The following is a 42205-nucleotide window of genomic DNA, read 5'->3' as shown; positions in this document are numbered from 1 at the left end:
CCCGCAAATCCTGTGAAGCCGTGGCGCCCCCCTCGTCGCGCGCAGCCAGTTCCTGGCACAACGGACAGGATTGAAGCGGCGATGCGAAGCCGCCGCCGCTGCGCATCGCCTCATAGTCGCGTGACCACTGGTTGATTATCGGCGCGGCGAAGGTCGATCCCGCACCCTGGATCGGCTCGGCGTGGGCCTGCGAAGGAGAACCAGGGAGCGAAACAGCGAGTCCAAGAATCCCGATCACTACAGCCGCTGCTGCTCGCCCTGCACGGGTGCGGAAAGATGTGAATTCAAACATGCAATATGCCCTCCCCGGCCGGCCCCAGGCTAAGCCTCTTGCGCGCAAGACAGCGCCATTCCGGATTACCGGCTTCCGGTTGCAGTCCCAGCAGTCCCCGATTGCCGAAACGCGGGCGCGCTCCGGGCATAAACCTAAGAAAGTCAGATCGTTGGTAGCGCCATTGCTTGACGGTTGGATGACACCGCGAACCGGCCCCGGAGGTGAGCGGGCGGGTAAGCTGTCATCGTATTGAAACGTCCGTGTGCCCCAACATCATGCGCGGGACCGAGCCCCCTCGGTGCCGTTTTCTGTCGACGGGACTGATGGATCCCGGAACACGAACCCCAAGAGGAAGATGGGAGCGTCCAGATGGTCGATCGCAACAGAATGTCGAGCTTGCACGGCAAGGCAGCAATTGTAACCGGCTCGACCAGCGGCATCGGTCTCGGTATTGCTCGCCGCTTCGCCGCGGAGGGTGTGGATGTGGTCATCAACGGGCTGGGCGATGCCGCTGCCATCGAGGCCGAGCGTGCCGGCATCGAGGCGGAGTTCGGCGTGCGCTGCCTCTATTCTTCGGCCAACATGCTGTCGGGTGCGGAGATCGCCGACATGGTGAAACTTGCCGTGGACAGCTTCGGCGGCTGCGACATCCTCATCAACAATGCCGGCATCCAGCATGTCGCGCCGATCGACGAATTCCCCGACGAGAAATGGGAGGCGATCGTCCGGATCAACCTCGTCGCCGCGTTCCATTCGGTCAAGGCGGCGCTGCCGGCGATGAAGGCGCGAGGCTGGGGCCGCATCATCAACATAGCCTCGGCCCATGCGCTTGTCGCCTCGCCGTACAAATCCGCCTATGTGGCGGCCAAGCACGGCATTGCCGGCCTCACCAAGACGGTCGCGCTCGAGGTCGCCACGGCCGGCATCACGGTCAACGCGATCTGTCCCGGCTATGTATGGACACCGCTGGTCGAGGCACAGATCCCCGACACAATGGCCGCGCGCGGGCTGACGAAGGAACAGGTTATCAACGACGTGCTCCTGGAGGCCCAGCCGACCAAGCAGTTCGTGACTGTCGACCAGGTGGCCGGGCTCGCGCTCTTCCTGTGTGGCGACGATGCTGCCTCAATGACCGGCGCAATCCTTTCTATCGATGGTGGATGGACGGCCCACTAGGCACGCCGAAGACCTTCCCTCTTTCAGGATTACCCACATGAAAACCGAAGACGTTCGCCGGGCCTATGCCATGCCCTTGACCAACCCGGCCTATCCGCCGGGACCATACCGCTTCATCGACCGGGAATATGTCATCATCAGCTATCGCACCGATCCTGAGGCGCTGCGGGCGGTGGTGCCGGAGCCGCTGGAAATCGTCGAGCCGATCGTCAAATACGAGTTCATCCGCATGCCGGACTCGACCGGGTTCGGCGATTACACGGAAACGGGCCAGGTGATCCCGGTCCGCTTCGCCGGCGAAGAAGGCGTCTACGTCCATTCCATGTATCTCGACGACGACGCGCCGATCGCCGGCGGACGCGAGATCTGGGGCTTCCCCAAGAAGCTTGCCTTTCCCAAACTCGCCCATGAAGGCGAGGTAATCGTGGGCACGCTGCATTACGGCTCGGTGCTGTGCGCGACCGCGACCATGGGCTACAAGCACCGGACCCTCGACGGGAGCGATATCGCGGCCTCGCTGGCGAAGCCGAACTTCCTCGTCAAGGTCATCCCGCATGTGGACGCCAGCCCGCGCATCTGCGAGCTGGTGCGCTACCATCTGGAGGACATCACCGTGAAGGGCGCATGGTCCGGTCCGGCCGACCTGCAGCTGTTCCGTCACGTCGTGGCCGATGTCGCCCGCCTTCCGGTGCTGGAAGTCGTCTCGGCCGTGCATTTCGTCGCCGACCTCACGCTGGGGCTCGGCGAGGTCGTGCATGACTACATGAACCAGGAGTAAGGGGGTCCGCAATGTCCGAGACGATGCGCAGGCGCAGGAGCGAAACGCCCGACATCAAGGAAATGCTCTCGGAATATCAGTCCGTGGCGCTGGTACTTCAGGGCGGCGGCGCGCTGGGCGCCTATCAGGCCGGCGTATTCCAGGCGCTGGCCGAGGCCGGCATCGACCCCAACTGGTTGTCGGGCGTGTCGATCGGTGCGATCAACGCGGCGATCATCGCCGGTAACCGGCCCGGCGACCAGCTCGACCGGCTGCGCGACTTCTGGGAGACGGTATCGGCCCGCAAGGTCTGGTATTTCACACCCGAGGGCGACCTGTTCCGCAATGCGCGCAACCACACCAGCTCATTGATGACAATGATGTCGGGCCTGCCCGGCTTCTTCAAGCCACGCGGCCTCAATCCATGGTTCCAGCTTCCGGGAGCATCGGGCGCCACCAGTTTCTACGATACGTCCGAACTGGAGCATACACTCAACCGGCTGATCGACTGGGAGGTGCTGAACGACCGACAGCGCAGGCTGAGCGTCGGCGCGGTCAATGTGCGGACGGGCAATTTCCGTTACTTCGACAGCGAGATCGAGGTGATCGGCCCGCAGCACATCATGGCCTCGGGCGCCCTGCCGCCAGCCTTTCCGGCGATCCACATCGAGAACGAATATTACTGGGACGGCGGCATCGTCTCCAACACGCCACTGCAATATCTGCTGGAGCAGGAAGACGTGCACGACACGCTGGTCTTCCAGGTCGACCTGTTCAGCGCGCGCGGAATCCTGCCGCGCGACATGGCCGATGTGCTCGCTCGGCACAAGGACATCATGTATTCGAGCCGCACCCGCAACAACACCGACACTTTCCGGCGGCTGCACAACCTGCGGCTGAGGTTGCATAAGGCGCTGCAGCGCGTCCCGTCAGAGGTGCTGACCGACGAGGACCACGCATTCCTCGCTGCGATGGAGGACGTGCCTCAGATCAACATAGTCCATCTCATCTACCAGCCGAAAGTTTACGAGAGCGACGCCAAGGACTACGAGTTCTCCGGCACCTCGATGCGGGAGCACTGGGATTCGGGCTATCAGGACACGCGCAAGACGCTGAAGCACCGTAAGTGGTTGGTGAAACCCCCGGAGTCGATCGGCATGACGGTGCACGATGTCCATCGTGATGATCCGAGCTAGCCTCGCGAGCCAGGAAGCCTTTTCCGTCGCACGGGGATTACCGGAAAACAGGGAGCATCGGGAAGCTGTTGCCTGATGGGCAGGGTCGCAGCCTGTTCGCTGAGCGCGCCAGATCAGGCGCAACAATGCCTCGGGACCACACTTGCGAAATGAACCGTGATCGACTCTAGAACGGTATCTCGTCGTCGAGATCACGCGAATAATCGCTGCTGCCGCGGTTGTGTGAATCCGACGGGCTCGACTGGCCGAAATCGGAACCCCGGCCGCCGCCGCCCGAATAGCCGACCTGGCCGCCCTCGCCCTGCCCGCGTGAATCCAGCATCTGCAGTTCACCCCGGAACTTCTGCAGCACGACCTCCGTCGTATAGCGATCCTGCCCGGACTGATCCTGCCATTTGCGGGTCTGAAGGGCGCCCTCGATATAAACCTTCATGCCCTTCTTGAGATATTGCTCGGCAACCTTGGCGAGGTTGTCGTTGAAGATAACGACATTATGCCATTCGGTGCGTTCACGGCGCTCGCCGGAATTGCGGTCACGCCAGGTTTCGGAAGTGGCGATGCGCATATTGACGACAGGATCGCCGGAGGGCATCCGCCGCACTTCCGGGTCGGCGCCGAGATTTCCCACGAGAATGACCTTGTTGACGCTGCCCGCCATTACTTTATCTCCACGCTCGATCCGATTTCGGAAGCACTCTAGCCGAACGATCCGTCCGGCGCGCCCGCGCTTCCTCCACACATGCACTTCGTCCACAACCAATTCGTTCCCGGTCTGTTTGTTCTTTTTTTGTTCTAGTATACCGGAAGCCTGATGGCAAGTCCGTGGCGCTCTTTCGGCGCCGCTTCTTGGCCAAAGCGCGCTCCGGTTCTATAAAGGCCGGATGTCAAGCAGATGGGCCAAGAGTTTCGCGATTGCTGCAGCGCCACTGGCTGCCGCGATCTCCGGCGCATCCGCCGATCCTCTGCCCGCTCGGGATGCTCTGCCCGGCGTAGAAAGCGGGCACAGCACCGTATCGCCGCCCCCGCCCGAACCGGAAGAGCCTTCACCGCCCGCGAAAGAAAACAATTTCAAGGTCGGCGATTGGGACGTCACCATTTCGGGCAGCGTGACTGTCGGTATCGGCTTCGGGAAACATCTGGGAGACGGCAAGGACTAGCCGCGCCAATCCCCCATCGGCATGCCCACAGCCTCGAGCCCGCAGCCACATGAATGCCCCGCCGCTTCCTGTTTCTTGAGCGCGCGGGGCTTTGTCAGATTTTTGGGCCTATGCCCGGTCTGCGGGAACCTTTCCCGCTCTTTAATGCTTCAGCTCTCGCTGACAGCATTCCATTGAAATCAATTTTGAATGAGCAACCGGCTTTTTGGGCTGAAGGGCGTTCAAGCCCTTGCCGGTCGTGGCTCCACGAGCAGGCGGAGCCTTACGGGACTGTCCGGCGGAGTCATGCCTCCCTCCTGTCTCGGATTTTGCTCCATTGCCGGGTGCACGATGCTCGATCCGGCCGTCGAGAGGGTACCGAACCTCCCACCGCGGCACCAGCGACAAGGTAAATTTGCGCTTTCATGCCGCGAGGGTCAAGGCTTGCGGCCCTCTCCGGGAAAAATGTGATCAAGATGGTCCCGGCTCCTGCCCCACCAATTGTCAGGAGCCTGTTCGATCTTTGTTCTTTTTACTTGCTCATTGCCGAAAAACGCGGGAAAAAGTCGCGCGGGAAAGCATGCAGTCCGCCTCCCTCGACGCAGCGGATGCAATACCTACATGAGAGGTTGGCCGGCGCGGACCGGGCCAATCCCCGTTATTTTATATGTGAGGCGGCAAGCCGGTCATGCCTGACCACAAATTCATTTCCATTCGCGGCGCGCGCGAACACAATCTGAAGAATGTCGATCTCGACCTGCCACGCGAGAAGCTGATCGTCATGACCGGGCTTTCGGGCTCGGGCAAATCGTCGCTCGCCTTCGACACGATCTATGCCGAGGGCCAGCGCCGCTATGTCGAAAGCCTTTCGGCCTATGCACGCCAGTTCCTGGAGATGATGCAGAAGCCGGATGTCGATCAGATCGACGGGCTGTCTCCTGCCATTTCCATCGAGCAGAAGACGACCTCGCGCAATCCGCGCTCGACCGTCGGCACGGTCACCGAGATCTACGACTATATGCGGCTGCTGTTTGCGCGCGTCGGCGTTCCCTATTCCCCGGCGACCGGCCTGCCGATCGAGAGCCAGACCGTCAGCCAGATGGTCGACCGCCTGCTGGAGCTGGAGGAAGGCACGCGCCTTTACATCATGGCGCCGATCGTGCGCGGCCGCAAAGGCGAGTACCGCAAGGAACTGGCCGAACTGCAGAAGAAGGGCTTCCAGCGCGTCAAGGTGGACGGCACCTTCTATGAGATCGCCGACGTGCCGGCGCTCGACAAGAAGTACAAGCACGATATCGATGTCGTGGTCGACCGCATCGTGGTGCGCGGCGACCTGGCGACGCGCCTTGCCGACAGCCTGGAGACGTGCCTGAAGCTGGCGGACGGGCTGGCTGTCGCGGAATTTGCCGACCGCCCCTTGCCGCCTGAGGAGACCTCCTCGGAATCGGCCTACAAATCGAAGAACGATACCCATGAGCGGATCGTCTTTTCGGAGAAATTCGCCTGCCCGGTCTCCGGCTTCACCATTCCGGAGATCGAGCCGCGGCTGTTCTCCTTCAACAATCCGGCCGGCGCCTGCCCGAGCTGCGACGGGCTCGGCAGCCAGCGGGCTATCGACCCGGATCTGATCGTACCGGAAGAGCATGTGAGCATGCGCGAGGGCGCGATCGCGCCCTGGGCGAAATCCACCTCGCCCTATTACATCCAGACGCTCGAAGGTCTCGGCAAGGCCTACGGCTTCAAGGTCGGCGACCGCTGGCGCGATCTGTCCGACGAAGCCAGGGAAGCCATCCTGTACGGCACGGGCGAGCGCCAGATTGCTTTCGACTATGATGACGGACTGCGCTCCTATCGCACCACCAAGAGCTTCGAGGGCGTCATTCCCAATCTCCAGCGGCGCTGGAAGGAGACGGAATCGGCCTGGATGCGCGAGGAGATCGAGCGCTTCATGTCGGCATCGCCCTGCCCCGCCTGCAACGGCTATCGGCTCAAGCCGGAGGCGCTGGCTGTCAAGATCGCCGGACTGCATATCGGCGAAGTGACGGAAATGTCGATCCGCAAGGCAGGCGGCTGGTTCGAGGAGTTGCCGGGCAGGCTCAACGCCAAGCAGAACGAGATCGCCGCGCGCATCCTGAAGGAGATTCGCGAGCGGCTTGCCTTTCTCAACGATGTCGGGCTCGACTATCTGACGCTGTCGCGCAATTCCGGCACGCTATCGGGCGGGGAAAGCCAGCGCATCCGCCTTGCCTCGCAGATCGGCTCGGGCCTGACCGGCGTCCTCTATGTGCTCGACGAGCCGTCCATCGGCCTGCACCAGCGCGACAACGACCGCCTTCTCGACACGTTGAAGCATCTGCGTGACCTCGGCAACACCGTCGTCGTGGTGGAGCATGACGAGGATGCCATCCTGACGGCGGATCACGTGGTCGATATCGGCCCGGCTGCGGGAGTGCATGGCGGGCGCATCATCGCCGAGGGCACGCCGCGCGACATCATGGCGAACCCGAATTCGATCACCGGCAAGTATCTGACCGGCGAACTCGAAATCCCCATGCCGGCCGCACGCCGCGAGATCAATCCGAAACGGAAGATCAGGGTTGTCGGCGCGCGCGGCAACAATCTGAAGAATGTGACGGCGGAAATCCCCCTCGGCACTTTCGCCTGCGTGACGGGCGTTTCCGGCGGCGGCAAATCCACCTTCCTGATCGAGACGCTGTTCAAGGCAGCCTCGCGGCGCATCATGGGTTCGCGCGAGCACCCGGCGGAACATAATCGCATCGAGGGGCTGGAGCATCTCGACAAGGTCATCGACATCGACCAGTCGCCCATCGGGCGCACGCCGCGCTCGAACCCGGCGACCTATACCGGCGCCTTCACGCCGATCCGCGACTGGTTCGCCGGCCTGCCGGAGGCCAAGGCGCGCGGCTATCAGCCGGGCCGCTTCTCCTTCAACGTCAAGGGCGGGCGCTGCGAGGCCTGCCAGGGCGACGGCGTCATCAAGATCGAGATGCACTTCCTGCCGGATGTCTATGTCACCTGCGACGTCTGCCACGGCAAACGCTACAATCGCGAGACGCTGGAAGTTCTGTTCAAGGGCAAATCCATCGCGGATGTGCTGGAAATGACGGTGGACGAAGGCGTAGAGTTCTTCTCCGCCGTGCCGGCCGTGCGCGACAAGCTGACGACGCTTTCACGCGTCGGCCTCGGCTATATCCATATCGGCCAGCAGGCGACCACGCTTTCGGGCGGCGAGGCACAGCGCATCAAGCTTGCCAAGGAATTGTCCAAGCGGGCCACCGGCCGCACGCTTTACATCCTCGACGAGCCGACCACCGGCTTGCATTTCCATGACGTAGCCAAGCTTCTTGAAGTTCTGCATGAGCTTGTCGACCAGGGCAACACGGTCGTCGTCATCGAGCATAACCTTGAAGTGATCAAGACGGCCGACTGGATCCTCGACCTTGGCCCCGAAGGCGGCGACGGCGGCGGCGAGCTGGTGGCTTCCGGCGGCATCGAGGACATCATGGCCGAGCCCCGCAGCTATACCGGCAAGTTCCTCAAGGAACTGCTGCAGCGACGGCCGGGGCGGAAGCAGGAAGCGGCGGAGTAGAGCACACTTTTCGCCGCTCCTAGGCAGTCAAGCTTGGGGGAGTTCCGTCTTGCGTTATGCATAGAAGCGCGATTCCGGCTGCTGATCTCCTACCGTTCTTCCTCTTTGATTAGCCTGTTGTTATTACTACTGGTTGAAATGAGGGGGGACTGATGCGCAGGAAGAACATTGAAACGATTATTCAGAAGGCCGAGGAGCTTTCGACAACCGCGGATAACTTATTAAACAGCCTCGCCCGGTTTGAGGACGCAAACGGCCAACCTTTCGATGTAAGGAAGACAATTCGCGGTACGGATAGCTCGCTATCCCAAATAGTGGCACGCATCCATGCGGTAGCTGGGATCATTGCAGAGTTCGATAGGGCGACTCGTGCCGACCTTGTTCCCCTGTCAGTTCTCACTAATTTGCAACAGGCGATAGATGAAACTGTGTCGGCGGCAAATGGGCTGGCGAAGCAAACTGATAATCTGAAAACATCGCAAGGTGGCTTGCAGGCATTTAATTATTCGAATTTCCACGCACAAACGAGAAACGGGAACAATCACAATATGCAAGGTCAATTTCAGACCTTGCATAACGGGTGTGAAACGCTTCTCCAGCGATTCTTCGAAAGTCTCTATATCCTCAAGCCACGCGCATCCTACAGTTTTCAGGCCGCGGCCAATGCGTTGTCATCCGTGATCGATGATGCAAACGAGCAACTGTCTGCTCTCAAGAAAACTCTGACGCAAGTCACCATCTTGGAACAGAGCCTGGCGGCTAAGGATGGAGAGGCAACAAAGAACCTTGAGGAAATCAAGCGCCTAAAGGCCGATAGCGACAGTGACCGCAAGACAATTGCTGACTATCTCTCACAGGCCACACAGGAAAGAACCTCAATCCGAGCGGTATCTGACGAAGCATCCAACCTGCAAACGACAGTTAAGGCCTATCAGGAGCGCTTCGAAGAGTTTCAACAACAGATAGATGATCGTGAAAAAGCATTTTCGATCGGAACCGAAAAGCTAACCGAATTGATCGCATCCTTCGAAAACCAACGCGCCGACGTGGCGAGTCTAATCGAAAGCTCAGAGAAAATGCTGTCCTCGGCAACAGTCGCGGGGTTGGCCTCCAACTTTTCGACCATGATGGACAAACTGACAACGGAGCTCGGTCGGGCACGCTTTGCATTTTATGTAGGCATCGCGTTCCTGACACTTTCAGCTTTTCCGTTATTTGCTTTCGTTATTATGCCGCTGATAGCACCAGTTCTTCAGTCGATGTTTCCCAATTTGACGTTCGTAGTGTCGGATTACGCTCCACATCCAGCAGACAACGGTTGGCAGTATCTTGGACAAGTTCTTGTCCGTATCGCAATCTTGCTACCAGCCGCTTGGTTCGTTTCGTTTACGGCAATTCGGCATTCCTCGCTGTTCCGGCTTCGGGAGCACTATGCGTACAAGTATTCCATGGCAGTTGCAGTCGAAGGATTTAAACAGCAGGCCCCCTTGTACAAGCAGGAGATCGCTGCACTGGTACTGGAGCAATTGGCGTTCAACCCGGCTGACAAACTAATACCGTCAAAGGATATTCGCGAAGGGAAGGCGCCAGGAATTGCGGGATATCTTCTCGATCGAATTCGCGCTCGGGTTGAGTCAGTATCATCCGCTACCAAAACTCAATAGTTAGACAAGTCAGTACACTGGCCCCAGGCCTTTCTCCCCGAAAGGGGGGATAGGACTGCATCAGCCTCGCCGCAATCACCAACGTTCACGTTTGGCGCGGAGGGTGCGGGGCGCTCCTTTCTCCCCCCTTTGCGGGGGAGAAAGCAAAATCAACACCTTGGCGCAGCCAAGTGTTAGATTTTGCAAGGGGGGGGATCGTATTCAGGGATCACCTTCAGGCAACGAAGACCGGATGATCACCGCCATTTCCCGGCCGCCATCAGGATCTCCATGCACACGCCGTCGAGGTTGCGGATCACGTCGTCATTCCAGAACCGAAGCACCGTGAAGCCGCTCTGGCGAAAGTGCGCGTCGCGCCTCGCATCCGACTCCGATTCCGCATGCTGAGCGCCATCGACCTCGACGATCAACTTCGGGCGGAAGCAAACGAAATCGAGAATGTAGCCGTCGAGCGGATATTGCCTGCGGAAGGCCAGCCCCTCGAGCTGATTGCGGCGCAGCGCCTGCCAGAGCAAGTTTTCCGCCTTGGTCGCGTCCTTGCGCATGCTCCGGGCGCGGTTGCGGTGGCTATCCGGTGGTTGGTAACGCATCGATCCCCCGATCGATCCCCCCTCTGGCGATTTCTAACACTTCGCCTCCGCTTTACTCCAGCTAAGATGTTGAAATCGCTTTCTCCCCCGCAAAGGGGGAGATAACGCCTGCATAAACCTCGCCGCTAGCGACAAAATGTTGGTGATTTGCGGAAGCGAGGATGCAGCGTGCCCTGTCTCCCCCCTTTGCGGGGGAAAAAGCAAAATCAACATCTTGGCGCAGCCAAGTGTTAGATTTTGCAAGAGGGGGGATCGTTCAGTGCGTCAGTTTTCAGACGAGCAGGATCACCCCGTGCATGGCACGACAGCCATTATTTTATTCCCGCACCTCCACCCCATGCGATAATCCCGCCACTTGGACGAAAGGAGGCGGCGGATGGACGGGAGTGCGGCAATCGAGCGAAATCACGTGGCGCTGAAGCGCATCGTCGCTTCGCTCATCGCCATGGCCGGGCTCGCCGTGGGCGATCGGCAGTCGGGAACAGGCAATCGGCAGTCGGAAACGCGTATGGGCGATGCTGCTCCCCAAGCCCCTACTCCCGATTGCCGATTGCCGATTGCCGCGACGCTTCCCCGCCATCTCCGGCTCGCCATATTGCGGCTGTTGCGCCCGGCCGAAGCCGCCGCGCGGCGGCTGATCATCGCGGCCGCGCGCGGTCTGGCCGCATCCCTGCCGCCCCCGCGCAAGCCGGCGCCGAAGCCCGTGCCCGCGGACCAGTTCCTGCGCCGCCTCGGCATTGCCGTCGTGATGTCGCCTGCCGATCGCGCCCGCGCCGTGGCGGCGGCGAGGCGGGCCGCTCCCGCCCGTCCGCGAAATGTGAGCCTGCCGCTCTTCGACCCGCTGCGTCGCCCTGACTTTGCAGGGGCCAAGCGCCGTTACGTACCCGCGCGCGCTGTCCCGCGCATCATGCTGCCGGGCGTGATCGAGCCCTATCGCCTCCCGCCGCCGCCATCGCCCAACGATCCCGTCAGTGCCGCGCGTCTCGGCCAGCGCCTCGCCGCACTCGCAGCGGCACTCGACGATCTGCCGCGACAGGCCATGCGCTTTGCCCGCTGGAAGGCGCGCCGCGATCGGGGGCTTGCGCGCCGCGCCTGGCCGCTGCGGGGAGGACGGCCACCCGGCGGCCGGCTGTCCCGCTTCGACCCTGCCGCCGCTCACGCCGCCGCAGGCGCGCGAGGACAAAAGGCGCCCCACAACATCCGTGAGGTGGACGAGATTCTGGCGCACGCCCATTCGCTGGCCGTGTACGCGCTGGAGAACCCCGACACGTCATGACGCGGGCGGCGCGAATGTATTCAGAAGCCGGCATTCTAAACAGCCACACGGAGTAAGAACCGTGCATGGAAACGATAGAACACGGTCGAAGGCCGAGGCGGTGACTGCCGCCCGCCCGACTTTTCGGGCGCCCAGCAGAGGCCAGCGACCCGGACTTGGTCCGGAGGAGCGCCCGGCCGTGAGCAAAGGGAAACCTGCACGGCCGAAGGCCGAGGCGGCGACTGCCGCCCGCCCGACTTTTCGGGCGTCCTCGCGGAGGCCAGTGACCCCGGACTTGATCCGGGGGAAGCGTCCGGCCGTGAGCGAAGAGAAACCAACCGAAGGCCGCTGCTGTCAGGAGCCTGAGGATGCCGGGTGGACAAAGAGAAAAGGCGGACGCATTTTCGGGCCGCGTAAACGCGAGGAACGATGAGATGCAGAGAGGCACCATTCGCGCGGGCATGGGTGGCTGGAATTTCGAGCCGTGGGAGAAATCCTTCTATCCCGAGAAGCTGGCCAAGACGAAGCAGCTTCACTATGCTAGCCGGCAGGTGCCGACCATCGAGGTCAATGGCACCTATTACTCGACCTTCAAGCCGCCGACCTTCGCCAAATGGGCAAAGGAGGCACCGGATGGATTTGTCTACTCGCTGAAGGCGATCCGCTTCGCCACCAACCGCCGGATTCTGGCCGAAGCAGGCGAGTCCGTCGAACGCTTCCTCGGGTCAGGCTTGTCGGAGCTTGGCGACAAGCTCGGCCCGATACTCTGGCAGTTCGCGCCGACCAAGAAGTTCGACCCGGACGATTTCGGCGCATTCCTGAGACTGCTGCCCGAGAAGCAGGACGGCGTGAAGTTGCGTCACGCCGTCGAGATCCGCAACCCGTCCTTCGCCGTGCCGGAATTCGTCGCGCTGCTCAGGAAGCACGGTGTCGCGGTGGTTTATGCCGACCACGAGAAATATCCGGCCATGGCCGATGTTACCGGCGATTTCGTTTATGCGCGGCTGCAGACCGGCTCGGACGACATCCCCACCTGTTACGCGCCAGAGGCACTCGATGAATGGGCCGGACGCGCCAGGACCTGGGCCGAAGGCAATGTGCCGGGCGATCTGCCGCGGGCCGATCCTGAAAGCGATGCGCCGGTGAAGCCGCGCGACGTCTTCGTCTATTTCATCACCTCCGGCAAGGTGAATGCGCCGCACGGAGCAATGTCATTCATGGAGCGTATGAAGGGCTGACCCCTGCTTTGAATACAGCTTCTGCAATACCGGAGCGAGCGCGGCAGGCAGGTCCTCGGCTATCAGGCCGGGGCCGATGGAGCGGGCTGCTTCCGCATGTATCCAGACCGCCGCGCAGGCAGCCTCGAAAGGCGGCATTCCATGTGCGGCCAGCCCCGCAATGATGCCCGCGAGAACATCTCCCGAACCCGCCGTCGCCAGCCAGGGCGTTCCGTTGGTATTGATCGCAGCGCGACCGTCCGGCGCGGCGATCACCGTATCCGGCCCCTTGTAGACGACAGTGCCGTGCGAGCGGGCCGCGGCCTTGCGCGCCTTGTCGAGTTTGGAAAGAGCGCCTTCTTCGGCAAGTCCGGGGAAGAGCCGGCCGAACTCGCCCTCGTGCGGCGTCAGCACCAGCCCCGGCGCGCCCCGCGCGCCGGCCGCGATGAAGAGCGACGCCGGCGCATCGCGGAACGATGTGATGCCGTCCGCATCGAGCACCAGCGTAGCGCCCTCGCCGGTTGTCTCGAGGACAGCCAGTGCAAATTCCTGCAACGTCTCGCCAAGGCCGAAGCCAGGCCCGAGCACGAAGGAAGAAGGTTTGCGGTCGTGGATGAATTCGCCCAGAGCTTCCACATTCCCGCAGCGCCTCAGCATGATCGCGGTCAGATGGGCCGCGTTGATGAGGAGAGCATCCGGCGGCGAGAGCACCGTCACCGCCCCTGCCCCGGCGCGGGCGGCTCCGAGAGCGGAAAGCCGCGCAGCGCCCGTGGAGCTCGCACCGCCGGAAAAGACGGCCACGTGACCGCGTCTGTATTTGTGAGCGTCCTCGGCCGGTCTCGGAAGCACCTCCAGCCACAATGCGGGATGATTTTCGAAAGAGGAAGGAGCGATGTCCTTCAGCACGGCATCCGGAATGCCGATATCGGCAACGACGATGTCACCGCAATGGGCGCGGCCGGGATAAAGAAGATGCCCCGGCTTCTTGCGGAAGAAGGTCACCGTCAGTTCGGCCTTGAATGCCGATCCGAGCACAGCACCGCTGGCGCCGGAAATGCCGGAAGACAAATCGATCGCCACCACCCTCCCCCCGGCATGGGAGACTTTCTCTATCGCCGCCGCATAGACACCGCCCACGGGCTTCGAAAGACCGGCGCCGAACAGCGCGTCTATGACCAGAGCCCCGGATTGCGGCGCGAAATCCGCAAGGGCGCGCGCTTCCAGCGGACAGGACGCGGCCGCCTTTGCAGCGTCCGTCCCCTGGCGCGGGGCGGCATCGCGCCAAAGCCGCACATCCAGTCCGGCTTCTCGCAACAGACGCGCGACGACATAGCCGTCGCCGCCATTGTTGCCCGGCCCGCAGAGCACGTCGAAACTTCCGGCGTCCGGAAGGCGCGTGAGAATTTCAGCCACGACAGCCGCCCCGGCATTTTCCATCAGCCGGTATCCGTCGAACGGCCCGCGCTCGGCCGCCAACCGGTCAGCCATGGCCATTTCGTCAGGCGTCAAAAGTTCGAGCATGAAAATCACCGATGCAAAGCGACACAAAGACTAAACGCTGAGGACGATCCCGCGCAAATGGGCAAATGCCCAATTGCATTGCTTGCTGCTTATTTGTTAGGCATTCCGCACGCGGATCATCTGCTCGCAAAAGGTCTTTCCTGCGTCCTTCGGTGCAGTTTCCCTCACAGATCGGGGGGTCCCTTGGCCACGGCATTGGATTCTGAGGCAAAACAACGCAGATGGTCCATTCTGGCACGGTTCCTGCTTAAGGAACGGCGAAGCAGGCCGACACCCTGCTTTTAGCGGCATTCGGAGGCCACCAGCAGATGAAAAAGATCGAGGCGATCATCAAACCGTTCAAGCTCGATGAAGTGAAGGAAGCCCTTCAGGAAGTCGGGCTGCAGGGCATCACGGTAACAGAAGCAAAAGGCTTCGGGCGGCAGAAGGGCCATACCGAACTTTATCGCGGCGCTGAATACGTGGTCGACTTCCTGCCGAAGGTGAAGATCGAGGTGGTACTTGGCGACGAGACCGTCGAAGCGGCGATCGAAGCCATTCGAAAGGCCGCACAGACGGGCCGCATCGGTGATGGGAAGATTTTCGTCTCCGATATTGAGGAAGTGGTGCGCATCCGTACCGGTGAAACCGGGCCAGACGCCATTTGACCGGCGACTCCGACGAATTTGGGATTGTCATAGACAGGGAAAGACCATGACGACAGCAAATGAGATTATGAAGCAGATCAAGGACAACGACGTGAAGTTTGTCGATCTGCGCTTTACCGACCCGAAGGGCAAGCTCCAGCATGTGACGATGGATGTCGCCGCAGTCGATGAGGACATGTTCGCCGACGGCGTCATGTTCGACGGCTCCTCGATCGCCGGCTGGAAGGCCATCAACGAGTCGGACATGGTTCTGATGCCCGATACCGAGACGGCCCATATGGATCCGTTCTTCGCCCAGTCGACCATGGTTGTCATTTGCGACATCCTCGATCCGATCTCCGGTGAATCCTACAACCGCGATCCGCGCACCACGGCCAAGAAGGCCGAGGCCTATGTGAAGTCGGAGGGAATCGGCGACACGGTCTATGTCGGTCCGGAGGCCGAATTCTTTGTATTCGACGATGTCCGGTATAAGTCCGATCCGTACAATACCGGCTTCAAGCTCGATTCCAGCGAACTGCCTTCCAACGACGATACCGATTACGAGACAGGCAATCTGGGCCATCGTCCGCGCACAAAGGGCGGTTATTTCCCCGTCCCGCCCGTTGACTCCGCGCAGGACATGCGTTCCGAGATGCTGACGGTCCTCACGGAAATGGGCGTGGTGGTCGAAAAGCATCACCACGAAGTGGCAGCCGCCCAGCACGAGCTCGGCCTGAAGTTCGACACGCTGACCCGCAACGCCGACAAGATGCAGATCTACAAATATGTCGTGCATCAGGTCGCCAATGCCTATGGCAAGACGGCCACCTTCATGCCGAAGCCGGTCTATGGCGACAATGGCTCCGGCATGCATGTGCATCAGTCGATCTGGAAGGAAGGCAAGCCGACCTTCGCCGGCAACGAATATGCGGGCCTTTCCGAGACCTGCCTCTACTATATCGGCGGCATCATCAAGCACGCCAAGGCGATCAACGCCTTCACCAACCCGTCGACCAATTCCTACAAGCGTCTGGTTCCGGGCTTCGAAGCACCGGTACTGCTTGCCTATTCGGCTCGCAACCGCTCCGCTTCCTGCCGCATCCCTTTTGGCTCCTCGCCCAAGTCCAAGCGCGTCGAAGTGCGCTTCCCCGACCCGACGGCGAACCCCTATCTCGGCTTCGCGGCCATGCTGATGGCCGGCATCGACGGCATCAAGAACAAGATCCATCCCGGTCAGGCCATGGACAAGGATCTGTATGACCTGCCGCCGAAGGAATTGAAGAAGATCCCGACCGTTTGCGGATCGCTCCGCGAGGCCCTGATGAACCTCGACAAGGACCGCGGCTTCCTGAAGGCTGGCGGCGTCTTCGACGACGACCAGATCGACTCCTATATCGAGCTGAAGATGGCCGAGGTCATGCGTTTCGAGATGACCCCGCACCCCGTCGAATTCGATATGTATTATTCGGTCTGATCACCGACATGTACGGAACGAGAAGGCCCGGTTCGTCCGGGCCTTTTCTATTCCGTCGTCTTGCCGAGCAGATCTTCGACCAATAGCGGCAGATCGGCGGCGCGCGTGAAATCCTCGTGTATGCGGAGAAGGTTCATGCGCAGGAAGTTGAAGATGTAGTCATAGTCGTTGGTGACGACGTCCTCATGCAGCGGCAGTGCATCGAAGATCAGCCTCGCCGTCTTCTTCGGTATCTCGCGCACCGGACGCGGCGGGCCGCCTTGCGCCTGATCCAACTTCTCGCGAACGAGCTTCAGGGCCTCGTCCCAGAAACCGGGGGCCAGTCCTTCCGGGACCGGATACTTTCTGAATATGTCCTTCGACAGGGTTGCAATGACAGCGGGCAATTGACGCTGACGGATACCTGCGGGTTCACGCAGGACACCCTCGATCACCTCAGCAATCATGGCAAAGGCCGGCGGATAGGCTTGCCAGCGCGAGCGGGTGAGCTCCTGCTGAAATTCGGCCTCCCCGAACAGTTTTTCCCAATGTACGCCGGCTCGGACGCGACAGAACTCGACAACGCCCTTCTGCGCCAGGAAGGAAACACGGGAATCCATGAACTGCATGAGCTCCGCGACGGTGGCAATTGCCGGCGGTTTGGAGAAAACGCCCTGCAGCAGATTGTCGAGAACTCCCATTGGTCGGCTTCCGTTTCCCTTTGCTCGAAGTATACGCGGCCCGGTCTGATGACGCCATATGGGTCCGGCCTGAAGCCAGGCATATTCGCCTAAGGTTCAATGAACAGCGAGCACGATTGGTGTTACCAAATGAGTCGACACTGGGCGTCGTTTATTTGCGATTCGCTACCAGTGCCGCCTCATCCCCTTCTAGGGACAAGGCAATCGGTAACAGCGTCTTCGGCAGGGAGGTGCCGTCCGGGACGCATCAAGGGAGGGTCAATAGATGGCTACGCCAGATCGCCTTAGTTACTGGAACAAGACCCGGAGCCTCATGTTCGTCATGCTGGGGCTATGGTTCTTTTTCTCGTTCGTCATCCATATTTTCGTCAACGGACTCAACAACATCGTCATCCTCGGGTTTCCGCTAGGCTTCTACATGGCGGCCCAGGGATCTCTCATCGCCTTTGTCATCATGCTCTTCTGGTTCGCTCGCAAACAGAATGCGATCGATGAAGAACATGGCGTGGCAGAGGATTAAGCGGGGGACGCAAGATGGTTACGACAACCACTGGAACGGGGGCGGGCGACAGCTTCACCTCCAATCTCGGCCGGGTGTATATGATGTACACCGGCGGCTTTATCGTTTTCATCATTCTGATGGCCATCCTCAACGCGATGGGCGTGCCCAATCGTGTTATCGGCTACATGTTCATGGGCTTCACGATCCTGATCTACGCCGTGATCGGGATCATGAGCCGCACAATGCAGGTCGGCGAATATTACGTCGCCGGGCGCCGGGTGCCTGCGCTCTATAACGGCATGGCCACCGGTGCGGACTGGATGTCGGGCGCATCCTTCGTCGGCATGGCCGGCACGCTTTACCTGCTTGGATATGACGGCCTCGCCTATGTTCTCGGCTGGACCGGCGGATATGTCCTCGTGGCGATCCTCGTAGCGCCCTATCTGCGCAAGTTCGGCGCCTATACGGTTCCCGACTTCCTGTCGGCGCGCTACGGCGGCAATGTTGCCCGCTTCATCGGCATCATCGTGCTGTTCTCCTGCTCCTTCACCTATGTGGTGGCGCAGATCTACGCGACGGGCATCATCGCATCCCGTTTCCTCGGACTGGACTTCAACGTCGCAGTCTATGTGGGACTGGCCGGCATTCTCGTCTGCTCGATGCTCGGCGGCATGCGGGCCGTGACCTGGACGCAGGTGGCGCAATATATCGTCCTGATCATTGCCTACCTGATCCCGGCGATCTGGATGTCCACCGCCAAGACGGGCATACCGATACCGCAGCTCATGTATGGCAGCGCGCTGCAGAACATCTCGGTCCTCGAAGCGGCGCAGAGCATCAGCCCCGGACATATCACGCCCTTTGCGCATGGCGGATTCGATGCCACGAACTACTTCCTGCTCATCGTCTGCCTGATGGTCGGCACGGCATCCCTGCCACACGTCCTCATGCGTTACTTCACCACGCCTTCGGTTCGTGAAGCGCGCCTGTCGGTGGCCTGGTCGCTGCTCTTCATCTTCATCCTCTACTTCACGGCACCGGCCTATGCCGCCTTCGCGAAGTGGACGATGCTTGATCTGGTATCCAGCGGCCTGACGCCGGACAACATCGCCGACAAGGCAGGCTGGTTGATGAACTGGGCAGCCGCTGACGGCACGATGGTCCAGATCTGCGGTCAGGCAGCCGTTGACGCGGCGGCCATCGCAGCAGCCTGCCAGGAAGCCGGGGTTACCGGCAATCTGGCGTTCAGTGACATCACGCTGAACGCGGATATGATCGTGCTTGCGACGCCGGAAATGGCAGGCATGCCGTATTTCATATCCGGCCTTGTCGCCGCCGGCGGTCTTGCCGCGGCACTTTCGACGGCTGACGGGCTCCTGCTCGCCATCGCCAACGCGCTCAGTCACGACATCTACTACAAGATGATCGATCAGAACGCTCCCACATCACGCCGGCTGGTGGTGTCCCGGGTTCTGCTTGTTATCGTGGCGGCTCTTGCGGCCTACACGGCGTCGACCAGGCCATCGGACATATTGTCCATGGTCGCATGGGCCTTCTCCCTGGCCGCCGCGGGTCTTTTCCCCGCCCTCGTACTCGGCGTCTGGTGGAAACGCACCAACGCGGCAGGAGCCATTGCGGGCATGATCGCTGGCTTCGGCATAACCGTGCTCTATCTGGTCGGAACGCAATACGGTCTCGATCTTGCAAAGGATACGGGAGACGAATGGGCATTGTGGTGGGGCGTGAAGAACGTCTCCGCGGCCGCGTTCGGTCTGCCGATTGGCTTTGCTGTGATGATAGTGGTCAGCCTTCTAACAAGGGCGCCATCGCAGGAAATGCAGGATTTCATCGACGATATCCGTGTCCCGCGAGGTCGAACGATCATGGAAGAAAAGACCGTCTAGTCTTTTCCCAAGACCAACGAAGCGGGGTCCGGCAGCGGACCCCGCTTTCTTTCCGGAATTTTTCCCTTACAAACCTTCTGCAGACATGTCCGGGCTCGGCTGATGAACGGTTTCTGGTCTTATTGGTACTTCCACATCCCGAACTTCATCCTCGCGGCGGTGATGTACACGCTCCTCGGACGTCTCGTACTCGGCTTTTTCGTGCCCGAGAACTGGGACAACTACATCTGGCGGGCGTTCAAGAGGATCACGGACCCCGTGCTGCACGTCGTGCGCGTCATCACCCCACAATTGCTCACCCATACGGTTGTTGTCATCTTCGCCGTTCTGTGGCTGATGGCTGCGCGCATAGGATACCTGGTGCTTCTTCTTGACCTCGGCCTGGCGCCGATTTCATCTCAGGCGAGTTGAGCCAATGCACCCTAATACACTCGTCCCGGTCATGGCCGTCGCCATAGTCAACGGCATCTTTTCGCCATGGGTGCTCGTCGTTTTCGTGCTTTACCCGGTCTGGTATCCGGTTTGGGCGCCTCCGCTCAGCCAGATCGTCTATATGGCCAGCGCTCTCATTCTTTCCACTCTAACGCTGATGGCTTCAGGCATCCTGCCCGCACTTTACGAGCGCTTTGCGCCGGCGCCACGGCCCATGGTGGCTTCAGGTTTATGGGTCGCAGGTGCGGTGCTGCTCACGCTCCCGGCAATCCCCAATGTGCTGAGGGCGCTTTCGGCCGGTGGAATCTAATCAGCCGGTCACACCGATTGCTTCCAGCAGGCTCACCGCCGAGCGGAAATCGCGCTCGCGAGCTGCACGGCGGGCGGCGGCTTCCGCATCCTCCCCCCATTGCTCGATATTCCAATCCTCATCGATATGGGCAGCCTTCCAGGCCGTTTCGGCATCCAGAACCTGACGCTCCACGGCGAGTGCCAGGAGCGCCGAACCGGTAAGGGTCGTCATGACATGCAGGGCCGCCAGCCGCAAAGGCTCCCTTCGCTGCGCCAGATGAATGCCGATAGCACCGATTGTCTCGCGCGGCTGCTCGACATGCATCACACCCTCGGCCAGGAAGAATCGCGCGCCTAGATCGGAACGCGCCCAGTCGAGAACAGGATCCCACGCCTCATTCTGCCGATCGACCAGTGTCTGCGGGCTGTCGGCGCGATAGCAGAGCATGTCGCTCGAGGCGAAACGCAAAATATCTTCGAGCACAGCCTGCATATCCGTGGCAACTCCATCTATTGCCGTGTTGACCAGCCGGGTGACAGGCATGGTCACCGGATCAATCCTATCGCCCTGAGCGGAAAATTCGTCCGCCACCAGCTTTGCCGCGGCCTCTGTCGGCAGCTTCAAAACGGATGCCGCAGGCGTACGCACCGGCTTGCCATCCAGATGGACGAGATAGACGCCGTCCGGATCGGCGGCTATCGCAACCTCCTTGTAAAACCGCTTCGGCAGAGGCGTGCGCATCTGCAACTGCGCGCGCCGTGCCGGATCGGGATCGGACAGGAGCTTGCCGCTTTCGAGATCGTTCAGAATATCGCGCATCAGCCTGATATAGTGCTTTCCAACATATTCGCTAACCTGGAATGCCGCGGCGCACAGGTCGATTGACGACGACGAGGCCGACAGCGATCAGTCCGAGGGCAAGAAAGATCTTCACCGAAAGCGGCTCGCCGAGGAGAAGCCCACCGCAAAGAACGCCGAAGACGGGGCTCAGGAAGGCGAAGCTGGCAAGCCCCGTAGCCGGATAGCGGCTTACAAGCCAGAACCACAAAATATAGGTGAAAGCGACGATGTAGATCGCCTGGAAAAGAACAGATCCGGTGGCCAGAGCCGAAACGTCACGCAACGCCGGCCCGGCAAAAGGCAGGAGCGGGATGGATGCCAAGGCTGAAACACCGAGCTGATACATCAGCGTCTTTTCGGGGCTTGCGGTGGCCAGACGGGAGTTCTTGATAAGAATGGTCGTCGCTGCCCAGAGGATTCCTGCCGTAAGGCACAGTATGTCGCCCCGGATTGCCTCCGGAGTCGGCAGGCTCAACTGGTCGGAGAAAACAAGGACAACTCCGGCAAAGGCCAGCGCGAGTCCCAGGAACTTCGTCAAGGTGATGCGTTCGCCGAGAAAGAAATGCCCGCCGAGCAGCACCCAGAAAGGCATGGTGTTGACCATCAGCGTGCTGCGGGCGGCGCTCGTATAATCAAGGCCGAAGAAGATCAGCACAAATTCCACGCCGAAAAGCAGGCCGGCCGTCAGCCCGGCCAAAAGCGTGCCGTCCCTTTCAAAGAGCGGGATGCGGCGATAGCGGCACCATGCAAGGACCAGCGCCGCGCCGATTGCCGATCGCACAATTGAGAGGAAGACCGGATTGTAGCCGGTATTCGAGATCTTCACCGCGACCTGATTGAGGCCCCAGGAGAAAGTCAGGAGCAGCATCAGGGACACCGCGAAGGCATCCATGGCATCGCGTCGGTCGGAAATCGCCCCGGCAGCCGTCATGTCTCCTCCGCCGCTGTCTCGTCGAAGCCGAGCAGGGACCAGCTCTGGCGCATATGCGGAGGCATGGGCGCCGTGACGTCTATGACACCGCCGTCAGGATGCGGGATGACGATGCGGCGCGCGTGCAAATGCAGCCTGTTCTGGATTCCGCCGGGAAATTCCCAGTTCTGGTCCGCCTCGAAATATTTCGGGTCGCCGATGATCGGGCAGTCAATGGATGCGGCATGAACACGTAGCTGATGGGTGCGCCCGGTATAGGGCTCCATTTCGAGCCAGGAAAGCGCCTGCCCTGCCTGTTCGACGATGCGGTAGAAGGAAACTGCATGGTCGGCACCCGGCTCGCCATGCCTGGCTATACGCATCCGGTCGCCGTCTGGCGTCGCTTCCTTGGCAAGCCAGGTCGAGATACGGTCCTCGCGCTTTTTCGGCACGCCCTTGACCAGCGTCCAATAGGTCTTCTTCGTTTCCCGGGCGCGGAATGCTTCGGTGAGTTTCACCGCAGCAAGCCTTGTGCGCGCGACGACCAGAACACCGGACGTATCGCGATCGAGACGATGGACGAGGCGCGGCTTCTCGCCCTTCTTGTTGCGCCAGGCCTCCAGCATCCCATCGACATGGCGATTGACACCAGAACCGCCCTGCACCGCAAGTCCCGCCGGCTTGTTGAAGACGAAGACCTTCGGGTCTTCGTAGAGCAGCATTTGCGAAAGAACCTCGGCATCTCCGCGGTCACGGATGGTGCGCATCGTCTGGTCGGCGCCTTTACGGTCGACGGCGAGAGGAGGGACGCGGATCACCTGCCCCGGCTGGACGCGGGTGTCGGATTTGGCCCGCCCGCCATCGACCCGAACCTGCCCCGAGCGAAGAAGTTTCTGAAGCTGTCCGAAGCCAAGCCCCGGATAGTGGATCTTGAACCAGCGGTCGAGCCGCATTCCGGCCTCTCCGGGCTCGACGGCGATCTGCTCCACGCCAGGCATCAGAATGCCATCACGGAAAACTGCATTGGGACAGTCACGCCATCGCCCTCACGATCCAGAAAGCTCCGAAAAGGGCCAAAATCGCACCGACGACGCTGACCAGGGCATAAAGCAGCGCGATTCCCATCGCCCCACGCTCCCATAAAATCGCGAAATCCAAAGAGAAGGCGGAAAAGGTTGTGAAGCCGCCAAGTACCCCTGTCGCGACGAAAAGGCGTAACTCATTCGACGCCCCCGTCCTGCGGGCGAGCCATTCGATAAACAGCCCCATCACGAAGGAGCCGACCAGATTTACCGCCAGCGTTCCCCATGGGAATCCTGGCCCCCAGAGGCGCAACGCGGCGAGGTTGGTCAGATGGCGCAACGATGCTCCGATGGCGCCGCCCGCCGCAACGATGAGGACATGGTTCATTGTGCCCTTTTGCGCATAAGGCGGGAAAAGGTCAACGTGGATGATGACAGCGTGGAATCAGCCTCGTTGCCGCTCCTGCCTCAGCTTTTTCCAGTAATCGAGGCGTTTGCGGATCTCACGTTCGAAACCGCGCTCCGGCGGGTCGTAAAATTGCCGGCGCCCAAGCTCCTCGGGAAAGTAATCCTGACCGGAAAACGCATCGGGCTCATCATGGTCATAGGCATAGCCGCTCCCGTAGCCTTCCTGCTTCATCAGCTTCGTGGGAGCATTGAGAATATGCCTCGGGGGCAGGAGCGAGCCATGCTCCCTCGCCGCGCGCATTGCGGCATTGTAGGCCGTGTAGGCGGCGTTGGATTTCGGTGCGGTGGCCAGATAGATGCAGGCCTGCGCCAATGCCAGTTCACCTTCCGGCGAGCCAAGATAATCATAGGCATCCTTGGCTGCATTGGCGATGACAAGCGCCTGCGGATCGGCAAGCCCTATATCCTCGACCGCCATGCGCACCAGCCGCCGGCCGAGATAAAGCGGGTCCTCTCCTGCGTCCAGCATGCGCGAGAGATAATAGAGAGCTGCATCCGGATCGGAGCCGCGGACGGATTTGTGCAGTGCCGAGATCAGATTGTAGTGGCCGTCCTGGCTCTTGTCGTAGATCGGCGCGCGGCGTTGAACCACCCGCTGCAGCCCTTCCGCATCGAATATCTCGTCCTCGCCTGCCGCCCGCCAAACCTCTTCGGCGAGTGTGAGGACAGCGCGACCGTCGCCATCGGCCATACGCAGGAGAACCGCCCTTGCCTCCTTGTCGAGCGGCAGAGATTTTCCTTCCGTCTCCTCCGCGCGCTGCAGGAGCTTGCCAAGACTGTCGGTGTCAAGGGAATGGAAGGTCAGCACTCGGGCGCGGGACAGGAGCGCGGCGTTCAGTTCGAAGGAGGGATTCTCCGTCGTTGCGCCCACAAGGATCACGGTACCGTCTTCCATCACCGGCAGGAAGGAATCCTGCTGGGCACGATTGAAGCGATGGATCTCGTCGACGAAAAGCAGCGTCTGCCGTCCTTTCGAACGCCGCAGACGGGCTGCCTCGAATACCTTCTTCAGATCCGCAACCCCGGAGAAAATGGCCGATATCTGCTCGAACGCCAAATCCGTCTCACCGGCAAGAAGCCGCGCCACGGTCGTCTTGCCCGTGCCGGGCGGCCCCCAGAAGATCAGAGAGCCGAGCGACCCGGAGCGGATCATCCGCGTCAGCGCTCCATCCTCTCCGGTCAGATGCTCCTGACCCACGACATCGGCCAGCCGCGTCGGTCGTAGCCGGTCCGCGAGTGGCCTGCCGGCGGATGCGGAGGTGGGTTCGTTGGGCTCGAAAAGATCCGCCATGACTGTTGAGGACTCTTTATCGGATCAATAGCGCAGCATCTGCTGCAATATCCGTCCGTCGCGCTCGATGGTAAAGCGCCACCAGCGTGTCCGGTTTTCGGCAATCTGCTTCAGTTCCTCGGCGGTCGCAATCTTCTGGCCGTTCACTTCACGCACGATGTCACGCGGCCGCAAGCCGACGCTGCCGGCAGGTGAGTTGCGGTCAACCTCCACAATCGCCACGCCATCCAGATTGACCGGCAAGCGCAGCTTCTGCGCCAGATAAGGTGAAAGATCGGCCACCTTGATTCCCGCAAAGGGGCCTTGGCCTCCGATGATCAATTCCCGGGAATTGCCGGCAGGCGCACGTGTCAGCCGGATTTCCAGTGTCGTCGGCTGACCCTGCCGCAGGACCTCGATCTCGGCTGTCTTGCCTATCGACTGAGTGGCAAGACGGTATTCCAGTGCGTCGGGATGCTCGATGGCATTGCCGTTCAGCGCCACGACCACGTCGCCGGGCCGCAAGCCTGCCTTGGCAGCGGGGCTTTCCGACGCGACATCGGACACGAGAGCGCCGACTGGCCGATCCATCCCGAGTGCTTCGGCGATCTGGGGCGTGACCGGATCGAATTGGGCACCCGTATAGGGGCGCTCAAAGAAATCCGCCCCTGTCTTCGCCGCCGCCACCACGGCCCGCACCATATTGGAAGGTATCGCGAAACCAATGCCGATCGAGCCGCCGGTCTGGCTGAAAATGGCAGTATTTATGCCGACGAGCTCGCCTTTCATGTTAATCAGCGCGCCGCCGGAATTGCCGGGATTAATGGCGGCATCGGTCTGGATGAAGAAGCCGAAATCGGAAATTCCGAGATGGTTGCGCGCCAGCGCCGATACAATGCCGCTGGTCGTTGTTTGCCCGACGCCGAAAGGGTTACCGATGGCGAGCACAAGGTCACCGACTTCCAGGGCATCGGAATCTCCGACCGTGATCGTCGGAAATTGCTCTGAACCCTCGATTTTCAACACCGCCAGGTCGAGGGACTCGTCCTTCATCAGGATCCTGGATTCGTATTCGCGCCCGTCCGAAAGCGCCACCTTCACCTCGTCGGCGTCGCGAATAACGTGATTGTTCGTCACCACGATGCCGGACGGATCGACAAGAACGCCGGAGCCAAGCGAGGATTGGATGCGAGGCGGCATCTGGCGCCCGAAGAACTGCTCGAAGAACGGATCGCCCATGAAGGGCGAGCGAACCTGCACCCGCGACGACGCATAGACGTTGACGACCGCCGGCGCGGTCTTCTTCACCAGGGGTGCATAGGAAAGCTGTATCTGCTCGCGGCTGAAGGGAATGCGGCGTGCCGCCTGCACATCCGTATCAGTGGCGTCCTCCATGCCCCCGAGAAGCCTGGAAATGGGATCGCTCGGCTGCCGGGCTTCCTGCGCAATTGCCGCCGGCCCAAAAAGAGTAGCGCCAGCAAATACCAACCCAAGGAAGGAATGAAGGAACTTCCGCTTTCTCGGCATCTTCGAATCCTTGAACGATGGCATCCAACGCTTTTCACAAAGGAATATGCATTTTGAAAGGCTTTTGGTAGCAACCCACCAATGGGGGCAGACTACCGTGCCTCCCAATTGCCATATGGGATGCCTCGCGGGCGTACAAATGCGAAAAGGGGCCGAAAGTGGCCCCTTCTCGCAAGTCCTTCATGAAAGGAACCGCTTATGCTGCTTCGGCGGCCTCGGTCGCGCTTTCGGCCTCAAGCCGGGCACGATCGGCAGCACCCTTGGCGCTGGTGTCGCGATCGACAAACTCGATCACCGCCATCGGCGCATTGTCGCCCTGGCGGAAGCCAGCCTTCATGATCCGCAGATAACCGCCATTGCGCGAAGCATAGCGGGGAGCGATGGTGTCGAACAGGCGCTTCACAAGCGCGTCGCTGCGAATGGCCGAGATGGCCTGACGGCGGGCGTGAAGATCGCCCCGCTTGCCAAGCGTGACCAGCTTTTCAACGATCGGACGCAGTTCCTTTGCCTTGGGCAAGGTGGTCACGATCTGCTCATGCTCGATCAGCGATGCAGCCATGTTGGAAAACATGGCCTTGCGATGGCTGGCGGTGCGGTTCAGCTTGCGGCCGGATTTTCCGTGGCGCATGGCTTAACTCCTGGTTTGAGGGCAAAGCCCGGGTGTTTCCTATCGTGAATGGCGAATGGTGAATGGTGAATGGTGAATGGAAGATTTGCCGCATCATCGGAGTGCTAACCATTCACCATTTTACCATTCTCTATTCACCCTCAATACTGGTCTTCGTAGCGCTTGGCGAGTTCTTCGATGTTTTCCGGCGGCCAGTCCGGCACTTCCATGCCGAGATGCAGCCCCATCGACGCCAGGACTTCCTTGATCTCGTTCAGCGATTTGCGACCGAAATTCGGAGTGCGCAGCATCTCCGCCTCGGTCTTCTGAATGAGATCGCCGATATAGACGATGTTGTCGTTCTTCAGGCAGTTGGCCGAACGGACGGAAAGCTCCAGTTCGTCCACCTTCTTGAGCAGCGCCGGGTTGAAAGCAAGCTCGGTGACCTGCTCGGCCGCCTGCTCCTTCTGCGGCTCTTCGAAATTGACGAAGAGACCGAGCTGGTCCTGCAGGATGCGGGCGGCAAATGCGACCGCATCCTCGCCCGTAACCGAACCATCCGTCTCGATGGTCATGGTCAGCTTGTCATAATCGAGGACCTGACCTTCGCGGGTGTTCTCGACCTTGTAAGAGACCTTCTTGACCGGCGAATAGAGGCTGTCGACCGGAATGAGGCCAATCGGCGCATCTTCGGCACGGTTGCGATCGGCCGGTACATAGCCCTTGCCCGTGTCGACGGTGAACTCCATGCGGATTTCCGCGCCTTCGTCCAAGGTGCAGATCACGTGGTCGGGATTGAGGATCTCGACGTCGCCAACGGTCTGGATGTCTCCAGCCGTGACGGCGCCAGGTCCCTGCTTGCGCACGACCATGCGCTTCGGGCCATCGCCTTCCATGCGGATGGCGATTTCCTTGATATTGAGAACGATATCGGTCACGTCCTCGCGCACACCGGCGATCGAGGAGAATTCATGCAGCACGCCGTCGATCTGCACTGCGGTTACCGCAGCGCCGCGCAGCGACGAGAGCAGAACGCGACGAAGCGCATTGCCGAGCGTCAGACCGAAGCCGCGCTCCAGCGGCTCGGCGACAAGCGTGGTGAGGGTCCTGCCCTTGGACGAGAACTCGATCTTGTTCGGCTTGATCAGTTCCTGCCAGTTTTTCTGGATCATAGTCTTTCCTTCCGTTACCCCGCCACCATCCAATCGTGACGGGCGACCTGGAAATCGCAGAGGAGCGCCCGGAGGCGCTCATACGATGATGAAACTGTTTTTCAGACGCGGCGCTTCTTGCGCGGACGGCATCCATTGTGCGGGATCGGCGTCACGTCGCGGATCGACGTGATCATGAAACCCGCGGCCTGCAGGGCGCGAAGCGCCGATTCACGGCCCGAACCAGGACCGGAAACCTCGACCTCGAGTGTACGCATGCCGTGCTCCTGGGCCTTCTTGGCGCAATCCTCGGCGGCCACCTGGGCAGCAAACGGGGTGGACTTGCGCGAGCCCTTGAAGCCCTGAGCCCCAGCCGACGACCAGGCGATCGCATTGCCCTGCGCGTCGGTGATGGTAATCATCGTATTGTTGAACGTCGAATTGACGTGCGCAACGCCGGACGAAATGTTCTTGCGCTCGCGGCGGCGAATTCTTGTGGCTTCCTTGGCCATTTTATTCCTTTCAAACGATCTCTACACCGCCGTAATGCCAGCGGCTCCACCTGTAGTGAGTGGTGAATGGAGGAATGGTGAATGGTACAAGCAGTTCTGCCTACCATTCACTATTCACCATTGACCATTCACCGATTACTTCTTCTTACCTGCAATCGCCTTTGCCGGACCCTTGCGGGTGCGGGCATTGGTATGCGTCCGTTGGCCGCGAACCGGCAGGGAGCGACGATGACGCAGGCCGCGATAGCAGCCAAGGTCCATGAGGCGCTTTATGTTCATCGAGACTTCGCGGCGGAGGTCGCCCTCGACCTGGTAGTCGCGGTCGATCGTCTCGCGAATCTGCAGCACTTCCGCGTCCGTGAGTTCGTTGACGCGGCGCTCCGGGGGAATGCCAACCTTCTCGACGATCTCGGAAGCGAATTTCGGCCCGATGCCGTGAATATACTGAAGCGCGATGATGACGCGCTTGTTGGTCGGAATGTTGACGCCGGCTATACGAGCCATTCTTCTTCTCCATGTAGGCCGGAAACATCGTCCGGCGTTTCATCAAACCCGCGTCCGGTGGAGGCCGGCCCTTGCGGGGGTTCCCAATGACAATGGCGTTTGCCGCTCCGCGGTCCGCCTGCTTTTCAGGGAGACGCGGTGCCTTAATTCACAAAGCCTTCAAAGTCAACAGGCTCGCGCCTATTATTTCAGCGCAGCGGCTCCGACCACGTTCTCGATCTCGGCGGTCACGGTATCCATATCCGCCATGCCATCGATCGTCACCAGTTCGCCGGTTCCCTTGTAGTAGTCCGACAGCGGCGCGGTCTTCTGCCTGTATTCGTCCAACCGCTTGCGGAAGGACTCCGGATTGTCGTCGGCCCGCACCTCGCCGCCGGCGGCGCGCGTTTCGGCGACACGCTTTTCCATACGATTGACCAGAGCCTTCTCATCGACCTTCAACTCGATGACGGCATCAAGCCTGAGGCCCTTTTCCGCCAGCATGCGCGTCAGCGCCTCGGCCTGCGGCACCGTGCGCGGATAACCATCCAGGATGAAGCCCTTCGCGCAATCCGGATCATCGATGCGCTCGGATACGATCTGGTTGACGATATCATCCGAGACCAGTTGACCGGCATCCATGACAGCCTTGGCGCGCTTGCCGACATCGCTTCCTTCGGCCACTGCCTTGCGCAGCATGTCCCCCGTCGAAAGCTGCGGTATGCCGTGGCGTTCCACTAGGCGCTGCGCCTGGGTTCCCTTCCCTGCCCCTGGCGGGCCAAGCAGTATCAGCCTCATCGTCCCCTCTTTCCTCCACGCAGCTTCGACTTCTTGATCAGCCCCTCATACTGATGAGCGATCAGATGCCCCTGCACCTGCGCCACAGTGTCGAGAGTGACGCTCACCACGATCAGCAGCGAAGTGCCGCCCAGATAGAAGGGAACGCCGGTCGCCGAAATCAGGAATTCCGGCAAAAGGCAGACCAGCACCAGATAGATGGCGCCGACGACGGTGATGCGGGTAAGCACATAGTCGATATATTCGGCCGTCCGCTCGCCCGGACGATAGCCCGGGATAAAGCCAGAATGCTTCTTCAACTGGTCGGCGGTGTCCTTCGGATTGAACACGATGGCCGTATAGAAGAAGGCAAAGAACACGATCAGCGCGGCGTAGAGCAGCATGTAGAGCGGCTGTCCGTGGCCGAGCGCGGCAAGCACCGTATTGGCCCAGCCGGGCAGCGTCGTCGTATCGGAGAAGCCGGCGACCGTGGCGGGCAGCAGGAGCAGCGAAGAGGCGAAGATCGGCGGGATGACGCCCGACGTGTTGAGCTTCAGCGGCAGATGCGACGTGTCGCCCTGAAACATGCGATTGCCGACCTGGCGCTTCGGATACTGGATGAGAAGCCGGCGCTGGGCCCGCTCGAAGAAAACGATGACGCCGATGACGACGATCGCAAGGGCGATGATGGCAAGGATCAGCCCTGTGGAAAGCGCGCCAGTCCGGCCCAGTTCCAGCGTACCGCCGATGGCGGACGGCAGACCCGCTACAATGCCGGAGAAGATGATGAGCGAAATGCCATTGCCGATACCGCGCGCCGTGATCTGCTCACCGAGCCACATGAGGAACATCGTGCCGCCGACCAGCGTGATCACCGCCGAAAGGCGGAAGAACCATCCGGGATCGGTCACGATATTCGCCCCGCCCTCAAGCCCGACGGCAATGCCATAGGCCTGCACGGTCGCCAGCAGCACCGTGCCGTAGCGGGTATATTGATTGATGACCTTGCGGCCCTGTTCGCCTTCCTTCTTCAATTGCTCCAGCGACGGCACGACGGACGTCATGAGCTGCATTATGATGGAAGCCGAGATGTAGGGCATGATGCCCAGCGCAAAGATCGCCATGCGCTCGACCGCACCGCCGGCGAACATATTGAACATGCCAAGCACGCCGCCGGACTGCTGATTGAATGCCTGGGCAAAGGCATCGGGATTGATGCCCGGCATGGGAATATAGGTGCCAAGCCGGTATACGAGCAGAGCGCCGAGCGTGAACCAGATGCGTTTCTTCAGATCCTCCGCCTTCGCGAAGGCCGCGAAGTTGAGATTGGACGCAAGTTGTTCCGCTGCCGATGCCATGAAAAATTCTCCGCCTCGTCACGCGTCCGCCACATCAGATCGCGCGCGTCACCGAAGCCCCGAAATAGGCTCCGGCCCGCAAGGATGCAAGCGGCGGATCGTCCCACCGCCAAGGCAGGCTTACTCGGAAGCCGCCTTTTCCGGAAGCTTGACCGATCCGCCGGCCTTCTCGACCTTTTCGATCGCCGACTTGGAGGCGCCGGCAATGTCGAAGGTGAGCTTCGCCTTCAGTTCGCCGTTACCCAGAAGACGGACACCGTCGCGCGCCCGGCGGATGACGCCGGCCTTCACCAGAGCAGCGGTGTCGACCGTCGCCTTCTCGTCCAGCTTCTTGGCATCGACGGCAGCCTGGATACGGCCGACCGAGACCTCATTGAAGTCCTTGCCGAAGATGTTCTTGAAACCACGCTTGGGCAGACGCCGATAGAGCGGCATCTGGCCGCCCTCGAAGCCGTTGATCGAGACGCCTGAGCGGGACTTCTGTCCCTTGACGCCACGACCGCCGGTCTTGCCGGAGCCAGAGCCGATGCCACGGCCTACACGCTTGCGCGCCTTGGTCGCGCCTTCCTTGTCCCTGAGTTCGTTGAGTTTCATGATTCCGCTCCGTTCCTCAGGCCTCGTCCACGACGCGGACGAGATGTTGCACCGAGGCGATCATGCCGCGCACGGAAGGCGTATCCTCCAGCGTCACGCGGCGTCCCATCTTGTTGAGGCCCAGACCGACCAGCGTCGCGCGCTGACTTGCCGGACGGCGGATTGGGCTTCCGATCTGCTCGACGGTGACCGTCTTGCCCTTCTTCTTCTCAGCCATGTCTTCCATTCCTTGCACAGGCCGGCGCCGATATCATCGGTCGCCGGGTGGGGCAATCGCCAGCCCGATTATTCCTCGCCTGCGGCCGCACCGCGGCGCGCCTGCAGCGTCGAATACTTGATGCCGCGCTGGGAGGCCACATCCTTCGGATGAAGCTGACGCTTCAATGCGTCGAAGGTCGCCCGCACCATGTTGTACGGATTTGACGACCCCATTGACTTGGCGACCACGTCGTGGACACCGAGCGTCTCGAAGACGGCGCGCATCGGGCCACCGGCGATGATGCCGGTACCGGGCTTGGCAGCCCGCAAGAGCACACGGCCCGCGCCATGACGGCCGGCTACATCGTGATGCAGCGTACGTCCAGAGCGCAGCGGCACGAAGATCATGTCACGCTTGGCGCTTTCGGTCGCCTTGCGGATCGCCTCGGGCACTTCGCGCGCCTTGCCGTGACCGAAGCCGACCCGGCCCTTCTGGTCGCCGACGACGACGAGCGCGGCGAAGCCGAAGCGGCGTCCGCCCTTGACCACCTTGGCGACGCGATTGATGTGAACGAGCTTGTCGACGAATTCGCTGTCGCGCTCTTCGCGGTCGCGGCGATCGTCCCTGCGGTTTTGTGCCATTGCCCTTTTCCTTGTTCTTTTCCGGAAGCACCGATTGAAATGAGAGCCGGCCTTCTAACGTGCCGGCCCGGTTGAAATCAGAAGTTCAAGCCGCCTTCGCGAGCCGCATCGGCAAGCGCCTTGACGCGGCCGTGATACCGATAGGCGCCGCGATCGAAGACCACGTCCTTGACCCCGGCCTTGGAGGCACGTTCGGCAATCAGCTTGCCGACGGCCGCAGCCGCAGTATCGGCACCCGTTTTCAGGGAACCCCTGATTTCGCCTTCGAGCGTCGAGGCGGCAGCCAGAGTATGGCCCTTCGCATCGTCGATCACCTGAACATAAATGTTCTTCGACGACCGATAGATCGACAGGCGCGGCCGATCTCCGGCAACCGCCTTGATCTTCCGGCGCGTGCGAGCGGCACGACGTTTGACCGAGTCCTTGGAGGCCATTGCCTTGTTCCTTACTTCTTCTTGCCTTCTTTGCGCACGATCGTCTCGTTCGCATATTTCACGCCCTTGCCCTTATAGGGTTCGGGACCGCGGAACTTGCGGATTTCGGAAGCGACCTGGCCCACGGCCTGCTTGTCGATCCCGCTGACGACGATTTCGGTCGGCTTGGTCACGGCAAGCGTGATTCCTGCCGGGGGCTCATAAACCACGTCATGGCTGTAGCCCAGCGAAAGTTGCAGATTCTTGCCCTGCATCGCCGCGCGGTAGCCGACGCCGTTGATTTCGAGACGCTTCTCGAACCCGTCCTTCACGCCCTGCAGGATATTCGCGATCTGTGTGCGCGACATACCCCACTTGGAGCGGGCGTCCTTCGACTGGTCGCGTGGATCGACGGAAACCGCGCCATCTTCCATCTTCACCAGCACTTCGTCATTCACGACGAACTTGAGTTCGCCCTTCGGGCCCTTGGCCGTGACGGTCTGGCCATCCACTGTGGCAGTCACGCCCTGGGGAACCGGGACCGGCTTCTTGCCAATACGAGACATCTTGCTTGTCCTCGTTCTCTACTTGTTTGCCTGCAGGATCAGAAGATCTGGCAGAGGACTTCTCCGCCGACATTCTGCTCGCGGGCCTGATGATCAGCCATCACACCCTTCGGGGTCGAAAGGATAGCGATGCCAAGACCGTTGGCCACATTCGGGATCGACTTGACCGACACATAGACGCGGCGGCCCGGCTTCGAGACACGCGCGATCTCGCGGATCACCGGAGCGCCGTCCGAGTACTTCAGCTCTATCTCGATTTCCGACTTGCCATTGTCGTAGTCGATCTGGCTGTAGTCCCGGATATAGCCTTCAGCCTTCATGACGTCGAGCACGCGGGCGCGCAGCGTCGAGGCCGGCGTGGAGACTTTTGGCTTGCCGCGCCCGATGGCGTTGCGGATACGGGTCAGCATATCGCCGAGAGGATCATTCACGGACATTCTTCAGTCCTCCTTACCAGCTCGACTTGACCAGGCCCGGGATCAGGCCGTTATTGCCCAACTCCCGCAGCGCGACGCGCGACATCTTGAGCTTGCGATAGTAAGCCCGCGGACGGCCCGTCACCTCGCAGCGGTTGCGGATGCGGGTCTTCGACGAGTTGCGCGGCAGCTCGGCAAGCTTGAGCTGTGCCCGGAAGCGCTCTTCCATGGACTTGCTCTGATCCATGATGATCGCCTTCAAAGCCGCCCGCTTTGCAGCATACTGATCGACGAGCTTGCGGCGCCGGTTGTTCTTCTCGACTGAACTGGTCTTTGCCATTTCGGAAAGTTCCTTTTTCTCGCCTGCCGTTACTGCCGGAACGGGAAGTTGAAGGCCTTAAGAAGTGCCCTCGCCTCGTCGTCCGTCTTGGCGGTCGTGCAGACGATGATGTCCATTCCCCAGATCTGATCGACCTTGTCGTAGTTGATCTCGGGGAACACGATGTGTTCCTTGATGCCCATGGCGAAATTGCCACGGCCGTCGAAGCTCTTCGGGTTCAACCCGCGGAAGTCACGCACACGCGGCAGCGCGACCGTCACCAGGCGGTCGAGGAACTCGTACATGCGGTCCTGGCGCAGCGTGACCTTGGCGCCGATCGGCATGCCCTCGCGGACCTTGAAGCCGGCGATGGAGTTGCGTGCGCGCGTTACCACGGCCTTCTGGCCGGCAATCAGAGAAAGGTCTTCGGCGGCGACGGAAGGCTTCTTGGAATCGCCCGTGGCCTCGCCGACACCCATATTGATGACGACCTTTTCGATGCGCGGAACCTGCATCTCGTTTTCATACTTGAACTGCTCGAGGAGAGCCTTGCGGATCACCTCGTTGTATTGCTTCTTCAAGCGCGGCTGATACTGCGCGTTAGCCATCGATCAATTCTCCCGAGCGCTTCGCCACGCGCACCTTCTTGCCGTCCTTCTGGACCTGGAAGCCGACACGGGTCGGCTTGCCGTCCTTGGGGTCCGCCAAAGCGACGTTCGACAGGTGGATCGGCGCTTCCTTGGAAATAATGCCGCCTTCCTGAGCCTGCGTCTGCTTCTGGTGGCGGCGAACGATATTGATACCGCGAACGATTGCCTTGTCGTCCTTCGGCATGACCTTCAGCACTTCACCGGTGCGGCCCTTGTCCTTGCCGGCGAGCACGACGACCTTGTCGCCTTTCTTGATCTTCTGCATCTTCCGGCCTCCTTCAGAGCACTTCAGGCGCGAGCGAGATGATCTTCATGTGGTTCTTGGCGCGAAGCTCGCGCGGAACCGGGCCGAAGATACGCGTGCCGACAGGCTCTCTCTTGTTGTCCACGAGGACGGCCGCATTCTTGTCGAAGCGGATCACGCTGCCATCCGGCCGACGGATATCCTTCGCCGTGCGGACCACGACCGCCTTCATCACGTCGCCCTTCTTCACGCGGCCGCGCGGAATGGCTTCCTTCACCGAGACGACGATGATGTCGCCCACGGAAGCATATTTCCGCTTCGAGCCGCCCAGCACCTTGATGCACATGACACGACGGGCGCCGGAATTGTCCGCCACATCGAGGTTTGTTTGCATCTGAATCATGACTGGCCGCCTTCTTCTTGTCTGGAGAGCGTTTCAACCGCCCCCGGCATGTCCGATTAACTGTTGTCTTACGCCTGGGCCTGCGTGGGGTTCACGACGACCCAGCACTTGTCCTTGGAGATCGGCCGGGATTCCTGGATGAAAACCATATCGCCGACCTTGCACGCGTTGTTCTCGTCGTGCGCCTTGTACTTCTTGCTCATCCGCACGGTCTTCTTCATCACCGGATGCGTGAACCGGCGTTCGACACGGACGACGACCGTCTTGTCGTTCTTGTCGCTTACGACGGTGCCCTGCAAAACGCGCTTTGGCATCTATTCGCCCCTTAGGCCTTCTTGCCGGCCGACTTCTCGGCGGCGATTGTCTTGATGCGCGCGATGTCCCTGCGGACCTGCTTCACACGCGCGGTTTTCTCGAGCTGTCCCGTCGCCTTCTGGAAGCGAAGGTTGAACTGCTCTTTCTTTAGCTTGGCCAGCTCGTCGGAGAGCTGATCCTGGGTCATCGACCTGACGTCTGCGGCCTTCATGGCGTCTGCCTCTACTCTGCGATGCGCTGTACGAAGCGCGTCTTGATCGGAAGCTTGGCGGCACCGAGACGCAGCGCCTCGCGCGCCACCTCGGCATCAACGCCGTCGATCTCGAACATGATCCTGCCCGGCTTCACGCGGCAGGCCCAGAAATCGACCGAGCCCTTACCCTTACCCATGCGGACTTCGGTCGGCTTCGAGGTGACCGGGACGTCCGGGAAGATACGGATCCACACGCGGCCCTGACGCTTCATCTGACGCGTGATGGCCCGGCGGGCAGCCTCGATCTGACGGGCGGTGACCCGCTCCGGCTCCAACGCCTTCAGTCCGAAGGCACCGAAATTCAGATCGGTGCCGCCCTTCGCGGCGCCGTGAATGCGGCCCTTGAACTGCTTGCGGAATTTGGTGCGCTTTGGTTGCAGCATCTTTCTTTACTCCAGAATTCCGGCTCAGGCGTTTTCGCGGCGGCGACCGCCGCCCTGCTCGCCCTCGACCGCGCGGCGCTCGGAGGCCATTGGGTCGTGCTCGAGGATCTCGCCCTTGAACACCCACACCTTGACGCCACAGATGCCATAGGCGGTCTGCGCCTCGGCAGTCCCGTAGTCGACATCGGCGCGCAGCGTATGCAGCGGCACACGGCCCTCGCGGTACCATTCCATGCGGGCGATCTCCGCGCCCCCTAGCCGGCCACCGCAATTGATGCGGATGCCTTCGGCACCAAGACGCATTGCCGACTGCACGGCGCGCTTCATGGCGCGGCGGAAGGCCACGCGGCGCTCGAGCTGCTGGGCGATCGACTGGGCGATGAGCGTCGCGTCGATCTCAGGCTTGCGCACCTCGACGATGTTGAGATGCGTCTCGGCATTGGTCATCTCGGTCAGCTTGCGGCGCAACTTCTCGATGTCGGCGCCCTTCTTGCCGATGATCAGGCCAGGACGCGCCGAGTGGATCGTTACCCGGCACTTCTTGTGCGGGCGCTCGATCACGACCTTGGAAATCGCTGCCTGCTTCAGCTCCTGCTCGATATATTTACGGATCTTCAGATCTTCGTGCAGCAGCTTGCCGTATTCACCGGTATTGGCATACCAGCGCGAGTCCCAGGTGCGGTTGATACCGAGACGGAGACCGATCGGATTGACTTTCTGGCCCATCAGGCGGCCTCCACTTTCTCTTCCATTTCACGAACCACGATCGTCAGGTTCGAGAACGGCTTCTCAATGCGGCTGGCGCGGCCACGACCGCGCGCATGGAAACGCTTCATGACAATCGACTTGCCGACATAGGCTTCCGCGACGATGAGAGCGTCCACGTCGAGATCATGGTTGTTCTCCGCATTCGCGATCGCCGATTCGAGCGTCTTCTTGACGGTGCCGGCGATGCGCTTGCGCGAGAATTCCAGATCGGCGAGCGCGGTCGAAACCTTCTTGCCGCGGATCAGCGCCGCGACGAGGTTCAGCTTCTGCGGGCTGACGCGGATCGTGCGCAGAACAGCACGCGCCTCGTTATCAGCAAGCCTGCGCGGCGCTTTGGCCTTGCCCATCTTTATTTCCTCTTTGCCTTCTTGTCCGCACCGTGGCCGTAATAGGTACGGGTCGGAGCGAATTCACCGAACTTATGGCCGACCATTTCTTCACTGACCGAAACCGGTATGTGCTTCTGGCCGTTATAGACGCCGAAGGTGAGGCCGACGAATTGCGGCAGGATGGTGGAGCGGCGGCTCCACATCTTGATCACCTCGTTGCGGCCACCCTCGCGAACCTTGTCGGCCTTCTTCAGGAGATAGCCGTCGACGAAGGGACCCTTCCAGACTGAACGGGACACTTGGCGTTACCTTTCCTTAGCTCTTGCGCTGATGGCGCGAGCGCATGATGAACTTGTCGGTCGCCTTGTTGGACCGCGTCTTCATGCCCTTGGTGGGCTTGCCCCAGGGCGAAACCGGATGCCGGCCACCGGAGGTGCGGCCTTCGCCGCCGCCATGCGGATGGTCGACCGGGTTCATGGTCACGCCGCGATTGTGCGGGCGCTTGCCCAGCCAGCGGCTACGACCAGCCTTGCCGAGATTGACATTGCCGTGATCCGGATTGGACACGGCGCCGACCGTGGCGAGGCATGCACCGGGCACGACGCGCTGCTCGCCCGAGTTCAGGCGCAGGATCGCCCTGCCCTGATCGCGACCGACGAGCTGCGCATAGGTTCCGGCGGAGCGCGCGATCTGGCCGCCCTTGCCCGGCTTCATCTCCACATTATGGATGATGGTACCGACGGGCATGGCCGAAAGCGGCATGGCATTGCCCGGCTTGACGTCGATCGCCTTCTCGCCCGAGACCACGCGGTCGCCGACGGCAAGGCGCTGCGGCGCCAGGATGTAGCTGAGCTCGCCGTCCTCATACTTGATGAGAGCGATGAAAGCCGTGCGGTTCGGATCATATTCCAGACGCTCGACCGTGCCCGCTATATCGAACTTGCGGCGCTTGAAATCAATGACGCGATAGGTCCGCTTGTGACCACCGCCCTGAAAGCGAGCGGTGATGCGGCCCATATTGTTGCGTCCGCCCTTGCTCGTAAGGCCCTCCGTCAGGCCCTTCACGGGCTTGCCCTTGTAGAGGCCGGAGCGGTCGACGATGACCAGCTGGCGCTGGCCTGGCGTTACCGGTTTGTAATTCTTGAGTGCCATTTTCTCTTACCTCACGGCCTCTCAAAGACCAGTCGCAATGTCGATCGAGTGGCCTTCGGCCAGCGTCACGATGGCTTTTTTCACGTCGCTCTGGCGCCCGATCGTGCCACGGAAACGCTTCACCTTGCCCTTGCGGACAAGGGTGTTCACCGAGGTGACCTTGACGCCGAACAATGCCTCGACGGCAGCCTTGATCTCCGGCTTCGAAGCCTTTTTGGCGACGTTGAAGATCACCTGGTTGTTTTCCGACGCCATGGTCGTCTTCTCGGTGATCGCCGGGCTGACGATCACGTCATAGTGGCGAAGATCAGTCATTTGAACCGCTCCTCAAGAGCCTCGACCGCCGCCTTCGACAGGACGAGCGTGCCACGGCGCAGAATGTCGTAGACGTTGATGCCCTGAACGGGCAGCACATCGATATTAGGAATGTTCGACGTAGCGCGGCGGAAGTTCTGGTCGATCTCCGCGCCGTCGATCATCAGCGCATTGTTGAGCCCCAGCTTGGCGAAAGCCTCCACGAGAGCCTTGGTCTTGGCGTCCTTGGCCGAGAACTCGTCAATGACGATGATGTTCGAAGCCTTGGCCTTGGCCGAAAGCGCATGCTTCAGGCCAAGCGCGCGCACCTTCTTCGGCAGATCATGGGCATGGCTGCGCACGACCGGGCCATGCGCCTTGCCACCACCGCGGAACTGCGGAGCGCGAGCCGAGGAGTGGCGGGCACGGCCCGTACCCTTCTGCTTGTACATCTTGGCGCCGGTGCGCGCGATTTCGGCGCGCCCCTTGGCCTTGTGCGTGCCCTGCTGCTTCTTGGCGAGCTGCCAGCGAACGACGCGCTGGAGGATGTCCTCGCGCGGCTCCAGGCCGAAGATCTCGTCCGAGACCTGCAGCTTGCCGGCATCCTTACCTGCCAGGGTGGTAATCTTCAGGTCCATTACTCTGCCCCTTCGCTCGCCGTGGCTTCTTCAGCCTTCGCGGCATCGTTCTTCTGAGCGGCGCGGATCGCGGCCGGCTTGGGCGCGCTGTCAGGCAGCGGCACCTTGACGGCATCACGCACCATGATCCAGGCACCCTTGGAGCCCGGCACCGCGCCACGGATCAGGATCAGACCCCGATCCACATCGGTCGACACCACTTCGAGGTTCTGCGTGGTCACGCGGGTCGCGCCCATATGACCGGCCATCTTCTTTCCCTTGAAGACCTTGCCGGGATCCTGGCGCTGGCCGGTCGAACCGTGCGTGCGGTGCGAGACCGAGTTACCGTGGGTCGCGCGGCCGCCACCGAAGTTGTGACGCTTCATGACGCCCTGGAACCCCTTGCCGATCGAAGTTCCCGTCACGTCGACCTTCTGGCCCGCGACGAAATGCTCGACCGTGATCTCGGCACCGACGTCCAGCATGTTTTCCGGAGACACGCGGAACTCAGCGAGCTTGGCCTTCGGCTCCACGCCGGCGCCGGCAAAATGACCGCGCATCGCCTTCGACGTGTTCTTCACCTTCGACAGGCCGACGCCGAGCTGAACAGCCGTGTAGCCGTTCTTCTCCTGCGTGCGCTGAGCCACGACCTGGCAATTCTCCATCTGCAGAACGGTCACAGGGATATGCTCCCCTGCATCATTATAGATGCGGGTCATCCCGACCTTCTTCGCAATCACACCTGAACGCATCGGTTCATCTTCCTTTAGAGCAGCCTGTCGGACCTGAGCCCTGACATGCCTCTTGTTCATCAGAGGAGCCTTCGGGAAACCTTCCGGCTCATGTTTGCAGCCCTCTTAGAGCTTGATCTCGACATCGACGCCAGCGGCGAGATCCAGCTTCATCAGCGCATCGACGGTCTGGGGCGTCGGGTCCACGATATCGAGCAGCCGCTTGTGCGTCCGCATCTCGAACTGCTCGCGGCTCTTCTTGTCGATATGCGGCGAGCGGTTCACAGTGAACTTCTCGATGCGCGTCGGCAGCGGAATCGGGCCGCGAACGTTGGCGCCGGTGCGCTTGGCCGTCGAGACGATTTCCCGCGTCGAGGCGTCAAGCACCCGGTGGTCAAACGCCTTCAGGCGGATGCGGATATTTTGTCCGTTCATTCGTCAAATCCTTGTTCCGCTGCGGCGCGGCTCTTTGGCCGCGCCGCGCCGGATGCGTTTACCGAGCCTTTTTATTCCGTGATGCTGGCGACGATGCCGGCGCCGACGGTGCGGCCGCCCTCACGGATGGCGAAGCGCAGCTTCTCCTCCATGGCGATCGGCACGATCAGCTCGACGTCAACCGTAACATTGTCGCCAGGCATCACCATCTCCGTCCCCTCAGGCAGCTTCACGATGCCGGTCACATCCGTCGTGCGGAAGTAAAACTGCGGACGGTAGTTGGTGAAGAACGGCGTATGACGGCCACCCTCCTCCTTCGTCAGGATATAGGCCTCCGCCTTGAACTTCGTGTGCGGCGTCACAGTGCCCGGCTTCGCCAGAACCTGCCCGCGCTCAACACCGTCTCGCTCAACACCGCGAAGAAGCGCACCAATATTGTCGCCCGCCTGACCCTGGTCCAAAAGCTTGCGGAACATCTCAACGCCCGTAACCGTCGTCTTCGACGTCGGACGGATGCCGACAATCTCGATCTCCTCGCCAACCTTGACAACGCCGCGCTCCACACGACCCGTCACAACCGTGCCGCGGCCCGAGATCGAGAACACATCCTCAATCGGCATCAGGAACGGCTGGTCAATCGGACGCTCAGGCGTCGGAATATAGGCATCGACCTGCTTCATCAGCTCGCGAACCGCATCCTCGCCGATCTCCTTGTTGGAGTCCTCAAGCGCAGCAAGCGCCGAACCCTTCACAATCGGAATGTCGTCGCCAGGAAACTCATAGGCAGACAGAAGCTCGCGAACCTCAAGCTCGACAAGCTCCAAAAGCTCCGGATCGTCAACCTGGTCAACCTTGTTCAAAAAAACCACAATCGCCGGAACACCAACCTGGCGGGCAAGCAGAATGTGCTCGCGCGTCTGCGGCATCGGACCATCGGCAGCAGAAACAACCAGGATCGCACCGTCCATCTGCGCGGCACCCGTGATCATGTTCTTCACATAATCCGCATGCCCAGGGCAGTCCACATGCGCATAGTGACGGTTCTCCGTCTCATACTCCACATGCGCCGTCGAGATCGTGATGCCGCGCGCCTTCTCCTCAGGCGCAGCATCAATCTGGTCATACGCCTTGAACTCGCCAAAATACTTCGTAATCGCAGCCGTCAACGACGTCTTGCCATGGTCAACATGACCAATCGTCCCAATGTTAACATGCGGCTTCGTACGCTCAAATTTTCCTTTGGCCATCT

52 protein-coding genes and 1 pseudogene are annotated in these 42205 nt (G+C 60.9%); 14 read left to right on the top strand and 39 right to left on the bottom strand.

What is annotated here, in order from left to right:
* Positions 1 to 292 (bottom strand): annotated as a pseudogene (locus L598_RS05415) (hypothetical protein); the annotation flags it as partial.
* A gap of 369 nt (positions 293 to 661) precedes the next feature.
* On the opposite strand from L598_RS05415, the gene L598_RS05410 reads away from it, so the two are divergent.
* The 3 genes from L598_RS05410 to L598_RS05400 are packed head-to-tail and all read left to right on the top strand — an operon-like array spanning position 662 to position 3403.
* Positions 662 to 1450 (top strand): 3-hydroxybutyrate dehydrogenase, encoded by a 789-nt coding sequence (locus L598_RS05410; protein WP_144860986.1) that lies wholly within the window; start codon positions 662 to 664, stop codon positions 1448 to 1450.
* 37 nt (positions 1451 to 1487) lie between these two features.
* Positions 1488 to 2228: an acetoacetate decarboxylase gene (locus L598_RS05405; protein ID WP_144860946.1), complete on the top strand. Its 741-nt coding sequence runs from the start codon at positions 1488 to 1490 to the stop codon at positions 2226 to 2228.
* Between the two features lie 23 nt (positions 2229 to 2251).
* Positions 2252 to 3403, top strand: a complete 1152-nt coding sequence (locus L598_RS05400) for a patatin-like phospholipase family protein (protein ID WP_246658641.1) — start codon at positions 2252 to 2254, stop codon at positions 3401 to 3403.
* A 166-nt stretch (positions 3404 to 3569) separates the two neighbouring features.
* Here the strand turns inward: L598_RS05400 and L598_RS05395 are convergent, their stop codons facing one another.
* Positions 3570 to 4061: a single-stranded DNA-binding protein gene (locus L598_RS05395; RefSeq protein ID WP_144860944.1), complete on the bottom strand. Its 492-nt coding sequence runs from the start codon at positions 4059 to 4061 to the stop codon at positions 3570 to 3572.
* A gap of 223 nt (positions 4062 to 4284) precedes the next feature.
* Here L598_RS05395 and L598_RS05390 point away from each other — a divergent pair, with 223 nt between their 5' ends.
* The 3 genes from L598_RS05390 (at position 4285) to L598_RS05380 (ending at position 9813) form a co-directional block, all read left to right on the top strand.
* Entirely contained in the window at positions 4285 to 4560 is a 276-nt protein-coding gene (locus L598_RS05390) for a hypothetical protein (RefSeq protein ID WP_144860943.1), read from the top strand.
* 667 nt (positions 4561 to 5227) lie between these two features.
* Entirely contained in the window at positions 5228 to 8149 is a 2922-nt protein-coding gene (gene uvrA, locus L598_RS05385) for an excinuclease ABC subunit UvrA (RefSeq protein ID WP_144860942.1), read from the top strand.
* A 152-nt stretch (positions 8150 to 8301) separates the two neighbouring features.
* Complete coding sequence (locus L598_RS05380) at positions 8302 to 9813, top strand: hypothetical protein (protein WP_144860941.1); 1512 nt, start codon at positions 8302 to 8304, stop codon at positions 9811 to 9813.
* Between the two features lie 236 nt (positions 9814 to 10049).
* Here the strand turns inward: L598_RS05380 and L598_RS05375 are convergent, their stop codons facing one another.
* Positions 10050 to 10403 carry a DUF559 domain-containing protein gene (locus tag L598_RS05375; protein ID WP_144860940.1) on the bottom strand — a complete coding sequence of 118 codons (354 nt, stop codon included), beginning with the start codon at positions 10401 to 10403 and terminating at the stop codon, positions 10050 to 10052.
* Between the two features lie 376 nt (positions 10404 to 10779).
* Between L598_RS05375 and L598_RS05370 the strand changes: the two genes are divergently transcribed.
* Together L598_RS05370 and L598_RS05365 are read left to right on the top strand one after the other, a co-directional pair.
* Complete coding sequence (locus tag L598_RS05370) at positions 10780 to 11679, top strand: hypothetical protein (RefSeq protein ID WP_144860939.1); 900 nt, start codon at positions 10780 to 10782, stop codon at positions 11677 to 11679.
* Between the two features lie 413 nt (positions 11680 to 12092).
* Positions 12093 to 12896, top strand: a complete 804-nt coding sequence (locus tag L598_RS05365) for a DUF72 domain-containing protein (RefSeq protein ID WP_144860938.1) — start codon at positions 12093 to 12095, stop codon at positions 12894 to 12896.
* Here L598_RS05365 and L598_RS05360 read toward each other — a convergent pair.
* The gene (locus L598_RS05360; RefSeq protein WP_144860937.1) at positions 12870 to 14396 is read right to left on the bottom strand and encodes an NAD(P)H-hydrate dehydratase; all 1527 of its coding nucleotides are present in this window, start codon (positions 14394 to 14396) and stop codon (positions 12870 to 12872) included. The two genes, L598_RS05365 and L598_RS05360, sit on opposite strands and share 27 nt — an antisense overlap.
* A gap of 308 nt (positions 14397 to 14704) precedes the next feature.
* Between L598_RS05360 and L598_RS05355 the strand changes: the two genes are divergently transcribed.
* Both L598_RS05355 and glnA read left to right on the top strand, forming a co-directional pair.
* Positions 14705 to 15043 carry a P-II family nitrogen regulator gene (locus L598_RS05355; RefSeq protein ID WP_144860936.1) on the top strand — a complete coding sequence of 113 codons (339 nt, stop codon included), beginning with the start codon at positions 14705 to 14707 and terminating at the stop codon, positions 15041 to 15043.
* 46 nt (positions 15044 to 15089) lie between these two features.
* A complete protein-coding gene (glnA, locus tag L598_RS05350) occupies positions 15090 to 16499 on the top strand; it encodes a type I glutamate--ammonia ligase (protein ID WP_144860935.1) in 1410 nt (469 codons plus the stop codon).
* 47 nt (positions 16500 to 16546) lie between these two features.
* Here the strand turns inward: glnA and L598_RS05345 are convergent, their stop codons facing one another.
* The gene (locus L598_RS05345) at positions 16547 to 17179 is read right to left on the bottom strand and encodes a hypothetical protein (protein ID WP_144860934.1); all 633 of its coding nucleotides are present in this window, start codon (positions 17177 to 17179) and stop codon (positions 16547 to 16549) included.
* Between the two features lie 265 nt (positions 17180 to 17444).
* On the opposite strand from L598_RS05345, the gene L598_RS05340 reads away from it, so the two are divergent.
* The 4 genes from L598_RS05340 (at position 17445) to L598_RS05325 (ending at position 20327) form a co-directional block, all read left to right on the top strand.
* Entirely contained in the window at positions 17445 to 17699 is a 255-nt protein-coding gene (locus tag L598_RS05340; protein WP_144860933.1) for a DUF4212 domain-containing protein, read from the top strand.
* Between the two features lie 14 nt (positions 17700 to 17713).
* A complete protein-coding gene (locus tag L598_RS05335; RefSeq protein ID WP_144860932.1) occupies positions 17714 to 19585 on the top strand; it encodes a sodium:solute symporter family protein in 1872 nt (623 codons plus the stop codon).
* A gap of 102 nt (positions 19586 to 19687) precedes the next feature.
* Complete coding sequence (locus L598_RS05330) at positions 19688 to 19996, top strand: YggT family protein (protein ID WP_144860931.1); 309 nt, start codon at positions 19688 to 19690, stop codon at positions 19994 to 19996.
* Positions 19997 to 20000: 4 nt separating this feature from the next.
* Entirely contained in the window at positions 20001 to 20327 is a 327-nt protein-coding gene (locus tag L598_RS05325) for a hypothetical protein (protein ID WP_144860930.1), read from the top strand.
* Here L598_RS05325 and L598_RS05320 read toward each other — a convergent pair whose 3' ends face one another.
* From L598_RS05320 to tuf, 34 genes are all read right to left on the bottom strand, one after another.
* Positions 20328 to 21128, bottom strand: a complete 801-nt coding sequence (locus L598_RS05320; protein WP_144860929.1) for an ATP12 family protein — start codon at positions 21126 to 21128, stop codon at positions 20328 to 20330. It lies immediately after the preceding gene.
* A 31-nt stretch (positions 21129 to 21159) separates the two neighbouring features.
* The gene (locus tag L598_RS05315) at positions 21160 to 22080 is read right to left on the bottom strand and encodes a DMT family transporter (RefSeq protein ID WP_144860928.1); all 921 of its coding nucleotides are present in this window, start codon (positions 22078 to 22080) and stop codon (positions 21160 to 21162) included.
* Positions 22077 to 23057 carry an RluA family pseudouridine synthase gene (locus L598_RS05310; RefSeq protein WP_144860927.1) on the bottom strand — a complete coding sequence of 327 codons (981 nt, stop codon included), beginning with the start codon at positions 23055 to 23057 and terminating at the stop codon, positions 22077 to 22079. The genes L598_RS05315 and L598_RS05310 overlap by 4 nt, the downstream gene beginning before the upstream one ends.
* A gap of 34 nt (positions 23058 to 23091) precedes the next feature.
* Positions 23092 to 23469, bottom strand: a complete 378-nt coding sequence (gene crcB, locus L598_RS05305) for a fluoride efflux transporter CrcB (protein WP_144860926.1) — start codon at positions 23467 to 23469, stop codon at positions 23092 to 23094.
* Between the two features lie 57 nt (positions 23470 to 23526).
* Entirely contained in the window at positions 23527 to 24840 is a 1314-nt protein-coding gene (locus L598_RS05300) for a replication-associated recombination protein A (protein ID WP_144860925.1), read from the bottom strand.
* Between the two features lie 24 nt (positions 24841 to 24864).
* Positions 24865 to 26346, bottom strand: a complete 1482-nt coding sequence (locus tag L598_RS05295; protein WP_144860924.1) for a DegQ family serine endoprotease — start codon at positions 26344 to 26346, stop codon at positions 24865 to 24867.
* Between the two features lie 196 nt (positions 26347 to 26542).
* Positions 26543 to 26974, bottom strand: a complete 432-nt coding sequence (rplQ, locus tag L598_RS05290; protein WP_144860923.1) for a 50S ribosomal protein L17 — start codon at positions 26972 to 26974, stop codon at positions 26543 to 26545.
* 140 nt (positions 26975 to 27114) lie between these two features.
* Positions 27115 to 28125 carry a DNA-directed RNA polymerase subunit alpha gene (locus L598_RS05285; RefSeq protein ID WP_144860922.1) on the bottom strand — a complete coding sequence of 337 codons (1011 nt, stop codon included), beginning with the start codon at positions 28123 to 28125 and terminating at the stop codon, positions 27115 to 27117.
* 101 nt (positions 28126 to 28226) lie between these two features.
* Positions 28227 to 28616, bottom strand: a complete 390-nt coding sequence (rpsK, locus tag L598_RS05280) for a 30S ribosomal protein S11 (RefSeq protein WP_144860921.1) — start codon at positions 28614 to 28616, stop codon at positions 28227 to 28229.
* 135 nt (positions 28617 to 28751) lie between these two features.
* The gene (rpsM, locus tag L598_RS05275) at positions 28752 to 29120 is read right to left on the bottom strand and encodes a 30S ribosomal protein S13 (RefSeq protein ID WP_144860920.1); all 369 of its coding nucleotides are present in this window, start codon (positions 29118 to 29120) and stop codon (positions 28752 to 28754) included.
* Positions 29121 to 29303: 183 nt separating this feature from the next.
* Positions 29304 to 29897, bottom strand: coding sequence for an adenylate kinase (locus L598_RS05270; protein ID WP_144860919.1), 594 nt, complete (start codon positions 29895 to 29897; stop codon positions 29304 to 29306).
* A complete protein-coding gene (gene secY, locus L598_RS05265) occupies positions 29894 to 31234 on the bottom strand; it encodes a preprotein translocase subunit SecY (RefSeq protein ID WP_144860918.1) in 1341 nt (446 codons plus the stop codon). The genes L598_RS05270 and secY overlap by 4 nt, the downstream gene beginning before the upstream one ends.
* A 120-nt stretch (positions 31235 to 31354) precedes the next feature.
* Positions 31355 to 31828, bottom strand: a complete 474-nt coding sequence (rplO, locus tag L598_RS05260; RefSeq protein ID WP_144860917.1) for a 50S ribosomal protein L15 — start codon at positions 31826 to 31828, stop codon at positions 31355 to 31357.
* A gap of 16 nt (positions 31829 to 31844) precedes the next feature.
* The gene (gene rpmD / locus L598_RS05255; RefSeq protein ID WP_144860916.1) at positions 31845 to 32045 is read right to left on the bottom strand and encodes a 50S ribosomal protein L30; all 201 of its coding nucleotides are present in this window, start codon (positions 32043 to 32045) and stop codon (positions 31845 to 31847) included.
* A 68-nt stretch (positions 32046 to 32113) separates the two neighbouring features.
* Positions 32114 to 32668: a 30S ribosomal protein S5 gene (gene rpsE, locus L598_RS05250; protein WP_144860915.1), complete on the bottom strand. Its 555-nt coding sequence runs from the start codon at positions 32666 to 32668 to the stop codon at positions 32114 to 32116.
* A gap of 77 nt (positions 32669 to 32745) precedes the next feature.
* On the bottom strand, positions 32746 to 33102 hold the full coding sequence (rplR, locus tag L598_RS05245) for a 50S ribosomal protein L18 (protein ID WP_144860914.1): 357 nt from the start codon (positions 33100 to 33102) through the stop codon (positions 32746 to 32748).
* A gap of 11 nt (positions 33103 to 33113) precedes the next feature.
* Positions 33114 to 33647 (bottom strand): 50S ribosomal protein L6, encoded by a 534-nt coding sequence (gene rplF / locus L598_RS05240; protein ID WP_144860913.1) that lies wholly within the window; start codon positions 33645 to 33647, stop codon positions 33114 to 33116.
* Between the two features lie 38 nt (positions 33648 to 33685).
* Positions 33686 to 34084, bottom strand: coding sequence for a 30S ribosomal protein S8 (gene rpsH / locus L598_RS05235; RefSeq protein ID WP_144860912.1), 399 nt, complete (start codon positions 34082 to 34084; stop codon positions 33686 to 33688).
* Between the two features lie 13 nt (positions 34085 to 34097).
* Entirely contained in the window at positions 34098 to 34403 is a 306-nt protein-coding gene (gene rpsN, locus L598_RS05230) for a 30S ribosomal protein S14 (protein ID WP_144860911.1), read from the bottom strand.
* 29 nt (positions 34404 to 34432) lie between these two features.
* The gene (gene rplE, locus L598_RS05225; RefSeq protein ID WP_144860910.1) at positions 34433 to 34990 is read right to left on the bottom strand and encodes a 50S ribosomal protein L5; all 558 of its coding nucleotides are present in this window, start codon (positions 34988 to 34990) and stop codon (positions 34433 to 34435) included.
* On the bottom strand, positions 34983 to 35297 hold the full coding sequence (rplX, locus tag L598_RS05220) for a 50S ribosomal protein L24 (RefSeq protein WP_144860909.1): 315 nt from the start codon (positions 35295 to 35297) through the stop codon (positions 34983 to 34985). The genes rplE and rplX overlap by 8 nt, the downstream gene beginning before the upstream one ends.
* Positions 35298 to 35310: 13 nt before the next feature.
* A complete protein-coding gene (gene rplN / locus L598_RS05215) occupies positions 35311 to 35679 on the bottom strand; it encodes a 50S ribosomal protein L14 (RefSeq protein ID WP_144860908.1) in 369 nt (122 codons plus the stop codon).
* A 68-nt stretch (positions 35680 to 35747) separates the two neighbouring features.
* Entirely contained in the window at positions 35748 to 35993 is a 246-nt protein-coding gene (gene rpsQ / locus L598_RS05210) for a 30S ribosomal protein S17 (protein WP_144860907.1), read from the bottom strand.
* Positions 35994 to 36004: 11 nt separating this feature from the next.
* Entirely contained in the window at positions 36005 to 36205 is a 201-nt protein-coding gene (gene rpmC / locus L598_RS05205) for a 50S ribosomal protein L29 (RefSeq protein ID WP_144860906.1), read from the bottom strand.
* A gap of 11 nt (positions 36206 to 36216) precedes the next feature.
* Complete coding sequence (rplP, locus tag L598_RS05200; protein WP_144860905.1) at positions 36217 to 36630, bottom strand: 50S ribosomal protein L16; 414 nt, start codon at positions 36628 to 36630, stop codon at positions 36217 to 36219.
* A 24-nt stretch (positions 36631 to 36654) separates the two neighbouring features.
* Positions 36655 to 37356, bottom strand: a complete 702-nt coding sequence (gene rpsC / locus L598_RS05195) for a 30S ribosomal protein S3 (RefSeq protein ID WP_144860904.1) — start codon at positions 37354 to 37356, stop codon at positions 36655 to 36657.
* Positions 37356 to 37745, bottom strand: a complete 390-nt coding sequence (rplV, locus tag L598_RS05190) for a 50S ribosomal protein L22 (RefSeq protein ID WP_144860903.1) — start codon at positions 37743 to 37745, stop codon at positions 37356 to 37358. Before rplV ends, rpsC begins: the two co-directional genes overlap by 1 nt.
* A gap of 2 nt (positions 37746 to 37747) precedes the next feature.
* Positions 37748 to 38026 (bottom strand): 30S ribosomal protein S19, encoded by a 279-nt coding sequence (gene rpsS, locus L598_RS05185; protein ID WP_144860902.1) that lies wholly within the window; start codon positions 38024 to 38026, stop codon positions 37748 to 37750.
* Positions 38027 to 38042: 16 nt separating this feature from the next.
* Complete coding sequence (rplB, locus tag L598_RS05180; protein ID WP_144860901.1) at positions 38043 to 38879, bottom strand: 50S ribosomal protein L2; 837 nt, start codon at positions 38877 to 38879, stop codon at positions 38043 to 38045.
* A gap of 21 nt (positions 38880 to 38900) precedes the next feature.
* Entirely contained in the window at positions 38901 to 39194 is a 294-nt protein-coding gene (locus L598_RS05175; protein ID WP_144860900.1) for a 50S ribosomal protein L23, read from the bottom strand.
* On the bottom strand, positions 39191 to 39811 hold the full coding sequence (rplD, locus tag L598_RS05170; protein WP_144860899.1) for a 50S ribosomal protein L4: 621 nt from the start codon (positions 39809 to 39811) through the stop codon (positions 39191 to 39193). Before rplD ends, L598_RS05175 begins: the two co-directional genes overlap by 4 nt.
* Complete coding sequence (gene rplC / locus L598_RS05165; protein WP_144860898.1) at positions 39811 to 40542, bottom strand: 50S ribosomal protein L3; 732 nt, start codon at positions 40540 to 40542, stop codon at positions 39811 to 39813. Before rplC ends, rplD begins: the two co-directional genes overlap by 1 nt.
* Before the next feature lie 105 nt (positions 40543 to 40647).
* The gene (gene rpsJ, locus L598_RS05160) at positions 40648 to 40956 is read right to left on the bottom strand and encodes a 30S ribosomal protein S10 (RefSeq protein ID WP_007066362.1); all 309 of its coding nucleotides are present in this window, start codon (positions 40954 to 40956) and stop codon (positions 40648 to 40650) included.
* A 71-nt stretch (positions 40957 to 41027) separates the two neighbouring features.
* Complete coding sequence (gene tuf, locus L598_RS05155) at positions 41028 to 42203, bottom strand: elongation factor Tu (RefSeq protein WP_144860897.1); 1176 nt, start codon at positions 42201 to 42203, stop codon at positions 41028 to 41030.
* Between the last annotated feature and the right edge of the window lie 2 nt (positions 42204 to 42205).

The organism is Mesorhizobium sp. J18, from assembly GCF_007829525.1.
In the GTDB taxonomy this organism is placed as follows: domain Bacteria; phylum Pseudomonadota; class Alphaproteobacteria; order Rhizobiales; family Rhizobiaceae; genus VLJP01.
The sequence above is the reverse complement of the archived record's forward strand: the minus strand, read 5'-3'. Positions and strand labels throughout refer to the sequence as shown.

What these genes read in the sequence shown, in the direction of transcription:
- L598_RS05410 (WP_144860986.1), top strand. Translation starts at nt 662, where the DNA reads ATGTCGAGCTTGCACGGCAAGGCAGCAATTGTAACCGGCTCGACCAGC.
- rplP (WP_144860905.1), bottom strand. Translation starts at nt 36,630, where the DNA reads ATGCTGCAACCAAAGCGCACCAAATTCCGCAAGCAGTTCAAGGGCCGC.
- rplX (WP_144860909.1), bottom strand. Translation starts at nt 35,297, where the DNA reads ATGCAGAAGATCAAGAAAGGCGACAAGGTCGTCGTGCTCGCCGGCAAG.
- L598_RS05360 (WP_144860937.1), bottom strand. Translation starts at nt 14,396, where the DNA reads ATGCTCGAACTTTTGACGCCTGACGAAATGGCCATGGCTGACCGGTTG.
- rpsC (WP_144860904.1), bottom strand. Translation starts at nt 37,356, where the DNA reads ATGGGCCAGAAAGTCAATCCGATCGGTCTCCGTCTCGGTATCAACCGC.
- rpsJ (WP_007066362.1), bottom strand. Translation starts at nt 40,956, where the DNA reads ATGAACGGACAAAATATCCGCATCCGCCTGAAGGCGTTTGACCACCGG.
- L598_RS05300 (WP_144860925.1), bottom strand. Translation starts at nt 24,840, where the DNA reads ATGGCGGATCTTTTCGAGCCCAACGAACCCACCTCCGCATCCGCCGGC.
- secY (WP_144860918.1), bottom strand. Translation starts at nt 31,234, where the DNA reads ATGGCATCGGCAGCGGAACAACTTGCGTCCAATCTCAACTTCGCGGCC.
- L598_RS05335 (WP_144860932.1), top strand. Translation starts at nt 17,714, where the DNA reads ATGGTTACGACAACCACTGGAACGGGGGCGGGCGACAGCTTCACCTCC.
- rplF (WP_144860913.1), bottom strand. Translation starts at nt 33,647, where the DNA reads ATGTCTCGTATTGGCAAGAAGCCGGTCCCGGTTCCCCAGGGCGTGACT.
- crcB (WP_144860926.1), bottom strand. Translation starts at nt 23,469, where the DNA reads ATGAACCATGTCCTCATCGTTGCGGCGGGCGGCGCCATCGGAGCATCG.
- rplR (WP_144860914.1), bottom strand. Translation starts at nt 33,102, where the DNA reads ATGGCCTCCAAGGACTCGGTCAAACGTCGTGCCGCTCGCACGCGCCGG.
- rpsK (WP_144860921.1), bottom strand. Translation starts at nt 28,616, where the DNA reads ATGGCCAAGGAAGCCACAAGAATTCGCCGCCGCGAGCGCAAGAACATT.
- rpsE (WP_144860915.1), bottom strand. Translation starts at nt 32,668, where the DNA reads ATGGCACAAAACCGCAGGGACGATCGCCGCGACCGCGAAGAGCGCGAC.
- rpsM (WP_144860920.1), bottom strand. Translation starts at nt 29,120, where the DNA reads ATGGCTCGTATAGCCGGCGTCAACATTCCGACCAACAAGCGCGTCATC.
- rplN (WP_144860908.1), bottom strand. Translation starts at nt 35,679, where the DNA reads ATGATTCAGATGCAAACAAACCTCGATGTGGCGGACAATTCCGGCGCC.
- L598_RS05355 (WP_144860936.1), top strand. Translation starts at nt 14,705, where the DNA reads ATGAAAAAGATCGAGGCGATCATCAAACCGTTCAAGCTCGATGAAGTG.
- glnA (WP_144860935.1), top strand. Translation starts at nt 15,090, where the DNA reads ATGACGACAGCAAATGAGATTATGAAGCAGATCAAGGACAACGACGTG.
- rpsH (WP_144860912.1), bottom strand. Translation starts at nt 34,084, where the DNA reads ATGTCCGTGAATGATCCTCTCGGCGATATGCTGACCCGTATCCGCAAC.
- L598_RS05400 (WP_246658641.1), top strand. Translation starts at nt 2,252, where the DNA reads ATGCGCAGGCGCAGGAGCGAAACGCCCGACATCAAGGAAATGCTCTCG.
- L598_RS05270 (WP_144860919.1), bottom strand. Translation starts at nt 29,897, where the DNA reads ATGAGGCTGATACTGCTTGGCCCGCCAGGGGCAGGGAAGGGAACCCAG.
- rplO (WP_144860917.1), bottom strand. Translation starts at nt 31,828, where the DNA reads ATGAAACTCAACGAACTCAGGGACAAGGAAGGCGCGACCAAGGCGCGC.
- rplE (WP_144860910.1), bottom strand. Translation starts at nt 34,990, where the DNA reads ATGGCTAACGCGCAGTATCAGCCGCGCTTGAAGAAGCAATACAACGAG.
- L598_RS05375 (WP_144860940.1), bottom strand. Translation starts at nt 10,403, where the DNA reads ATGCGTTACCAACCACCGGATAGCCACCGCAACCGCGCCCGGAGCATG.
- L598_RS05285 (WP_144860922.1), bottom strand. Translation starts at nt 28,125, where the DNA reads ATGATCCAGAAAAACTGGCAGGAACTGATCAAGCCGAACAAGATCGAG.
- L598_RS05325 (WP_144860930.1), top strand. Translation starts at nt 20,001, where the DNA reads ATGCACCCTAATACACTCGTCCCGGTCATGGCCGTCGCCATAGTCAAC.
- rplV (WP_144860903.1), bottom strand. Translation starts at nt 37,745, where the DNA reads ATGGGCAAGGCCAAAGCGCCGCGCAGGCTTGCTGATAACGAGGCGCGT.
- L598_RS05395 (WP_144860944.1), bottom strand. Translation starts at nt 4,061, where the DNA reads ATGGCGGGCAGCGTCAACAAGGTCATTCTCGTGGGAAATCTCGGCGCC.
- rplD (WP_144860899.1), bottom strand. Translation starts at nt 39,811, where the DNA reads ATGGACCTGAAGATTACCACCCTGGCAGGTAAGGATGCCGGCAAGCTG.
- L598_RS05345 (WP_144860934.1), bottom strand. Translation starts at nt 17,179, where the DNA reads ATGGGAGTTCTCGACAATCTGCTGCAGGGCGTTTTCTCCAAACCGCCG.
- L598_RS05370 (WP_144860939.1), top strand. Translation starts at nt 10,780, where the DNA reads ATGGACGGGAGTGCGGCAATCGAGCGAAATCACGTGGCGCTGAAGCGC.
- rplQ (WP_144860923.1), bottom strand. Translation starts at nt 26,974, where the DNA reads ATGCGCCACGGAAAATCCGGCCGCAAGCTGAACCGCACCGCCAGCCAT.
- L598_RS05295 (WP_144860924.1), bottom strand. Translation starts at nt 26,346, where the DNA reads ATGCCGAGAAAGCGGAAGTTCCTTCATTCCTTCCTTGGGTTGGTATTT.
- L598_RS05390 (WP_144860943.1), top strand. Translation starts at nt 4,285, where the DNA reads ATGTCAAGCAGATGGGCCAAGAGTTTCGCGATTGCTGCAGCGCCACTG.
- L598_RS05405 (WP_144860946.1), top strand. Translation starts at nt 1,488, where the DNA reads ATGAAAACCGAAGACGTTCGCCGGGCCTATGCCATGCCCTTGACCAAC.
- rplC (WP_144860898.1), bottom strand. Translation starts at nt 40,542, where the DNA reads ATGCGTTCAGGTGTGATTGCGAAGAAGGTCGGGATGACCCGCATCTAT.
- L598_RS05320 (WP_144860929.1), bottom strand. Translation starts at nt 21,128, where the DNA reads ATGCGCGATATTCTGAACGATCTCGAAAGCGGCAAGCTCCTGTCCGAT.
- L598_RS05365 (WP_144860938.1), top strand. Translation starts at nt 12,093, where the DNA reads ATGCAGAGAGGCACCATTCGCGCGGGCATGGGTGGCTGGAATTTCGAG.
- rpsQ (WP_144860907.1), bottom strand. Translation starts at nt 35,993, where the DNA reads ATGCCAAAGCGCGTTTTGCAGGGCACCGTCGTAAGCGACAAGAACGAC.
- uvrA (WP_144860942.1), top strand. Translation starts at nt 5,228, where the DNA reads ATGCCTGACCACAAATTCATTTCCATTCGCGGCGCGCGCGAACACAAT.
- L598_RS05310 (WP_144860927.1), bottom strand. Translation starts at nt 23,057, where the DNA reads ATGCCTGGCGTGGAGCAGATCGCCGTCGAGCCCGGAGAGGCCGGAATG.
- L598_RS05175 (WP_144860900.1), bottom strand. Translation starts at nt 39,194, where the DNA reads ATGACTGATCTTCGCCACTATGACGTGATCGTCAGCCCGGCGATCACC.
- rpmC (WP_144860906.1), bottom strand. Translation starts at nt 36,205, where the DNA reads ATGAAGGCCGCAGACGTCAGGTCGATGACCCAGGATCAGCTCTCCGAC.
- L598_RS05340 (WP_144860933.1), top strand. Translation starts at nt 17,445, where the DNA reads ATGGCTACGCCAGATCGCCTTAGTTACTGGAACAAGACCCGGAGCCTC.
- rpmD (WP_144860916.1), bottom strand. Translation starts at nt 32,045, where the DNA reads ATGGCTGAGAAGAAGAAGGGCAAGACGGTCACCGTCGAGCAGATCGGA.
- rplB (WP_144860901.1), bottom strand. Translation starts at nt 38,879, where the DNA reads ATGGCACTCAAGAATTACAAACCGGTAACGCCAGGCCAGCGCCAGCTG.
- L598_RS05315 (WP_144860928.1), bottom strand. Translation starts at nt 22,080, where the DNA reads ATGACGGCTGCCGGGGCGATTTCCGACCGACGCGATGCCATGGATGCC.
- rpsN (WP_144860911.1), bottom strand. Translation starts at nt 34,403, where the DNA reads ATGGCAAAGACCAGTTCAGTCGAGAAGAACAACCGGCGCCGCAAGCTC.
- tuf (WP_144860897.1), bottom strand. Translation starts at nt 42,203, where the DNA reads ATGGCCAAAGGAAAATTTGAGCGTACGAAGCCGCATGTTAACATTGGG.
- L598_RS05330 (WP_144860931.1), top strand. Translation starts at nt 19,688, where the DNA reads ATGAACGGTTTCTGGTCTTATTGGTACTTCCACATCCCGAACTTCATC.
- L598_RS05380 (WP_144860941.1), top strand. Translation starts at nt 8,302, where the DNA reads ATGCGCAGGAAGAACATTGAAACGATTATTCAGAAGGCCGAGGAGCTT.